The sequence below is a fragment of the Xenorhabdus griffiniae genome, assembly GCF_037265215.1.
GTDB classification, from domain to species: Bacteria; Pseudomonadota; Gammaproteobacteria; order Enterobacterales; family Enterobacteriaceae; genus Xenorhabdus; species Xenorhabdus griffiniae.
Window position 1 is genome coordinate 3,930,565 of record NZ_CP147737.1, and the last position, 53,621, is coordinate 3,984,185.

The following is a 53,621-nucleotide window of genomic DNA, read 5'->3' on the forward strand; positions in this document are numbered from 1 at the left end:
AGAGATGTTTGATAGCGTAGATGGTTTGTGGTGGAACAGTTATCAACGCATTCCTGAGAAGTTTTTAGTTCTGCACCGGAATTATGATATCCAGGACAACCGCTCCCCATTAATGCCTTTCGGTAAAGAGCACTTTGCCCTGCGCTTGTCTCTGCCTGAGCATTATCAGCATTTTTCGTTGGATAATCTGGCTGAATTTCAGCTCTGGCCAACCAATGAGATGAAAAACCTACCTGTTCCAAAGCAATATTGGACAATAAAAGATTTTAAAATGCTGGCGGAAAATGCCCGACGGGAAGATGAAAAACAGTTGCTAATTAAATAAGATCCATCCATCAATATAGATGAGGAATATACGCATTAAACTTCAAGTTGCAACTTACAACACGCTATGAAACCCGATTTCTCCCCGCTTCACGGGGAGAAATCACATGCATCTTGAAGATAGATGGGTAGTTCCATCCGGATGACTTACTAAATCCTCCCTTGTGTATGCCGTTTGATCAGCTCCTGCAAAACCGCTTTTAATAGCTGACTTTTTCCATCTCCCAATGGCTCCAGCACACTTTTCTCATGGGATTCAGCTTCAGTCAGTAATCCTTCTACCACTTTTTGCCCTGCTTCAGTCAAACATACCAAGGTAACACGGCGATCACGGCCACCATTGGAAAAACGCGCTACATACCCCTGTAGCTCCAAACGCTGCAAAACACGGGTAATAGTCGGTTGTTTACTGACCGTTTTCTGTGCCAGAAGACCAGTGCTAATGGAGCCACTTCCTGTCAACGCCGATAACACCCGCCACTCCAGCACTGACAGCCCCCGCGCTTCAACGACATCATGAAATTGAGACGAAACTAACATCCATGCCCGCCCAAGCAAGGCAGGCAAGTAATTATCAACAAACACTTTTGAATCTGGCATAAGTTGAACAACCTTTTGTATCTCGATCAATATTTTCCTGATAACAGTGAGCCAAATCGCGGAACGTATGTATTCAGCCCAAGCTGTTTCAATATCATGTAGGTTGTTGCCACAGATGAAGAAATCACAGGTATCCCCACCCGATCTTCGATCAGTGCTACTGACGGCAAAGAAGGCATTTGTACACAAGCAGAAGCCACTATCACATCGACATTGCTATTTAGCCGTTTGGTAATCTCCACCGGTGCGAGAGGATCTTGTCGTCCAACAGCAAGGTTATCGGGGATTTCCAGCGAAATGCTGTCGATAACTTCAATCCCTTCATTTTCAATATAATCAATGACTAACTGAGTCAATGGCTTCATGTAGGGCGTCAGTATAGAGATCCGTTTCGCCCCCAAAGCATGTAGCCCATCCACTAACGCCCCCGCGCTGGTCACAACAGGTGCCGGATGTCCATTTTCAGCTGTCCGCAGATGGAGACGCTTTTCAGAGATCCGGTGATATCCCTGTCCCATGCTCATAATCGCCACTAAACAGGCATATCCCAGCACATCAACCGCGGCATCCGACAACTCAAGCGCACAGCGATCACTGTCTGCATCCATGGCCGCCAGTTCCGCTTTTGTGACTGTTTTCATTCTCATGCGACTGGAATGAAAGGTAAAACGTTCAGGGTTTATGACTTCACGGGCGTGCAGGATAGCGGGAATTTCTGTTTCCATTGTCGTATTCGATGAGGGAACAATCAGCCCCACGCGAAAATGCGGTGTGTTATTCATGGACGATCCTCCTGATCGGCTGGCAGATCAGTAAATCGGATCGCACGCATTGGCTGACGGTTCACTTTGAGATCGAAGATATCAAATCGGTTGTAATGCCCCGTGATATCGTGCATTTGACGAGGCTGAATACAGCGGTTCAGGTCAATATGCGCATAGACGATCCCTTCCTTATCAATCAGGGGATCACCAATCACGCGCCCATCTGGTCCAATAATGCCGGTGAATGCACTGTTAGAACGTGCCAGCAACGCTTCGGCTTCAGGATGGCTGGCCGACATCGCTGTGACAATTTCCGGCGAAATCGTGGAGCAGGAGACAATGGTAAACACCTTGCCTTCAAAACAATGGGCTGCCGCCCGCAAACGGATCGCCTCAGCCATATCATAATCCGCTGGTGCAACCGGCAGGGAAATGTAACTGGCAACATGGACCAATTCCCCTTGAGATAATAAGGAAAAACGCGCTAACGGATTGGTATTTTCGCCACAAGCCAGCACGCCCAATGGCCCAATACGGGTATCATGCACTTTTAACGAAGCCGCATCACCATTCGCCCATGTCAGTTTTTCCGCCCATGTCGGCACCAGCTTGCGGTGACGCCCCAGAATGTTTCCTTCATCAGAAATAGTCACCAGCGTGTTATAGAGTGTTGCTATGCCGTCAGGACTGCGCTCATTAACCCCAACCACAACGTTGATGTGATGACGAGCCGCAGCCAAGGCAATTTTGTTGATCTCCGGCCCCGGCACTTCAATAGCCGATTTGCACAGTTTCTCAAACCACGGACTACCTTGTATTGGGTTCATCACCCAGTTCCAATAGGGGTAACCAGAAACAAACACTTCAGGAAAAGCCACCAAACTGGCCCCCTTGTCTGCCGCTTCCTGAATCAGCCGACAAACGAGATCAACCGTCGCCTCTGTATCCAGAAAGACAGGAGCAGCCTGTACCGCAGCCGCTTTGAACTTAGGAAGTTTCAGCATATCAGGCTCCTGTTTTATTTACACCGCAATAACGGGGTGACGCAAATGGCCAATCTTTTCAAGGTATGCTTCAATCACATCCCCTGGCCATAGCCATTCTTGTGGATCACGCCCCGCTCCAACACCTTCTGGTGTTCCTGTGGCAATGATATCGCCTGGTTCCAGCGTGATGCCTTTGCTAATATCCGCAATTAAAGTATTGACCTTGAACAACATATGGCGCGTATTGGAGTCCTGTTTAGTCACGCCATTGACTTTTAGACTCAATGCCAAATCTTGTGGATTGGGAATTTCATCAGCCGTGACGATGCAAGGGCCAAAAGGTGCGTAGGTATCCTGTCCCTTAGAGTAGATCCACTGCCCGGCCCGACGGCAATCACGGGCACTCATGTCGATCATCAGGCTATAGCCAAAAACATATTTCAAAGCCTTATCTTCCGATACACCTTTAGCGCGGGTTCCAATAATCACCGCCAGTTCCACTTCCCAATCCAATTGCGCTGTGATCGCACTGTTATGCTCAATGGCGTCACCAGGGCCAATCACTGTTGTTGGCGGCTTAGAGAAAATGACCGGTTCTTTTGGCAGATCTTTTGCCGTATCCAAAGCACGGCTGGATTCAGCCACATGTTCAACATAGTTCAGACCAATACCAAAGATGTTTTTCCGTGGGCGGGGAATAGGAGCAAGAATTTTCACATTCTGCAATGGCAGTGAAACTCCCACCGGCCAAAATCCCTTAAATGAGTCTAGCAGCGCGGTTGTGCTGCTCACCGCCAATGGTCCCAAATCAATAAACTCCAGCATATTATCCGGCAATCTATTCCCCGTATGGGAAGCCAGCTTTGCCAGGTCTATGACGTGATCATTGACAATGGCGCCTAATCGCGCAGCAGCCGTGACTTCTGAACGGTAAGTGATTAAACGCATCTTTTATCCTCTCACTCGTTGGTGCCCATCGTTATCAGTCAGGGCTTCTTCGTAATACAATTGCAATGCCTGCATAACGGGCAAGTCGTTGAAACAGAACAGGCAAGCATCATCCGTTTGTGAAACATTCACATGCTCATGAAATGCCCATGAAGGAACGCAGAAAATATCCCGTTCTTGCCAGTCAAATCGTTGACCATCAATCACGGAATAACCTTTTCCTTTCGCCACTTGATAGATAAAACTACCGGTATGACGATGTGCCTTACCTACAAAACTAGGGCGCAATAACTGCATACTGGCACCGAGAGTTGGCATCACATGACCGCCTGTTAGCGGATTGGCGTAATGCATCAAAATGTCATCAAAAGGCGATCCATCCGAAACACAGGCATAACGCTGCAAAGATTCATAAGTTGGCTCCCATTGGTATCTGAACAACGGGGAATAAGGTTTATCCCAGCTAACATTCTGTGGACGCAAAGCGGGGGCACCCCAAAGTGCAATAGAAGCATTCACAGGTTCAGTCACTGCCTGACGCAAGTCAGGATGTACCTTATAAAAACCCGCTTCCAATATGTTAACCAGCGGTATATCCAGGCCATCCTGCCAGATACATTGTGAACCATCAGGCTCAACACCATGCTCATGCCAGGTTCCATTCGGGGTTAAGACAAAATCATTCGCTCCCAATAACAGTTTCTGGCCATCAACAATGGTGTAAGCACCACGCCCTTCCATGATGAAACGCAGGGCAGAAGAGGAGTGGGCATGTGCCGATGCCGCTTCACCCGGCCGCATAGTCTGGAGACCGGAATAGAGCAAACCAACAGCGGTAGAGGCGCCTGGCTCTCCCGAATTGTTCAGATAGACCACACGGCGACCCGCTTTTTCCGGTGTCACTAAATCGGCAGATTTTAGAACGTGCTCACGCAGATCACGGTAACGCCAAAGTACCGGCACTGAGGCTGATTTAGGTTGCCAGGGTTCTATTTTATTGGCGATTGTCCAAAGTGCCCCTGTCTTGTACTTGACCAACTCCCTGTAATACGCCAGTAATTCAGGGCTATCGGCCACATTAGCACGGCCAACAATATCTTCCCTGTATTGATCATGAGACTGGATATTTTCTTGTTGAGACATGGATATCTCCTAGAGTGGTTTTCTAATGAATTGCGCTTTGCCGTAAAGATAAGGTTTCGGCCAATCGATACCCGTCCAGCCATATCTGGCGCATTCATGCAGTAGCCAGGCCGCATTAGATAAGAATGGGCGGGATAAGGCACAGAGATCAGCGCGCCCCGAAGCGATAATGCTGTTGATTTGATCAGCATCGGTAATCGCACCGACCGCAATCACCGGCACATTACCTTCATTGCGAATGCGATCAGCCATCGGAGTCTGGTACATGCGTCCGTAAATCGGTTTCTGATCAGCAGAAACTTCCCCCGTGGAACAATCCACCATATCCACTCCGGCTTCACGGAAACGGCGGGCAATCTCTACGGCTTCATCAACCGTCGTTCCCCCTTCCACCCAATCCGTGGCAGAAATACGCACCGATATCGGTAAATCAGCCGGCCAAACCTCACGTACCGCCTTGAAAACGGCCAATGGGAAACGAAGCCGGTTTTCCAGCGAACCGCCATATTCGTCATCGCGCTGATTAGTCAGCGGGGAGATAAAACTGGAGAGCAGATAACCGTGAGCGGCCTGGATCTCCAGCCAGTCAAAACCGGCTTTGATGGCACGCTGGGTTGCTGCAACAAACTGCTCAGTAATTTCTTGTAGTTGTGTCTTGGTCAACGCTGCCGGCACTTGTGAGATTCCGGCTAAGTAAGGCAAGGCCGATGCCGAAACCAAAGGCCAATTCCCCTCTGGCAAAGGATGATCAGACTGTTCCCATCCCAATTGGGTTGATCCTCGTCTTCCCGCATGTCCCAGTTGAATGCCTATCCGCGAGCCAGAATGCTGATGGACAAAATCGGTGATTGTCTTCCACGCCTGCACCTGCTGATCGTTCCACAATCCTGTACACGCAGGAGTGACACGTGCTTGCGGAGAAATGGCCGTCATTTCAGTAATCACCAAACCCGCGCCTCCCAATGCTCTGCTACCCAGATGAACCAGATGGAATGAACCCGGAACCCCGTCCACGGCGCTATACAATAGCGTCGGAGAGACAACAACCCGATTTTTCAGGTTAACCCCCCGTACCTGATAAGGTGTCAGCAACGGCGGGATTAATGGTGAAGATAGGTGAAACTTTTGGGCAAACCAGCTTTCGTAATTTTCCAACCATGCCCGGTCCCTCAAGCGCAAATTTTCATGGGAAATGCGCTGTGAGCGTGTCAGCAATGAGTAAGCGAATTGTTCAGGCGCAAAACGTTCATAGCGTGCGACATTTTCGAACCACTCCGTTGAATTACGGGCGGCATTCTGAATTTTCAGCACCTCCACACTGCGCGATTGTTGGTAATCAGACAATCCCGCCTGCCAATTCCCCTGATGGGCTTTCAGGCTGTTTGCCAGTTCAATCGCATCTTCTAATGCCAATTTTGTGCCAGAGCCAATGGAAAAATGGGCGGTATGAGCGGCATCTCCCATTAACACAATCGGGATATTTTTGCCGTTATCTTCCTCTGGCTTGATCCAGTGCACCCAGTTCGCACAAATTACACGGGGAAAACGTATCCAAATAGCAGCCCCCCGCAAATGGGTAGCATTGGAGATTAAGGGATGTCCATCCAGCCACGGTGCGAATATTTTTTCGCAATACGCAATGCCCTCTTCCTGTGACATTTTGTCTATCCCCGCAGCCAGCCAGGTTTCTTCCGTTGTCTCGACAATAAAAGTCGATAAGCCTTCCTGAAATTGGTAGGCATGAACCTGAAACCAGCCATATTCGGTTTCCACAAACAGAAACGTAAACGCATCAAAAATTTTGCGCGTCCCCAGCCAGACAAAACGACAATGGCGTTGATCAATATCAGGCTGGAAAAATTCAGCGTAACGGGTACGGATCTGGCTATTAATCCCATCAGATGCAATCAGCAAATCAGCATGATATTGGCGGGCAATCTCCTGCTCATCCTCAACCTGCGTTTCAAACAGCAACTCAACCCCGACTTCGTGACAACGATCTTGCAGGATATTCAGTAACTTTTTACGGCCAATGCCAATAAACCCATGACCGCCACTACGATTTACTGTTCCCTTAAAGTGGATATCAATATCATCCCAACGGCTAAATTCCTCCCTGATAATTTCAGCCGACACTGGATCAGCCAGATGCAGGTTTTCCAATGTTGCATCCGAAAACACCACGCCCCAGCCAAAAGTGTCATACGGACGATTGCGCTCGATGACCACGACACGATTATCAGGATTTTGCAACTTCATCAGCAAACCGAAGTACAATCCCGCCGGCCCACCGCCAATACATACGATATTCTTACCCGTTACGGTCACTGCATTTTGACTGACTACTGCATTCTTACCTCTTACATTCATAATTTCTTCTCCTGCCGCACGATATCTACCCCATGCGTAATACGCCAGTTCTGCTAAGGCATCTGTTCAGTTAACGCATAATAAATTTCATCAGGTATGGGGATAGCTTGATGGGTATCCAGTGAAGTGGTGACATAAGTCTGCGTTACATTCATCCTCAGCTCACCTTCTTTGCTGACGCAGCGTTGGATCAACGTCAATGATTTTTTGCCAATTTTCTCAACGTTTAATTCCAGCCAAACCTGATCCCCCATTCTGCTAATGGCCTTAAATTCCGCCTCCAGGTGAACTGTCGGCAACCCAAAACGGTGTTTGGCGATGTAGTTGGCATATCCCATTGGCGTTAATTCATCGAACCAATCTTCTAGCAAGTTGTTGAACATCACAAAATACTGGGGATAAAAGACGATCCCCGCCGGATCACATTCAGAAAAACGGATCTTATGGGGCTGTATAAATCTAAGCAGGCTCATTACAGGCTCCTTAGGATAAGTTCTTTAATATAAAGAGAGACGCTGCTGGCACTCGCGTAATCGGTCACCCTGCTCATCTGCCAATGCCGCTTCACGCAGTTGCCGCAGGCTGGCAGGAGATAAGTCATGCAGATGGTGATCAACAATCTCCATCAAGGTTTGAAAATGACGTGATCCACGAAAATAAGTATCACCATATCCCTTGATTAAGCGCTGACATTGGGCAATTTCCGTAGCCAGTTCGGGATTGCGCTTTGCTGTTACGCCAATTCGCCACAACCACTCTTCAATGCGTAGCGTTTCATGTTGAAAACGCAGCGTATAGCGGCGCATTCGACGCCAACTTGCCAGCATACCAAGCAACAGATATCCCCGAAGGGAACTGGTGGTAATCACACGCCCACGGCTGAGTAATTTCGCCAACATACGATTGACAAAATGAGGACGAGACAACCAGCGACCAATATTGGCCGGCAAGCTGTCACAAACTTCTTCCATTCTGGGATGCAGAAAGTCATTGATCTCGAATAGTTGACCGTCTTTCACCCTCATTTCTTTCCTGACACGTTCGAATCGACTGGCACGAGTTTTGAGATCTGCCACCCGCATGGTGTCTTCGTAAGCCATCCACAGTGCCAAATGGCGGGCAGTTTCACATAATAATTGCTCGTTCAATAATCGCTCATCCGGTTTAACGGCTTGCTCGATCAGATTTTGCAATCGGTCAAGGTACAAACCGGCGTAAGCCAGATCTTGATAATCAATCAGGCGCCTGACACCTTCAATGGCGATGTCATGGACACAGGCAGGCAGCTTTTGCCGGATACGTAACAACAGGGCATTGACTTTCTTGTTCTGGGAAAAATAGTTCTGGGAAAAATAGTTATGGGAACGCAGGGCTTTTTGTGGAATATGGGATTCTGGCGCCGTTTTTGATTCTGCCTCCAGTTGTGTCCGGCTCAATCCCAAACCAAAGGCTTGCAAACTGGGTTCTATCCCCACGTTTTTCTTGATGATCGCTGCTTCAAATTGATTACGACTAAACGGCAAGATCTCCGTCCCACAAAGTGCACCAAACAAGACTGCACTGATCACACTGCCACTCTTCTCTGCCATCTTCGCCATATCAAAATGGATAAAACGCAAAGCGGCTTGTCGGGATTGCTGGATCAATACTTCGCTATCCACACGCCCATCGCCCATTGCCGAACGCTCTTCCATCGAAAATATCCGATGGCTTGATGCGATTAGCGTCGTGCGATCCGCTGTTACCAAACCGCGTTGGACAGCGCGTCCGGCTTCCATTAATTCCGAAGCCAGTACAATATCCACATCACCGGCAGTTGGCATTAATGCCAATACAGGTGTCGGTACTTCAGGATCATCAGCACCAGGAAATAATTCGACATAATAAATGGTTGCCCCAGTCCGCTGGGCGACACCCGGAACTGAAGTCGTTTGGGCGAAATAGCCATGCTCTTCCCCCAGGGTTACGATCCAATCGGCTAGTACACCGCCGCCTTCACCTCCCATCGCCAGAATAGCAATCTTAATCGGCTTTTTAGGCGAATTCGTGAACGGGGAATGGATGGATGGTGGCATAAGTATGACTCCTTCTTAAAAATCATATTGCTTACGACGTTTAACATCGCGACGTTGCAAATAACCGATGAGTCCTTTGCGAATACGATGGAGCAGCCGCTCCCAACGATTGGGATTGCTAATGATCCGTGCCTTAAAGAAAGAGGGGCACAACACTGCCGCATGAGATAATTCCCCGCACAACCCACAGCCCACACAGCTATTCAATACTGTTGTCACCGGATCGGTGCGCAATGGATCAGGATTCGGTTTAATCGATAGAGAAGGACAACCGGACAAACGGATACAAGAGTGATCGCCCGTGCAGGTATCAGGATCAACCCCAAACTGTTCGCGGACGATCCGCTTCCCTGCCGCAATAGCGCCTTTGATTTTTACCTTCTCGCGCCGTTGTTTATTCAACATGCACTCACTCTGTGCGACCAATACTTTTGGCCCATGCTTACCTGTTGTCAGCGCCTCGCGTAAGGTATTCATCATGGCTTTGAGATCGTAGGTACGTTTGATCGTGCGTACCCATTTCACCCCCACACCTTTAACTGCTTTTTCGATATCATGTCCGGTACTGCGATGGGGATTTAACGCTGTTGAAGAGGGAATATCTTGCCCTCCGGTTGCAGAGGTGTAACTGTTGTCCACAATAATGGTCAGATTGTCGCTGCGGTTAAAAACACTATTGGCTATACCAGTGGTTAAGCCGTTGTGCCAAAATCCACCATCCCCCATAACTGAGATTGCCCGCTTATTCGTAATCGGTGTATTCAGTGCTGCCGCACTCGCTGCCCCCAATCCGTATCCCATCGTGGTATTACCCAAATTAAATGGCGGTAAAATGGCAAACAAATGACAACCAATATCAGCACTGATGTGATGTTGCCCCAACTCCCGTTCAAGCAATTTCATCGCCGTAAAGATTGGGCGCTCTGGGCAACCGGTGCAAAATCCAGGTGGACGGGTATGAACCGCCTCTTTTAGTGGATCTTTTGTCGGTAAAGTGACGGCTGGGATGCGTACCTGGCAGGCAGACACCCCACTTTCCGCTGCAATTTTGCCGTAACGTTCAAGGAAAGCACGGAGTCCTGACAACACGGTAGCCGTGTTGTATTCCCCCGCCATCGGCAGTAAGTCCTTGCCATGTAACCGGGTCGCTATCTCACGTTGGCGCAAGATATTAGCGACATTCTGCTCGACAAAATTGGGCTGCCCTTCTTCCAGCACTAAAATCGCCCGCTTACCATGACAAAAACGTTCAAATTCTTCATCGATCAACGGGTAGGCGACATTCATGACATATAGCGGAATTTGGCTATTGCCAAAGACATCTGCCAACCCAAGTAAATTCAGGGCGCGGATCACGGTGTTATAGCATCCCCCTTGCAGGGCAAGGCCAACATCCTCCGCCTGTTCAGCGAAAAACTCATTCAGTGCGTGCTGTTGGATAAAACGCACCGCCGCAGGCCAGCGATCTTGCACTTTCTCTTTCTCATGCAAAAAACTGGCGGGAGGCAAAACAATACGGTTAAGATCGCGCGTCGGATTTTCCAGTGCATCCTGAATCATAAACGTTGACGAACGATTTTTCTCACAGACAAACCGACCATGCACATGGCAAGCACGAATGCGCATCTGTAACATCACGGGGGTATGACTGGCTTCTGATAGCGCAAACCCCATCTTCACCGCCTGTACAATCGAAGGCAGATTGGGGCGAGGATCGAGCAACCAGATCTGAGACTTCATCGCGAAAGCATGGCTGCGCTCCTGCATAATGGAAGAGCCCTCACCATAGTCTTCACCGACAATAATCAGCGCACCACCCACCACGCCGCCCGATGCCAGATTTGCCAATGCATCTGAGGCAACATTCGTGCCCGCCGTCGATTTAAACGTGATGGCTCCGCGCAGTGGGTAATTCACGGAAGCGGCAAGCGTCGCAGCAGCGGTGGCTTCACTGGCACTGTTTTCAAAACGAATGCCATATTCAGATAAAATATCCTGTGCATCCAACAACACATCCATCAGATGGGAAATTGGCGCCCCCTGATAGCCGGCCACATATGCCACCCCCGATTCCAACAGTGCTTTTGTCACGGCAAGTATGCCTTCACCACTGAAAACTTCGCCCTGTCCCAGACGTAATTTTTTCACTTCTTCGACAAATGATCGTTCAGCCATGCTTACCTCACCGTGTCCGCTTTACACCTTTTCGTTATCTTTTATGTAATTCGGCTATGCGTTAACGGTCAATGCATGATTTGTCATGTAATTATGATTTATGCAGTGTTTGGATAAAGTGAGCAGCAGGCGGATATAAAGTACCCATCATCAATATATTTATCATCATATATATTTCATTTAAATAATATGTGGATACTGTTATCAGATAATTGAATAAGGTTAATTCTGTTATTTTTTCTATCCCGAATAAACAAAACAGGGAATATACGCATTAAACTTCAAGTTGTAATTTACAACACGATATGAAATCTCACGCATCTTGAAGTTAAATTGGTATAAACACGTTATTAGCGGGATATCTCATACATCATAACAACGATATGACTGGCTAGAGGTATCTGAAATTATGAGCAATTCGTGGTCTTACGATTATTTTGGATCTAAAAATACTGAATCAAAGCACACTGGTTCTCGAAGAGCAGAATCAAGATATTCCACTACAAACTGTTCAGATCCTAAATATGCGGTGACAAAAATTGGGGAGCATCTCAATTCGCCAGAACATTTACTTTTTTCATCCAACGATTTTGATGAAGTTAAATCTATGGTCGGACGGATTATGCAGCCTCATCAGCTAACTATACTAGGTAACAATCAAAAGCTGGACGCCAAAATGCACTATATTCCACTGGGGGATATTTCTATGAGCCGGTTGCGTTACGGTGCCAGCGTTGAAATCACGCCAGGAGAATTGGATGCGTTCTTTCTCATCCAGATGCCGCTGGCCGGCTGTGCGGATATTGAAAGCGGCAGCCAGTGTCTTGATTCCACCCCCAATCTGGCTTCCATTCTCAGCCCAAATCAGCATACTTCCATGCGCTGGAACGCCGATAATGACCAGTTTATGGTCAGGATCTCCCGCTCCTTGTTGGAGAGAACGCTTGTCGGCCAATTAGGGCACCCTCTGGATCAACCACTGGTATTTGAACTGGGGTTTGAATGGCAACGCTGTCAGGCATGGCGCTGTTTGATGCCTTATATTCTGGAATGTACCACCCAGGTACCTGATATCTTGCAACACAAACTGATTACCAACCAAATAGAGCAATTGATTTCCGTTACCCTGCTGTCCACCCATCAACATAATTACAGTGACACGCCTACTAACCGTCGGTGCTCCATTCGCCCACGGCATGTACGACGAGTTCAGGAATATTTGCAGGCTCATGCCCACGAACCCATAACCGTAGAGCAACTCGCCCAGGTAGCAGGAGTCAGCCTACGCAGTCTCTATTCCGGCTTTAAGGAATTTCTGAATATTAGCCCGATGCAGTATTTACGTAACCTGCGTATGGAACATGTGCGCACAGAACTCCTGGCTGGAGAAGCCACCAGCGTCACAGGCGTCGCCCTGCGTTGGGGATTCGCCCATATGGGGCGCTTTAGCGCGGAATATAAAGCCCGTTATGGTGAAACACCAAGTAAAAGCCTGAAACGCGGCTGACAACCCAAAAGGCTGAGTCCCCAATAGCACTCAGCCCATATCAAACAACGTCTTTTATTACTTTTGCAAAGCAGGCAAATCTGCCAACGGCCAACGTGCTTTCACCGTTACACCTAATTCACCAGCAGTGCCTCCTTGCAAACGGATCATACCAGCCAGCGCGATCATTGCTCCATTATCAGTACAGAATTCAGGTCGGGCATAGAAAACTTCGCCCCCCAACTTTTCCATCACGGCCTGCATCTTGGTACGCAAGGTTCGGTTTGCACTCACTCCACCTGCCATCACCAGCCGTTTGAATCCCGTCTGTTCCAATGCTCGTTTACACTTAATTGCCAGTGTATCCACGACGGCATCTTCAAAGGCGCGGGCGATATCTGCTTTAGTTTGCTCATCCTCAGCCATATTATGACCATGAATGTTATCGCGGATCGTATTCGCTGCGAACGTTTTCAGGCCAGAGAAACTGAAATCCAACCCCGGACGATCGGTCATCGGGCGGGGGAAAATAAAACGCCCTGCCTTCCCCTGTTGCGCCATACGGGAAAGCACTGGCCCGCCTGGGTAATCTAAACCAAGCAGTTTTGCTGTTTTATCAAAAGCCTCGCCAGCAGCATCATCGATGGATTCACCCAACAGTTTGTATTCACCGATACCCGTTACACTAATAAGCTGGGTATGACCACCTGAAACCAGCAAAGCAACAAAAGGAAACTCAGGGCTGTTTTCTTCCAGCATCGGAGCTAGCAAATGGCCTTCCATATGATGCACAGGAATAGCAGGTACATCCCAGGCAAATGCCAGTGAACGTCCAATGGTTGCTCCAACCAGCAACGCACCAACCAATCCCGGCCCCGCAGTGTAAGCCACTGCATCAATGTCTTTACTCGTCAACCCTGCTTCCTTCAAAGCCGCCTGAATCAAAGGAACCGTTTTACGAATGTGATCACGGGACGCCAGTTCAGGCACAACACCACCATAATCAGCATGTAGCTTGACCTGGCTGTATAATTGATTGGCTAGCAGACCGGTTTCTTCGTCATAAATTGCGATTCCGGTTTCATCGCAGGACGTTTCTATACCTAAAACTCGCATTGCACTATTTGTCTCGTCGTCTCGTGTCTCGTTATCTGGTCATATACATTCGCATTCCTTTCAACGCGCAACAGTGTAACACTATCTATTGTTGAATTCTCTGCCGACACACCTTCCATATCAATATTCTCACCACTGAATCCATTACATGCTGGCTATTTTTTCTGTTTAGTCTATAATCAATGCCCTACTTGAATATCCTGTGTGGTTAATGTTAATAACGTCGGTATCAGGCTGCCTTTTTTATAGACAAAAAAGCATCCCATAACCCGCGGCGTTATCGGTTTCAATTTTCCTCGGCACTTTACAAGGCCGTGTTCATTGAAGTAAAATTCCGCACCATTTTAAAGACGGCTGGCACTATCACGCCAGCGACAAACCCGATTTCTATTGAGGTGAGAGGCACATGCCAGTAATTAAAGTACGTGAAAACGAGCCATTTGACGTAGCACTGCGTCGCTTCAAGCGTTCTTGCGAGAAAGCAGGCGTATTAGCAGAAGTTCGTCGTCGTGAGTTCTATGAAAAACCAACGACTGAGCGCAAACGCGCTAAAGCTTCTGCTGTTAAGCGTCATGCTAAGAAGCTAGCTCGCGAAAACGCACGCCGCACTCGTTTGTACTAATCTTCGCGGTCAGTCCGCTTAGTGGTTGTATTAACAAACTACTGCAGTTAAAGGCCGTGCTTTCCCAAAGGAAGCGCGGCTTATTCTCGTTCATCAACAGGCGAAAAAGGGCTTATGGCTGGACGAATTCCACGCGCATTTATCAATGACTTGTTAGCAAGAACCGATATCATTGATTTGATCGATGTTAGGGTGCCTTTGAAAAAGAAAGGTAAAAACCATCAAGCGTGCTGTCCTTTTCATAACGAAAAAACCCCTTCATTCACTGTAAATGGTGATAAGCAGTTTTACCATTGCTTCGGTTGCGGAGCACATGGCAATGTCATTGATTTTTTAATGAATTATGACAGGCTGGACTTTATCGAATCCATCGAAGAGCTGGCCGCAATGCATGGGCTGGAAGTCCCCTACGAAGCAGGTTCCGGCAGTAGTCAAATCGAACGTCACCAAAGGCAAAATCTTTATCAACTGATGGAGAAGCTCAATAGCTTCTATCAGCATTCACTGAATACTCCCAACGCCCAATCAGCCCGGCAATATTTGGCTCAGCGTGGACTCAGTGAAGAGATCATTCAGCGTTTCGCCATTGGTTTTGCGCCTGCGGGATGGAATAACGCCTTAAAACGGTTTGCCCATAATGCGGAAGAGCGCAAACAGTTAGACGATGCAGGAATGCTGGTCACGAACGATAGTGGCCGCACTTATGATCGTTTCCGTGAGCGGGTGATGTTCCCCATTCGCGATCGTCGTGGTCGCGTAATTGCATTCGGCGGCCGAGTGCTGGGAGATGAACTTCCCAAGTACCTGAACTCGCCGGAAACAGAAATTTTCCATAAAGGCCGCCAGTTATATGGTCTTTATGAGGCACAGCAAAGCCACAATACCCTGACAAAGCTATTGGTGGTTGAAGGTTATATGGATGTTGTTGCGCTAGCCCAATTTGGCATTGACTATGCCGTGGCTTCGCTGGGAACGTCCACAACCGCTGAACACGTGCAGTTACTTTTCAGGACAACCGATAATGTCATCTGTTGTTACGATGGTGACCGTGCAGGTCGTGATGCCGCATGGCGTACATTAGAAACAGCGCTGCCTTATCTGAATGATGGTCGGCAATTACGTTTTATGTTCTTGCCTGATGGTGAAGATCCTGATTCATTGATTCGTAAAGAAGGACGGGAAGCATTCGAGCAGAGCATGGAAAAGGCATTGACGTTATCTGCATTTTTGTTTGAATCACTCTTGCCACAGGTTGATTTAAGTAACCCAGAAGGAACGACTAAACTCAGTTCGCTAGCCATGCCACTGATAAGTCTTATCCCAGGGGAAACACTGCGGCTTTACCTGCTTCAAGAGCTTGGAAACCTGTTAGGGACGCCTGATACAACACAATTGGAACGATTTTTGGCAAAACTTGTCAAAAAAGATACCAATACTTATCAGGCGCTAAAACTGAAACCAACAACAATGCGCATACTGATCGCATTACTGGTACAGAATCCGCATTTAGCGACATTGGTTCCCCCATTACAGGGAATGTTTTCTACTCAGATAGCAGGACTGCCATTATTCATAGAGCTTGTCGATACGTGCCTTGCGCAACCAGGTTTAACCACTGGGCAACTGTTAGAGCAATATCGCGATAATAAGTATGCTAAACAGCTTGAAAAACTCGCTGCATGGAACGATATACAAATAGAAGAGATTGCTGAAAAGACTTTCAGCGATGCACTGAACCATCTTTTTGCGTCAGCACTTGATGAACGTTTTAATTTTCTAATGGCTAAAGAGAGAACTGAAGGCCTAACACCAGAAGAGCGTGAAGAAGTCCGGTTAATTACGATATCTGGTGCGAGGAAATAAGAATCTGTCTCAGCAAGGCTATATTCCTTCAAGACGATATTAACTTGAAGGTTATACTATTTGGCTTACTTATATAGGTTTATTCCTTGATATGGTTTGCTGAAACTATCGTTTGATAAAAATATCACTCGATAAAATATAACTTGGTGAAACAGGTTCTCAACCAAAACCTAAAATCACAGACACAGAATTCACGGCTTAAATGCCGCATTAGGTAGGGCAGGTACCCCTACAATTGCCGCAATTGAGGGCAGCGGCAATACAATGAAAACGCCCCTAAATATTATTGTTGGCATATTTGTTTCGCCGACCGACACCAACCAATACTCTGAAGTGTGGATACCGTCTTATGGAGCAAAACCCGCAGTCACAGCTAAAGCTACTTGTCACCCGAGGTAAGGAGCAAGGCTATTTGACCTATGCTGAGGTCAATGACCATCTGCCGGAAGATATCGTCGATTCTGATCAGATAGAAGATATCATCCAAATGATCAATGACATGGGCATCCAGGTAATGGAAGAAGCACCTGATGCCGATGATCTCATGTTGGCAGAAAACACAAACGACACAGATGAAGACGCAGTGGAAGCAGCTGCGCAAGTGCTATCTAGTGTTGAGTCAGAAATCGGTCGTACCACTGATCCGGTTCGCATGTACATGCGCGAAATGGGTACGGTTGAACTCTTGACTCGCGAAGGTGAGATTGACATTGCAAAGCGCATTGAAGATGGCATCAACCAAGTGCAGTGCTCCGTTGCTGAATACCCTGAAGCGATTACTTACCTGTTAGAACAATACGACCGTGTTGAATCCGGCGAGAGTCGTCTGTCCGATTTGATCACAGGTTTCGTTGATCCTAACGCAGAAGAAGATCTTGCCCCAACCGCCACTCACGTTGGCTCAGAACTTCCGCAGGAAGAACTTGACGACGATGATGACGATGAGGATGAAGATCGTGATGATGATGCTGACAGCGAAGAGGATAACAGCATCGATCCTGAACTCGCTCGCCAGAAATTTTCGGAACTGCGTGAACAACATAATCTGACTCGTCAGGCGATTAAGACACACGGTCGTAGTCATCCTAATTCCGCAGCAGAAATATTAACTTTATCTGAAGTATTTAAACAGTTCCGTCTGGTGCCAAAGCAATTTGATCATCTGGTCAACAATATGCGTTCCATGATGGATCGCGTACGTCTTCAGGAACGTCAGATCATGAAGATGTGTGTTGAACAGTGCAAAATGCCAAAGAAAATCTTCATCACGCTGTTCTCTGGCAATGAAACTACTGATACATGGTTCACTGCTGCAAAAGCAATGAATAAGCCATGGTCTGACAAGTTGCTGGAAGTTGAAGAAGAAATTATGCGTAGCCTGCAAAAGTTACGCCAGATCGAAGAAGAAACCGGCCTGACCATTGAACAGGTCAAAGACATCAACCGTCGCATGTCAATCGGTGAAGCGAAAGCCCGCCGTGCGAAAAAAGAGATGGTTGAGGCTAACCTGCGTCTGGTTATTTCGATTGCGAAGAAATATACCAACCGTGGCCTACAATTCCTCGATTTGATTCAGGAAGGTAATATCGGTTTGATGAAAGCGGTTGATAAATTTGAATACCGTCGTGGTTACAAATTCTCAACTTACGCAACATGGTGGATCCGTCAGGCGATCACACGTTCTATCGCAGACCAGGCACGCACCATCCGTATCCCAGTACATATGATTGAGACCATCAACAAACTCAATCGTATTTCCCGCCAGATGTTGCAGGAAATGGGGCGTGAGCCTTCACCGGAAGAGCTGGCAGAACGTATGATGATGCCTGAAGACAAGATCCGCAAGGTACTGAAAATTGCCAAAGAACCCATCTCCATGGAAACCCCTGTGGGTGATGATGAAGATTCACATTTGGGCGATTTTATCGAGGATACCACTCTCGAACTGCCGCTGGATTCAGCAACTTCAGAAAGCCTGCGCGCAGCAACTCACGATGTGTTGGCAGGTCTGACTGCACGTGAAGCGAAAGTTCTGCGTATGCGCTTTGGTATCGATATGAACACTGACCATACTCTGGAAGAAGTGGGTAAACAATTTGATGTAACCCGCGAACGTATTCGTCAGATCGAAGCAAAAGCACTGCGTAAACTGCGCCATCCGAGCCGTTCCGAGGTACTGCGCAGCTTCCTTGATGACTAACCAACGGATTTAGTGATAAATCTAAAAAGCGTCTGTTTCGGCAGACGCTTTTTTATTAACGGTTGCAATTTTATTCACGGAAGAATGCATGATGTTCAAATAGTGGCTTAAATCCCATACGTGCATACAATGGACATTTTGCAGGAACACCATCCAGATACCATTCTTTTACACCCTGCCGCTTAGACTCTTTTAGAACATAATGCATTAAAGTGGTCGCATATCCTTTGCCTTGCATATCGACTAAAGTCCCAAGATCATCAAGGCGAGCATAATCCTGCACTCGCGATAACGTTATTGCACTCACTGGTTTTTCATCTACATATAATGCGTAGTGCTGGAGTTGTTTTCCAGCTAAAAGTGCTGCTTCATGGCTCATCTGATATTGTGAAGTAATATTTTGCCCTACATTAAACGCATTATCTATTGGCGTCGTCCAATCGGCTAAACAGTGATTGACACACCTGACATCATATTCACTGTATAACCTATCTTCTATCTGCCAATTTTCAAGATCGAGCCGCATCGATATTAATAAACTTTGCGGATCATAAACAAACCCAGCCTGATTGCAGGCCTTCTGAATATGTTCATACCCTCCAGCGGTCACAATACTAAAAGGCTGTTCACACCGTTCTTCCATTAATTGGATACCCGTTTTTAACGCCTCAACGACATTCGGATCGTTTTGGGTAACCAACAAGAAATTAAAGAGCGAACTATTTATCCCCGTCACATATGCCCACACATGTTCACTGACATGTTGATGGATCTGACTGATGGATGAGTAAAAATAATCTTCAAGTCGTAAATGGTTTAAAATGTATACTGAAGTATTATGATTATTCATATCAACTCACAAAATATATTATGGGAAGCAATGAAAATAGGGAACATAGCGAGTAATACCCCACCAGATTACAATAAAGTACACAAAACAATCACAAAACTTATCAAAAAATAGACAGACGTCACCAGAAACAACCTGAAATGACTTATCGAATTCTTAAATAATATGAAAATATACTGATCATTGTATATAAAACACGCATATGAATTTTGGGGACTAGACCTAGCACTAAACTGTACCGTATAATCTCCCCCAATTCGACGGCCCCTTAGCTCAGTGGTTAGAGCAGGCGACTCATAATCGCTTGGTCGCTGGTTCAAGTCCAGCAGGGGCCACCAATCTATTCAGTAACTTACACACCATTTACCCTAGCCATAACTGTCCCTTGGGACGTAGATGGGACTTGAGTGTCAAAAATCGCATCTATATGACGCGCGTGTTCAGTCAAATGATTTGGCGCTAAGTGTGCATATCTACGAACCATTTCGATTGACTCCCAGCCCCCCATTTCCTGTAGAATTGATAATGGAACGCCTGATTGCACCAACCAGCTAGCCCATGTATGTCTCAAGTCGTGGAATCTGAAATTCTCTATTCCTGATCGCTTCAATGCAGAATTCCATGCCTTGTTATCATCAACTCGCATTTTTCGGATGACTGGCGTTCTGGTCCCGTCATTTCGATTAGCGGATTTTTTATGCACGAACACCCATTTTTGGTGATTACCTATCTGGTTACGCAAAACCTGACATGCTGTATCATTCAGGGCTACCCCTATAGCCCTGCCTGACTTACTGTCTTCTGGGTAAATCCATGCAACTTTTCTCTGCATGTCGATCTGTTGCCATTCCAGATTAATAATATTTGAACGCCGTAATCCTGTAGATAGGGCAAATTTAACAACGGATTTTAACGGTTCCGGGCACTCATCAATCAGCCTTTTTGCTTCATGATGTTCTATCCATCGTATTCGTCCGTTTTTAGGTTGATTGGTCTTAATAATTGGCGCTCTATCTATCCACTTCCATTCACGTTCTGCCGCTCTGAGCAGTGACTTGATGAATGCCAAATGCAGAGCTTTTGTTGCTTTAGCTGCTGGCTTGGGTGTATAGACAGGAATATCCTTGCCCTTCTTTTTGTTGGCCTCGCATTTGGCTTGCCAATTTTCCAAATGCTTCCGGTTCTCCATTTTTGCTACTGAAACATATATCTTCTCTGCTGTGATGTTTTTTATGATCACGCCGGAGAAATGGATTAACCAAAAACCAATCATGCCCTTATCTTTGTCTATCGATTTCTTTTCTGACTTTTCTTCCAACCACCTGACACACGCTTCCTCAAATGTGATATCAGGATAATCACCCAGTTTATCAACTCGCCACAAATCAGCTCTTAATTTGTCGTGCAGTTCCTGAGCTTGCCGTTTGTCCTCTGTGCCAAGAGACTGTTTAATTCTCTTGCCGCCCGGGATCGTGATGTCGGCGTACCAAGTCTTGTTTCTGCGGAATATTGACATTTGTTACCTTCCTTAGCGTCAACCGCGCTCACGGTTACAGTGTGGATCGGATTGTTTAATGCGGCAATGCAATTTTGACGAGTGATAAGATAGGGGGATTGTTTTTTAGTTGGGTCTTTTCTGGCTGCCACTAATCGGCCTGTTCTAATCCAATTCCGTAATGTTGGTGGTGAGACCCCAACAAAATTACATGCTTCCGCAAATGTCAGGGGATATCTATCCATCCTTCATCTCCTTCTGAATCATCCGCACATAATACGCCAGCACTGATTTAGCGCTGAACTTCATGTGGTTGAGTGGTTTAAATTTGGGGGTGTATTTATCGAGAATTGCGGCGACTGCGACATCGTCGTATTTGGGTAGGTTGTTTAACTCATTCAGGCATTCCCTCGCCACCTGTCGTCGTCCGTTCTCGAATGATTGGTTATTCATGATGCTCGGTTGACAAATTCGATTTAATTTGCAAAACGGTTGACGCTAAATAGTCAACCGACACTCTTTCCGTTCTCGAATTTGTTAGTCATTGGTGGTGAATTTAACCTCACTAATAAATTCGATATTATTTTGGGGTGACTCATTACCCCATAAATCCCAGCCCTCGACTGTCTCACGGGCAAATAATTCAATGCGTGGTACATCACCGTATAATTGCTCTAATCGGTAGTGAGCTTCTCGCGGCTTTTGCGAGTGTTCACCCAGACACGAATAAATAACCTGTTTCACGCTGGCGCTTTGTCGTGGCAGTCCATTACCACGAACGGCGATCAATACATCCTCGGTGTTGCTGCGGGTGTAGTTGCCGCCGTTCATCCGTGTTTCGGTGTTGAGCAGTTCCATAAAGTCATGAGCATCGAACAGCCTTTCTTCCCGAATAGCCTTATTGATACGTTCCATCGCTAACTTATTCAGCTTTATCCACGTGAACAGCTTCATGGTCTTAACTGTAAATCCCCATGCCTCAGCCAGCTTAATAGCTTCCAATGCAAAGTTCCCCGTGTACCACATGCAGAGTACGGAATTTTCAGCGGCTATTTGTTCTATGGGTAATCGGGTGAGGGAATAAAAATCGGTAGTAGAGTAGTGGTTATTGGCGGCTCCGTTGCTGGCTGCGTTATTATATTGCCACGGGGGATCAGCTACGATGAGGCTGTATTTCATTCTCCATCCCTACTGTTACTTATATTAAATGGCAATCCATCTGCCTCCATAGGGTTAATATTTGCAAAATCACATGGAATAATGAGACCGCCAAACTCTTTAACCATCATTAATGCTTGTTGGGCTTGAATCGCGATAATATTTTTTGGTAACACTAATTGATAAGTTACTCCATCAATTAAGACCAAAGTCGTCATTGCTTGAACTTGTTTCATGGCTATATTCTCGTTATTTGTTTGGGTGGCGGTATAGATTTACTGCAAATATGCTTTTGTTATCACCTATATCATCAATGCTTTTATAAACCTTACCATCAGCTAAATTATATAGCCACAGGCGCCATATTTTCATATTCAGATACTTTCGATTGCAGCTTGACAATTCCATCAACTAATGCACATATAATAGCACCATTTATGTCAGCCAATTTATGCCAGTCCGCATCATCCTGATGGTACGCATTAATAATAATCTCATATTCAGCGAGCTTTTCTACTGCTTCGCAAAGTGTGATTAACTTCTTAGGTGCTCTCATTAAATCAAGATAATCAATCGCTGCTTGGAATTTAAATCTATCAGCATCGCTGTTTGATTTCATAAAACTATCGTATGCTAACAACGCTAATTCACTACGTTTTTTCATTTCCCGCGCCAACTCAAACGCTTCTTTGCATAAATCTGAATTAGTCATTATCATCACCTGTATATTTAATTTTACCCGTCAATATCCCATCAATTAGTGTGCGCATTTCCCAGCACCAATAGAAAGATTCGACATAAACAGATAGTTGTTCGTAGTTATGTTGCTTGCGCTGAATAAATTTTTCGGCAGCTTCACGGGTTAAATGCGTGTTTACGGTTCTGTAGTCATATTTCCAGTGGAAAACATAGGCATCCTCTAATACAAATATTATGCATTCAGCTTTGTCGTGATCATCTAATTCTGACCAATCAGATAAATATTCCTCTTGGGCGTGTTTAAATATTCTTTCTTTCTGTGTATCTTCAAAACTATCTAATGCCGCCTCAATGGAGTAATATTCCCAACAATCGCAATATATGCCTATCTCATCATCGTCGAGGCCAACAACTTTAACTCGTTCTCTCACTGTGAATGATGGGTTCGTTGTAAAATGCTGGTCAACGCCAGCCCCTTTATGTTGATATTTGAGGCGATTAACAAAATCATTCCATGTTTCACGGGATAATTCGCCGCCGTCTGCCAGTGATGTAAAATCAGTCATTATTTAAACTCCCTGCATATATTCGCTGCCCGTTCGCACATATCAGTATCAAACCAGCCGAAGTGGCATTTGCTAGGACTAATGTCTAGCTGTTTTGCTAACCAATGGTACGCCTCCGTGCGCGCCCAATTCCATTTTTCTCTGACGTAATCGAAATGCTGATGGGCTGATAGACGCGCTATCCGTGTCGGTTTATCCGCCAGTGACCCCATCGGGATATCCGTTCCCTGATGCATGCTGACACGCGCACCACATGTCCAGCAGTGGTATAACCACGGCCAGCGGTTGTCATGGATACGTTTAAATACATTCAGATGATGCTCAATCATCACGTGCCTGCCACAATATCGGCAGTGTGTCGGAATGGGGTAGAGGTCGTTAACTCTGAGAACTGCTTTTGGATTTGGGTTCCATGGGGTGTATTGCATGAGGGACTCTCCTTCATGAATGCCACCCAATGTGTATTTGCCCTTTTTCCTGACGGGTGGCCAAACAATGGTGATTGAGATACCAGCGCTAATATTTCACTGGTTTTGATTTGCGTTTCATTCCATTTAAAAATCAGTGTTCCTGCTGGGCGTAATACTCTAAATGCCTCCCTGAATCCCTGTGCTAAATCATCGCGCCAATTATTTTTATCCAATATGCCGTATTTCTTCCGCTGCCAACCGTTTTCACCTGCTCGTTCCAGATGAGGCGGATCGAATACAACTAACTGAAATGAATTACTGGTAAATGGCAGGGCGCGGAAATCACAGATAATATCCGGTTCAATATTCAACTCCCTGCCATCGCATAAAATATGACGCTCTCGCCGGATATCGCAAAAAATAACATTGGGATTATTGCGGTCGAACCAAAACATCCGGCTGCCGCAACACATATCCAATATGGTTGGTGACACAATAATCCTCCCGCCGCATAGCAGCGTAGTGATGAAATGGTTTTGATTATTTAGTTAATATTGGGATTGCCGAGCACAAATACCCGGTGTTGAAAATCGGTGGAATGGTATAATCTGGGTTTCAGCTTTTCCCCTGTTTTTGCCTTTCCGCATACTCTTTAGCCCATTTACGATTACAGATAACGCATTTTCCATTTGCTACAAACCTCTCCGTATGTCCATGCGGACAGGGTTTCCCCTGAAAATATTTACTGGACTCCTTGATCATTAGTTTGTGTCTCCATAATCATGGATTTTATTTTCCCAAACCCCTGTTTTAATACTTCGCTATTCATCCCCTCAATAGCTGTCCAGCTCCGTGTGGCAAAAATGTTTTCCATAACGTCCAATCGCTGTTCTTTAGCTTCTTTGCTGTTCCCATCCAGCCCCAATTTTACGAATAACCCCTTTATTTCCTCGCACATGATTTCTCTTTGGCGCCTTTCGTACTGAAAACCATCATCCGTGATTTCGTTAACAAACAGCATTGAGCTGTCATGCTGCTCCATTGAATCAAAGTGCTTTCCGCCGATGTTGAGAAAATCAAAATGTGGAGCGAATGTCTGGAAAGTAGGGAAGTCGAACTCTTGTCCATTGAGCCTGTCAGTGCGATCCTTCTCTACCAGCGCCCTGTTAATGATTCTGCCGTTTTCTCTGTGCTTAATCATTTCGATGAGTAGCGATGGTTCATATCCCATCTCTTTCTCGGTTGCCATTTTTGTACCGTTAGTGATGAGTTCCATCTTTCCTGTTTCATCATTTTTTTGGTACTCATAAATAGAACCTGCACGACCACAAACTATTGCGTGGATCTTTGAAGAGAGGAATAAGTCGGTAAATTCAGCCCACTTGGCTTTGATAGGCTTCCAGTGATGGAATTCAAGCTGATAAACAGGTTTTGCACGTGGATTATTCTTTTGGCGTTGAGTATTGAGTTGCTTTAGATAACTATCCTGACAATCTTTCCATACGTGAGTAATTGAGTCTGCAATGATAATGGAGCATTCCTGTTCCGCTTCCCGCCAAAATCCCATCAAATCTTTAATTGCTCGGCTCTCGTCATAAACTAAAAATTCAATACCAACAGCCTCAAAAAACGGAATTATGTATGTTGCCGCTGGTTCTGTATCGAACATAGCAACAGGTTTTTTGAGATTATATGTTTTCCATAACCCTACAGCTATTTCCGTTGCTGTTCTGGTTTTCCCTGACCCCGCATCACCGTAAATTCCAATTTTTGCAAACGCCTGCTTCCGCTCGGCTTTCTTCAAATAACTTTTCATGCTTGTCTCCTCTGCACCTGACACAAACATAATTTGCGTAGCAGGTCATTAACCATCTCATCGACCTCATCGCCCGCATCGAACAGTTCACTGAATATCTCATTCATCCGTGGTGAGAAAATAGAGCATGTCCCTTCTGGTAATGAGTTATATAATCTGTGAGCGTCGTTTTCTTGTTGTTCCTCTACAGCTTCCTGATAGGCTGCCTCTTCCATTCTGCGCTCATATTGCTCATCCTGAGCACCGTAGGGGTTGTAATCGAATCTCATGCCGCCTCCCGATGTAATTGCCTGTTCAATTCCATTGATATTTTGCGCCCCATCCCTGATTTGATAATCGCCTCAACCAAACTCACCTCATCACAGTTATTCACGAGATGAGTTATTATTTCGCTAGGGTCTGGATTGGAGCGTTTGGTGAACTCTGAGAATGTCATGTCAATTTGCAGGTCTGCGGGGTCTTTGAATATTACCTGTGTGCGTCCATGCAGCGTCTTGCTGGTCGTTTCCGCATAGGTATAACTGAGCGTGATTGGATACATGATTACCTCTGTTAAATCGGAATAAATACAGTTAATGAGATGAGAAAGAGAGTAATTCGGCGCTTCCATGCGCCGCCGGTTCCTAACTGCTTGCGGTTTTGTGGGTACGACCGCACACCCGTCGAACATGTTGTTACGCATGTAACAGTCCCTCGTTAGTGAAAACGATTTGTGATTTTCGAGTTTGGATTATTTAGAGGTCAGCGCAATCAGCGCTTTGGCGTGCAGTTCGGCGGATTCGAGGTCGAGGTGGATTAGTCCGCGTTGTAGCCAAGTGATATCATCTATGCCTCCATCCCAAAGCATAATTTCTTCAGAATCTGCGTAAATATCTGGAAGGTAATAATGTGTTAGTTCAGGCAACGGCTCCCTCACTGGCTCAGGAACATCATATACCCCAATTTTTATAGTGCGGGGTTTTAGTCGGTACATCAAATGGATATCAAAATTGATGGCGCGATCGCAATCTGTCCAGATGACATTATCAACACAGTTAAATGCACCATATTGAAAATGCTCCCACGGTTTATCCGTTTCCTGAGCTAATTTCGCGTATTCCATAATTAAATCGGCGTGAATGTGTTTAGGCATTGTTTATCTATCCTCCAATGGCATCGCACCGTCTTCTGGGTAATCAGTGCAATAGACACCCAGTTGTTCTATATAAAAACCACCGTCATCCTGAATTGCTAAATTAGTGCCAATAGTAAATTCTTCGCTTAATCTTATTTCTTCTACTTTCTCGTAGGGGATTCCTACGAAATCACAAATGCGCTGAAATTGTTTAATTGTTAGTGTGATTTTACTCATTATCATTTTCCTATATTCAGGTAATAAAAAGCCCCGCATTGGCGAGGCTGGTGATTATTATTTAAAATTTTATGCCATACATAATAATGTTATCGTAGGGACTAATAATGCTAACGCTATTAGCACGCATATAAATTTAACTATTTTGTTCTTAGATGTGCATCCTATATACATAGATAACACTCCAACTGGAAGCGTTAACCACCAACACATCAAAAACATAAATTTGAACCATTCAAGGCTATACATTTCTGCTACTAACACACATATTCCCTCATGAATTCATTGTCGAATCCATGAATATATCAGAGTCACTCACCACAGCCCACTCGGAAATGAGCTGGAGTTAGTTAATTTCCACCGACGGTTAAATCGAATTCTCTTTTAGTAATGGCTGGCTGCAACCCATTTGCAATGGGTATTTCATTTTCCGGTTCTGGTGACTTTATAAAACGCCAGCCTTTGAATAATCTCCCTGTGTAAATATTATCCATGTAACCTGGAAAGCAGCCTATTTTATCCCGCAAAAATTCCAGTGCTGCCATTCTTTCTGAGATATCCGATTTCATCCGATTAAATTCATAATCAGTCATTACACCCTCACTATTAGTTATTATTGCGCCTGAATATTTAACCACCTCAGGCGGCAGTGGTTCCTCGCTTTCCACAGTCAAGGAAAAATGATAAGTTGGCTATTCCACAGTCAAAAAGGAATAAGAAAAATGGCAAATTTCACTGTTCGCGTTGAGTTGCACAATGCAAACTCCAAGGATTATGATAGGCTGCATGAGAAAATGGAAAATGCAGGGTTTGAACGCGCGATCACCACTGAAAGCGGCAGGGTTTTTCAACTGCCAGATGCGGAGTACTCAATTTCTAGCACAAAATCCACACAGGAAGTTTGTGATTTAGCGCGAGATACAGCAAAGAAAATAAAATCTAATCCATCTATTCTTGTCACTAAATCAAACGGAACCAGAAGATGGTCTGGTTTGGATGAAGACTAATCTTCAGCTTCAGGTTCATCATCACCATCTCCTCGTTTTGGGTTTTCTGTTTCAAGAGCGATAAAACTATCTCTAATATTCCGGGCGATGTATTTCGCCCTATCATTATCGATATAGCAGCGAGACTCCATTTCTATATTAATTACATTTACCAGAGCTTCCCGCGCTGCTTGTTGTGATTCAAGTGTCAATTCTTCAAATTTCATGTCTATCTCCTGTTGTTTAACATTTCGCTGTTACTGTTGTTGATTTGATGTGCCTGCTTTTAACCACATCAGGCGAGGTGGTTCTGCTACTCCCCAGCAACAAAATCGTTTATAATTCAATCTCCCCAGCAAACAAAAAGGACAAATAATGACCACGCCATCAGAGAGGCAAGATATGATTATCCGCGCAATGAATGACAGAGAGTATTTAATGAGTCCGATAAGCACTGAAAAATTTCAGTATCTTACTGATGAGCTTGGTGAGGAAAAATTAGCGAAAGATCTGAGTTACCTTCAATCTATTGGATTAGTTCAATTAGGTGCGGTTGAGATTGGCACTACCGATGATGAGCCTTATTCATTTAATCTTAACAAGATGGCATTAACTGCTGCGGGTGTTGACTATGCCAATATGGACACCATCGGAAATAAAATCAACACGGTAACTATCAAGATTCACCAAAATACCCTTGAGCAGATTGAAACCATTATTATGTCTGCTAATTTGCCTGAGTCAGAAAAGAAAACCCTTTTGCAATTGGTGAAAGAAAAGGGTGCTGAATCTGTTGTTGGCAAGTGTGTTGATACACTATTTGCTAATGCTAGCGCTGCAACACAAGTTCTTTCTGAGTTGGCGAAGAGTGTATTCTAAACCCTCGCACTAACCCCGCCGCTTTCTAGTCTACGGCGGGGATATTTTTAAATATGCCTGCATATTTAACCACCTCAGACGGCAGTGGTTCTTCGTATTCCCCAACACAAAGAAATCGGCTATTATTCAATCTCCCTAACACTAAGAAGGATTGAATTAATGGATATAGGTTTATTTATTTCTTCTGTCAAAAATGCCCTTGGTACTCTTTCGACTATTCAAACGAACGAGGTACTCAGAGAGAGAATCACTTTCATCTACGAGCAAATTGAAGTAATTCAAAAAGCCAATGAAGCGACCGAGAAAGAACTTGCCGAGCTTAAAATAAAGAACTGCGAACTTGAGAAGGAAGTAGCGAGTTATCGGGAAAAGGATCAATTTATCCAGCACATGGGAGCGACCTTTAGAAAAGATTCCTCTGGCGGCTACATTAGGGCTGTGTATTGTCCCAATTGTCTTAAAGCGGTCGGTAGTGGATTCCCTAATTTTCCTTACCATTGTGGCTCCTGTGGTTGGTCATCTGAATTTGAGGGTGGAGATCTTGAATCAATAATGAAAACCCTCCCATAACTTACTCCTCATAGCCCACTCATCGAATGGGATATAATTAGCATTTGAGTCAGCCGCATAAGTGTTAAACCCTCGCAGTCACCCCGCCGCTTTCCAATCGACGGCGGGACTTGGTTTTGGTTGAAACTGGTTTTTTAGATGGAGCGCCGTTAACTGTTTTAATGAAGCTGGTTAATACGTTAACAGTGTCGCGTTCCTGTTGGGTCATACGTTGTTTGGGCTGGCGGTTGTTCCAGAAATTTTCACGCTGTTTTCTCTCCAACTCACCGAAAAAATTATCGAAAATTGATTCAAGATTGTCTTTCATGAAACGTCTCCGTTAATTGGCTTTGACGCTATGGCGATTATCACCACACCTCAAAGCCAACTGCACTTTGAACTAATACACGACTGAGCTTCTTAACGAGTACGCCTTTACGGGCTGGTTGTTTCGCCCGATTGCCTGAATGATTACCCAATACTCTGAGTAATTACCCGGCGCTATTTCAGTTTGCTAGGGCTCGTCAATTGCCTGTCGTTGAGTTCGGATTGTTAAAGAGCATGTTACTTTTGTCTTTGGCTGTGTGCCGTTGATGGATATATATTGAACCAAAAGTACGAATTAAACAAGTACTAAAAGTACAATAAATTTCAAATAACTTGTACTTTTGGTATAACTTATTGTTATAAAAGAGAATAAATTTTTGTTCGAATTGAACATTGTGATTGCGATCATGAATTGACCAATATCAAACCCAATTCGTTTGGTCGGTGCTTTTTTGTATAAAAAACATGCGAGGTTATTGATATGAATGATAAAGAGGTTGTTTATAGTGATGTTTGCTGCGCTATAGGACGAGCGGTAGTGCTATTAAAAGACCAAGTCGTCACGGAACGTAGCATCTGGTTAATGTTGAAATCATTATCTGACCAATTGGATAGTGACGATCAGTATGTGAAACAGATATACAGCACGGCTATAAAATGGATGGAAGAGAGGATGTGAAAAAAGCCCTCGCGAGAGGGCTGATTATTGTTTGATATTGAGTATTTCATAGATCTTATAAATTGCAAAAAACAAACTAGGCAGACCTAAAATCCATAGAATTATGCTTAAGCGCATGTCTTTTAGCTTTCCATCAAACTCTGTTTTTTGGTTCTCGATGGATGCTTTTAGTTCAGCCCCTTGTAAGGAAATCATAGATTCAAGTTTACTCGACTGCAAGGCCATTCCCGCTTCAAGTTTACTCGACTGCAAAGCTATAGCTGACTCTAACTTAGAGGTCTGTAAGTCAATCTTACTATCCAACTTAAGCATCGTTTCATTTAAACGAGATAAGGTAGACTCCATAGAGTCAACTCGTTTTTCTAACTTTTCTATACGAGCATCCATACCTACCTCTTTGCTATTAAAGTTGTCGCCGTTTTTGATAATATCACTTTTACCCTGATCAGCAAGTTCGAAGCTAGAAGGGTGGTTAAATACCATTGGCTTTGAATCCACAATGTTATACACATTGGATGATTGACTGATACTCACTATAATGATGCCCTAATTGTTATCTTTATGATCTTTATCTTTCATCCAAGAACTTATGAATGTTGTCCAAAATAATTGAATATTCCCGCAGAATAGACAAACCCTTCCGACACATTGGTGAGCTAATATTTTAGACATGTCTTTGGATGTTACATTTAATATTAATGATTGCCCTTTATCAAGGTCGATAGTCCCAGACATACTCGGTTTGCCACATGCAGGACAGATGTTGCTTACCTCCTTTTCTTTCAAATAATCAAAAAAATCTTTAACTGATATGGAATTATCCACATCCACGCAAGGAGTAAACTCGCCAATTTCACTCTTTTTGTGGTCTTTTTTATTGCTCATTGCTATCCCTCATTAGGCCGCGAAGTGCGGCCTATATTAAAAAATATGATCAGCATAACATTTCACAACGTTATGATTTACAGACGAAAATTCTTCTGTTAACTTGCTTTACTGCCATGTTTTGCCAACATTTCGGCGAAAATTGCATCAAAATGAGCAACTTTTATCTTCATTTCTTTTAAAAAGCGTTTTGCTTCTTCTGATGGCAGCCTATCAAATAGCTCCAATAATTCTTCTTGTTCCTGTGTTAATTGCCTAACTGGTGGCTTAATTTCTTGTATTTTTTCTGGACGAGCGTCATCACTGGTATTATCTATACCATGCTGCAACCAGACGATATCTACATTAAGGTAATCAGCAAGAGCGTTCATCTTCTCTTGTCTAGGTAATGATTCGGAATTAAACCATTTGCTCACCGCCTTAGATGACACCCCTAAAGCTCTGACTATCGCCGCCCCTCGACCATGTTCATTTAGACCAGCCCGTTCACAGGCTTGCGCCAGCCGTTGGGAAAATTGTTCGCGCGTTTTTTCTGTCTGTACCATAAGTACAATAATAATCCACTTGAAAAAACTTTCAGTTCAATCATAATGTGTACTGAAAGTACGAAATAAGGAGTAGCTATGCGATCTTTGGAAGAATCAATTAAAAATATTGGCATCACCGAAGTAGCTCGTGCTTGTGGGGTTAGTGAAAGAGCCGTTTATAAATGGCTCAAAAACGGATTTCTCCCCAAGACCGAGTTTTTCGGTAAGACCAACTATGCCGAGACAATCCAACAAATTTCTGACGGTAAATATCAGGCGAACGATTTGTTAGATATCAGCCGAAAAAAATTGCTCTCAGCATAACTGTAGCACTGCTCTTTAAAAATCTGCCCTCACGACAGGCTGCTGGTGTAACCCTAGCAAACTGAAATAGCGCCGAGTGAAACTCAGGCAATCGGGGAGTTATACCCCGTAAAGGCCGATCATCATGATGCCAGTTCGTGTTTATTAATCATCTATCTCAGGATAGTTGATACACCTGTATATTTATTAAACGAAATTTCACTTTAGGAATTTTACGGATGGGAAAAGCAATGAACAAAGTATCAATCAACTATGACGGGGAAACAATCGACATTTCCCCGATAAAGATGTCAACGGCTGCGGAGATAATCAGCCGCTTTAGCGCTGGCAAAATATCTGCGACCTTCGGAATTGACCCCCTTTTCATGACGACGACAGAAATCGACGAAACTGTTGGTGCTCTCTGCATATGCCCGAACGACGATTACGCCACTGCTTTCCGTTTTTTGAATGAGTTTCTCATTGAGTTGTTCCCATTCCTCGAAAGTCGCGGGAAATCCTTGTGCATCAGTAAAGATATTTAGGAATTCATGATATTGCGATTCGTCTTTGTAGCAAAAAACACCAGTAGCTTCTACCTGCATAGACATGTCGAACCTCCTTCGGTTCTTAGTTGTGGAAAACCAAGAATAAATCGAATGATGGTTCGGCGCCAGTGGGATGGGGCAAAAAGAAAAACCTCGGCTGTTCGAGCAACCGAGGCTTCTGAAATGCAACTTGAACTGGGAATTTAGCGGTTCCCGAACAACAGTCCACAGAGGTAATTATACATGAAAAATAAATTTAATCACAGTGCTGTGCATAAAAACAACATGCGCGATAGGTTGGCTCGTTCCGTTACCGAGGATGGGGCGAAAAAACTGCGCGAGGCTCTGGAGGATGCGAGGTTGCGTCTGGAACATCGCGAGGATCTGACCGGAGGGAAGCGGCATGGGTAATGTAATAGCGCTAAAAAGAGCAGAAGCAGAAGCGCCGAGGAAATCGGGCAAGGGGTTTGCCTTGATGTACAGACAAATAATGGACTGCGACTTCTACAAAAAGGATTCCCAAGCTGTTCATTTGTGGCTACATCTGATCCTGAAAGCCAACAGCAAGCCGGGCGTTGTTGAATCTGATATCGGTGAAGTAATGCTGTGCCGAGGTCAACTCATGACAAGTAGGCCAAAGCTGTGTGCTGAAACAGGAATTGAAGATAACAAAATGAAAGCATTGCTGCGCAGTTTTAAATCTAAGAGCATGATTTCAGTTGAGTCAAAAAACAACAAGTTCAGTATTATTTCCGTACTGAAATACGACGAATTTCAAGGTGAAAATTGTCCAAGAGTTGTCCAAGAGTTGTCCAACGCAAATCCAGATGTAGCAAGGGATGAAGGGGAAGAGTGTCCAACGGTTGTCCAAGACATGTCCATAAACAACAATATATATAATATAACTACATCTAAAGATGTAGTTGGTGAGTTTTCTGACGAAAACAACCTGCCACAGTCAGTCAAAGAATCTCAGTCCAAAAAATCAAAACCCGTTCCCTACCAAGCCATGATCGATGCCTATCACGAAATCCTGCCTGAAATGGCTAGGGTCACTGTCCTGCGTGACGATAGAAAATCCAAGATGCGAACATTCTGGCAGCGGGCGAGCAAGGAAGTTCAGTCCGAGCACGGTAAGCCATTCACACTGGATAACTGGAGAAGCTACTTGCGTTACATTGCCGAGCACTGTCGCTGGATGATGGAAAAACGCCCTAACGGCAAAGGTGGTTACTGGAGAGCCAAAAACTTGGATTATCTCATTACCGACAAATGCTACGTATCCGTCAAAGAGGACAGAGCCAATGACCATGACAGAAATTAACCAAGTACCCCATAGCTTCGAAGCCGAACAAAGTGTTATCGGTGCATTACTGCTAGACCCCCAAAGCGATAACGCACAATACGTATTCTCGATGCTAACCCCCGATGATTTTTATAGCCGTCATCACGGTTTGATTTACACTGAGATGCGCACGATGAACACCCAGCGCCAACCTATTGACATCCTCACTGTGGATGATCGTTTGCGGAGTACTGGAAAGTCTGACAATACGGGTGGGTTCGCATATCTGGCTGAGGTAGCCAAGAACACACCAAGTACGGCTAACATTGTTGCCTACGCTAAGAAACTTAAGGGAACTGCTGCCGAGCGTTACGCCATCGAGAAAACCAATGAAATTCAGCGGTTGCTGATGGCACCCAGCACGCTCACATTTGCTGAGAAAATGGACATGGCTCAGAGGTTGTTAGGCGAAGCTGCTGAGAACGGCACCACAGGACACAAGACCGGACTCAAGCCACTGAGTGAAATTGCCGATAGGTGGTTCACTGAACTTGAAGAACGATTCAATAATCCAGAGTTACACGTGGGACTTAAGACAGGTTTACGCGATTTAGACGAAATGCTCGCGCCTAAGTACATCGCTAATGGATCGCTATTTGTTATCGGTGCGCGTCCTAAAATGGGTAAGACTACAGTGTTAACTGAGATAGCGAAAAACGTCGCGGGTGATGGGCTTCCTGTGTTGATGTTCAGCATGGAGATGACGGATAAACAACTCTTTGAGCGCATGGTCAGCCAGAAATCAGGAATAAATTCAGATGCGTTCTACGGTGGTATTGAGGACGACTACGAATGGGCGTTACTCAGTCAGGCTATTGGAGAATTGAAAAATACGCCTAATGTCTGGATTGATGACACACCGGGAATGACATTCGCACACATTCAGTCCCAGTGCCGCAAGATCAAGCGTCAGGTCGGCAAGATTGGTTTTATCGGCGTTGACTATTTAACCCTGATGAAGACCGAAAAGGCAGATCGTAATGACATTGCTTACGGGAATATTACTAAGGGTCTCAAGATACTGGCGAAAGAACTGGATACAACGGTAGTTCTGCTGACCCAGTTGAACCGTAACCTCGAAGAGCGAGCCAATAAGCGGCCTATGCCGAGTGACAGCCGTGATACGGGGCAGATTGAGCAGGATTGTGATTACTGGATGGGGGTTTATCGTGATTCGGTTTATCACGAGAAATCAGACCAAACACTAACAGAATTGATCCTCCGCCTCAACCGTCATGGCAAGGCGGGAACCACCTACATTGAACAAAAAGGGCTGAGCTTATTCTCTATCGATCAGGTCGAAGGAGAACGCAGAGCCAAACGAAACGAAGATAGACCTAATAAACCCCGCCATAAGGACTTTTGAGATGAAAATCAAGCAGCTACAACAACAGATTCACCAACAAAATATCGACGCGGGTTGGTGGGATAATCCCCGTGAACGCGGAACATTGCTCTGTTTAATCCATTCCGAAATCAGCGAGGCGATGGAGGGGGAACGCAAAAATCTAATGGATAACCATTTACCTCATCGACCAATGGCAGAGGTGGAACTGGCTGATGCTGTCATTCGTATTTTGGATTACGCAGAGGCATTTGGTTATGACATTGAGGGCGCGATTGCTGAAAAATTAGCATACAACAGGCATCGGGCAGACCATAAACGAGAAAATCGCGCCAAATCTGGCGGTAAGGCATTTTAATGAAAATCAAAACATCGGCACTAACGGGACGGGCGTTGGATTGGGCTGTAAGTATGGCTGTCAGAGAGGATGTTAATTTCTTAATTGAAATGTCAGATGTAATACCTGCATATTCAATTAGTTGGAATTTGTGTGGGCAGTTGATTGATGGATACATCGACGATTTAACTCACATGGCATTTAGAGGTGATCATTGGGTGGCAAATTGTAGAGCAGCACGAATTGGTGATTTTTCTATTTTTAAAACGCAAACAGGCGACACCCTGCAAATCGCCATTTGCCGCGCTGTCGTCGCTGCTCAGTTAGGCGATGAGGTTGAGATACCGGATGAGCTGGTGGAGGGGATATGACAATGGCAAGAACAGCAATTGAACGAGCTAATAATGCTGCGAAACACAATTACTCATGGTCAGCAATGTGTCAGGTTCACATCTGTAAAAAATGCGGCACAGCAGAGCACCGCAGCGGTTGGTATTGGTGGTCGGGTTACAAATCGAGAATTGAGCCGCCATGCGATCGGCGATGCTCTAAGGATGAACTACTGAAATGGCTAATCCGAAATTATGCAATAATTGTGGAACGAATGAACTTGTATTTATAGAGTCAAAATATTTTAAAAGAGAAAAAGCCTTTAAAAGTTTTGTCTTATGTAAATCGTGCAATAAAAGAACTACTCCTGTGCAGTGGTTAAGATGTGAAAGCGACGTTAGAGATCAAGTATTAAATAACTGGAATAATGAAAATTAAGGACATTTTATGGAATGTGATTTTCTATTTCATGAATCAACCAAACAAGCTGCATGGCAACAACTCAAAGACGTCCTAGCTACCAACCAACCTCACCGCCTCATCATCAAACCGTGGAAAAACAAACGCTCATTATCTCAGAACGCGACCGCGCATTTGTGGTTCGGTGAGATTAGTTGTTTTCTGAAATCTAACGGAGCGAAATTTTCACCGGATGAAGTTAAAGAGATGATGAAACACACATTCTTGGGCTACGAGGTTGTGGAGCGCATTGATGCCAGAACTCAGGAGCCTGAGCGTGTTAGGACACTCCGCCAGACATCCAAATTGGACACTGGAGAGATGTTTCGATTCATGGAGCAGGTTGAGCAGTGGGCTGTGGGTATTGGTTGTTTTGTGACAGTGCCAGATGACAGCGAATACATGAAACTCAAACAGGAGCAAGAGCGGTGAACGAAATCAGAAAACCGGTGGATAAATTACCACGTAATTACGGATGGAACAGATTAAAGCTGGCTCAACATAGTTACGCCGATTTAGAGCGACTCCGAATTGACGTTGAGGAAAACCATGCGTGTCAGGATGGTATCCATCTCATTGATACGAAAGGCCGGAAAAAGTTGGATGCAATAGATTGGGCGATATACAACAAACAAAAGGCGGAAAGGGATGAAAAAGCTAAGACGGCGGAAATGTAAAGAGTGTGGCGAGCAGTATGAACCAGAACGGCAATTACAAAATACCTGCTCAATCCAGTGTGCAATAGCCAGAGGTAGGAAACAAGAACAGAAAAAACGAGAGGAACTGGAACGACGACGAAAGAAAGATAATAAAATTCAGCAGAAGCTAGCCCGCGACAAACTCAAAGCCCGCAAACTCTCAGTAAAGCCCCGCAGTTATTGGATTCAACAAGCTCAACGAGCAGTTAACTCATATATCAGAGAGCGAGACCGCGATTTACCGTGCATTTCCTGTGGTACGTATACATCTGCTCAATGGGATGCGGGTCATTACCGGACAACGTCAGCAGCGCCTCAATTGAGATTTGATGAACGGAATATCCATCGCCAGTGTGTTGTCTGTAACCAGCATAAATCGGGGAATCTGGTTCCGTATCGGGTGGAGTTAATCCGGCGTATTGGCCTGGAACCGGTTGAGGCTATCGAATCGAATCATGACCGCCACCGATGGACGATTGAGGAATGTAAGGCGATTAAAACTGAGTTTCAGGAGAAATTAAAAATACTGAGACAGGAGGCGGCATGACATTTGAAATGACATCAATCCCCAATCTACTCATAAAACACCGAGGCAATCAAACTCAGTTAGCTCGTGAATTGGGTATTAATAGAATGACGGTTGGCAAATTCGCACGTGATTTTAAATGCCAGTATCACGTCATATGCAATGGGGTACTGATGACAAAATCAAAGCTGAAAGGGAACCAGAGAGGAATAAGATGAGTAAAGAATCATTCCCGTTGCTGGCCTATGTAGCCAACAAGAAAGATTTACGTCGGGTGTGGGGCAAAGGCTGGAAAACTATTACACCAAGTCAGCGCGTCTGGGTCAGGTATTTAATGATGATTTGGGGTAAGCAATATGGAGGGAATGAATATCCCGGAGGAGAATGTAGCGTCATAGGCCGATTAATGACTCGTGAAGATTGGACAGACGCCGAAGGTGAACGGATCGTTAAAGTGGTTAAAGATCTACATAAACTAGGCTACGAAGGCGATGAGTTATTTCAGAAGGCTCATGAAGTTCTAAATCCCAAGCAAACATTAAGCGGCATCATCGCTCTCGCCAAAGAATCAGATGATGCCGCCTTTGTTGAAATGGTTCTGAATAAGACGTTTAAGCGGGGTAATCCTATTCGTGATATCGCTATTAAACGATATTGTGAGCGCAAATACCCGCAAAAGATTGCCCGTGAGTTATCAGGGATGACTGGCTGTGACGTCCAATGGGCTAGGAAACGCGCTGCATGGTCAGAAGAGCTATTGGAAGAGGAAATGTATTATGCGATCAAGAGAGAAATTAGAAAAGAAAACTGCGAAATATATCACTAAATATAAATATTTTCTAAATTAGCTTGATTTTGAGAAATTTAAGTGTATATTTTGTGTTATGCTCGGGAGGTAAAACCGAAAGCAGGGTAACAAGAGAAACCGAGGCGGCGCTTGTTACTGAACCGTCTAGTTCGTCAAGCGAAAGATTTTCGCCCACTCGAACCACTCCGGCTGAGAGGTCGGAATAAATTCCAAGCCTCGCCAATGCGGGGCTTTTTTGCATCTACCAGTTGTCAACTCAGAGTTTACACCCCGATCGGGGTTAGAGATCACCCCATGCAAGATGAATTCGATGGATTTATCCAACTACCTGAGAATCTTCGGTAGTTCAAATTACCCGATATCGGATTTCCGACATCGGAACAAATTCAATCGGTTATAAATTCAAGGCTGCGCGTGTGAAGTGACCCCTTATGTTGGTTGTCCAACTATTTCATGATAACGACAAGGTAAGCAGCACTTGTGGCAATTCAGCAGTCTTAATATAACTGGATGAAATTAATTGAATCTTTCTGTGTGTGGAGTCAAATTTACAATTAAGAAAAATAGCTTAAGTGAGCTAATTACCGTAGAATTCCGACCATCTTATATAATGGGTGGAGTCTTATAGCAATGGGGAATAAATCTCAATCAGTTAGTATCATTTACAAAGGGAAAGCTCTTGATAATCACAAGATGGATATTTTGGCATTTGCTAATAGCCTTCAAGGATTAGGGGATGCTATTTATGACGCTAATAAAATTATTAATGGCGGAAATGATATCCAAGTAAATGTGGATGCAAAACTGATAGCAGGGTCATTTGGCTTTGATATTGAGGTTATTCAGAGTGCCGCAAGTGCTAAAGACATCATTCAAATTTTAGGGTTATCCTCGATTCCTCTAGCTATGGGTGGGGCAACTGTGCTGGAAGTTTTAAAAAAACTAAGCGGAAAAAAGGTTGACATTGTCGAATCAGAGACAAATAACAATCTAGTGAAATTAAGAGTTGATAATGAAGAGATCATTTGCACGAAGGATGTTGAAAAAATTGTTAACTCACCTGAAATTCGCAAATCTATTGATTCTTTCGTCAGAAAGCCACTTTTAATTGATGGTGTTGATAATTTTGTTGTAAAGGAGTTCCGTAGTTCTGAAAAGAACATTCTCGACATAGATCATAATGAAGCTGAAAAATACAAAGCACCAAAAGTATTATTTGAAACCAAAGAAGAAGTAGATGAGATTGATACAACAGTTACTTTTATCTCAGCACATATGGACAAGAAGAGTGGTTGGCGGGTAGAGTTAGATGGTGAAAAACGGAATGTCAGAATGGAAGATGACCAATTTATCACATTAGTAACCGGCGCTGATGCCCCCAAAATCTTTGGTGAGTTATTTGCTGTAAAAATGAAAAAAATTATAAAAAATACTAACGGTGTAGTGGACGAGAAACTATCCATTACAAAAGTTGGTAGACATTTCGCTGATCAGGCGAGAAAAATCATAACTAATGCGAATAAAACATGATGCCAGACATAAGTTTATTGAGTTCGCTGGGATTGCTGGCGGCCTTTCCCGCTATATTTATTACTACGAGGGTAGCTATTAGATGGCTGCTCAATAAACTATTGCCTGAAACAAAAGTTCACATCAAATATACTGATGTAAATAAAAACACTTATAAAACTACTATTTATATCAATAATGATGATGAGTTAATGAAGCTCATTGATGACATAGCAGAAAAGAATAAAAATGAGAGGGGGAGAGCAACCCCTCATGTCTGAACAGAAAAAAGCGAGCAGTAAATTATTAAGTGTTGCCGGAGGTGGAGGCATAGGGATGTTTCTTATGAAGTTGCCACTTTTCTCTAGTAATCCTGTATTAAGGGATGCTTATATGGCTGCTGTCCCCCTGATCTCTATTGCGCTAAGTGAGCTATTTTCTTTTGCATGGACAATATTTGCGACAGACCCCCATGAAGTCAGGCTCAGAAGAAAACTAAGACACATAAAAGTTCAACTGAAAAGTAACTTAGATGATGAAAGCAACTCAATGTCACCAGATATGCGCTTGAAAGCACAAAAACGCTATGACACTATCTGTGGTATAGAAATGGGAATTTACCCATTATCTATAATCAGTGATCTAGATGGGGTAGCATCAACAGGCACTCGTTCACAAGAAAGTAGTTGATTATTGCGTTAGATGGCTACTTTACAAATAGAAATATTTTCTTAAAAGATCGCTCAGGCGGTCTTTTCTAATTCTGCCACCGCAATCACTCCCAGAACCTCAGTCTCTCCTATTGCGGCTGGCAACCTTGACTTGTGAGCCTGACAATACAAGTGGTAATAGTTAAAACAGATTCTAAGTTTGTTTAAAATTGGGTTAAGTTTGCAACCATACATCCGAGGTGAATAAATGAAAGTATCCATCGAACTTAACGGCGAAATACTCTGGTATCGTGATGAAGAGAAAGGCGAGGGAATGGCTTCAACTGGATACGTAAAGGACGGCACACAGCAAAAAATCATTACCGCCCTTAAAGCTGCGTTATCTCAGGCTAAAGCTGAATCTTTATGCTGGGATAACCGAGATTGAATGTCGGATCTTTGCTGAACCTCCTCCTAAATCAATTGTGACATTCCAATACCCACTATAAGGAACGCCTAATCTTGCTGGGAGTTGTCGGAAAAAACCGCCCCCACCATGATGCTGAAATCCTCGGCGGTTCTTATAGTTATTAAAATTACTATCTGTCATTAACAAGATATTACATTGGTGTGAGCAATCAACCACAACGATATCGCCTTGATTGAGATGCATTCTTTTATGCAAGAACTGCATTATTTCCCCTTTTTAGAGGTAATCAGCCATCCCTCTAATTGCTGGTTAATCTTTGGCTGACCTAACAGCTTACCTTAACTATCAACCCATTACTTTTAACCTACTCACAGGGGTAACCATCGTTCACCCCACGGACGCCCATTGTTCTAATGGGGTGGAATATGAAGATGAAAGAAAATCCTGATTTATGGGCTGACTTACTCAACGGCCTAAAAAACTCGTGGCCGCAAATATCCGGTTCTGCTTTGGCAATAGCCATTTGTTACGGCCGACTAATTTACGACGGTGTGGAGCGGAAGAACCGCTGGGTAGAGGCGCTGCTTTGTGGGGCCTTATCATGGAGTGTATCCAGTGGTCTGGAGATGTTTGGCATTCCTATCAATTTTGCACCGGCTATCGGGGGCGCCGTTGGTTTTATTGGCGTTGAGAAAATCCGCGAGTTTGCTGTTCGTGCGATTAACAAACGGTTGGGAGATAAATAGTGAGCAGAGGCATTCGCAATCATAATCCGGGTAATATTGACTATAACCCGAAGAATGACTGGCAAGGTCAAGTTGGAATCGAGACAGGTGCAAAAAATCCTCGGTTCTGCCTGTTCAAATCGCCGGAGTATGGCATCAGGGCACTGATGAAGTTGTTAATCAACTACCACAAAGGCGGGCATAACAGTGTCTCTAAAATCATTAATCGTTATGCACCCAGCAATGAGAACAACACCACGGCTTACATTAACGGTGTTTCTGAGGCGGTGAACGTAGACCCAAATCAGGTTCTGGACATCAATAAACCGACGCTGATTGCACTGGCAAAAGCCATTATCCGGCATGAGAACGGCAATCAGCCGTATTCTGAGGCAACGTTTGAGAAAGCGTTTGAGATGCTATGACCGCCTACGAGAAGGTAGTACTCGTTATTATAGCCGGACTCATTGCTTGGTCTAGTTGGTTGATGGCATCGTTAAACGAAGTAAATGATTTAAATAAAAAACTAACGACTGACTTCAATGAACAAGTTGCTATCAACACTCGGCAGCAAGAACGGATCCAGCAACTCCACGAGCTGGACACCAAACACACTCAGGAACTCGCCCATGCCAAGACTGAAATCGATATTCTTCGGGCTGATGTTGCCGCTGGTCGTCGCAAGCTGCGTATCAAAGCCGCCTGCACCGTGTCTGAAACCGTTACCTCCAGCAGCGTGGGCGCTACAACCGCCGTCGAACTCACTGGAGAAACTGGACAAGCTGTTCTCGATATCCGAGAAGGCATCATCAACGACCGGGCAAAACTGAGCTATTTGCAGGAATATGTTAGGACTGAATGCGGAGTAACGAAATGAAAGATCCAATACTGGCATCAATAAAATTTGATACCAGCAAGTTAGATAAAAAAATAGATGAATTAAAATCAGCGTTTCCTAAAGGCATCCTTGAGCATATTGGCGACATAATCACCAGCTTGTTTAGTAATGTCATTTTTACTGATTGCTCTACCACAAGAAGCGCATTTGGTTCCTCTGAGGTCGTCTATTTTCTTGATATCGACGCTGGAGCGTACAACGAGATCCTTACGACAGTTAGGGCACTTAAAACTAAGCTTACTCATCAATAACATTCCTCATCTGACTGTGGAATGACCAAGATATCAATTTTCCTTGACTGTGGATAGCAGGAAACCACTACTGCCTGAGGTGGTTAAATATGCAGGCTTTTATTTCTCTACCCATTCCCTGAGTGGCTACAGGAATAACCCATGCTGCCACCCGTTCCTATCGCGTACCCAGCGCACACGGGCTGGTGGCATTTTTATTTTCACCGCGCACCGAAAGCGCCAATCTAAACATCGAACCCTTATTTAGGAGTGAGCCTTTGAGGAGTCAGCTTGCTGATGCTCTTCGATGGGCTGATTTCCTATTTCGGCAAAGGTTCATTCCCTAAGTAAGGATAAGCATCGTGAGTACAGCATTAACTTTCAAAGAACATGAAATCGTTCCATTTGACAATAAGGACGGGAAGATTTGGTTTACGGGTAAACAAATGGCCGAGCTTCTGGGTTATGCTCGTGAAGACTCAGTCTCAAGGATTTATGATCGCAACAAAGATGAGTTCTCACCCGATATGACCATGGTCGTCAATCTGACGGTCAGCGGGGAAATCAATGGGTTACAGCATAAGGCGGTCAGAATTTATTCGCTTCGTGGTGCTCACCTTGTGGGGATGCTGTCGAAAACCAAAGTCGCCAAAGATCTTCGTAAATGGTTACTTGATCTGGCAGAGAAAGAACACCAACCACAGAACTTGGCTATGATGGATATGGAAAGCCTCAAAGAGTTAACCATTGGTGAAATGCAGAATCGCCTGGTGGCTGCCAATAAATGGTCATTCGACAACTTCGGTCGCAAAGGCAGTGACTTAATGAACTTGCGCAAGCGCCATCTCAAGAAAATTCGTAAGGCTGAGAAGGCCATCCTTGAATTATCACAGCTTGCTTTGCCTGGACTGGACGAGTTCCCCGATGAGGAAGAACCCGCATGAACCACGAACAATTTATCCAGAAGAACGTACAGGCCGAGTTAACCAAGCTCGGCTTTTCTTCATCTATAGCGGGGATGGCGAGTGACCGTGCAAAAGAACATTACCGCCGTTCAGCATCAGCGAGCAGGAAAGGTAAGCTGTTTGATGACTGTCTGAGTATCGCTAAGGCATGGGCGAGCAAGTACGAAAGACGATGATTTTATAAAATGCTGTAAACGTCATTCTAGGAGTGGCGTTGATAGAATTTTGTATAGGTTTTGGTCACTCGCGGTCTCGAAAATTGTCGGGGTTATATCAACCCGAGTAGTTATTTATTCTGATTTATGGGAAAAAGATGGCTACATTAAATGATCTAACCAACCGCCTGACCACAATCAGAAAACAAATCCCGTTCGCCGTGGCTCAGGCACTCACTCAGGTCGCGCGTGAGATAGAAAAAGCCCAGAAAGTGGCATTTGAACGCAAACTGGAAAGCCCAACACCATTTACGGTTAAGGCGGTAAGAAGTAAAGGGGCGCGTAAGGATGATCTGACTGCGAAAGTGTATGTATTGCCAACGGCTGCCGGTTATCTGGAACCGTTTGAACAAGGTGGCGTGCATAAGCTGAATGGCTCTGCCTTGCTCAACCCTAAGAACGTCAAACTCAACAAGTATGGCAACTTACCGCGTAACAAACTGAATCAGCTAAAAGGCAAAGAGGATACCTTTATTGGTGAAGTCTCTACACGGTACGGAGAAGACGTTAATGGCGTATGGCAGCGTAAGAAAGCTAAGAAAGTGAAAAAGAACAAGAGGCGGTTAAAACGCTCACCGAATGGCACCCGCCGACCGAGGCAGAAACAGCGACCGCCAAAACTGCTTATTCGGTTTGGCGATGCCCTGCCAGTTGAACCGGTACTCGGTTATCAGGAACGTGCGCAACAAATGGCTCAGGCACTAATGCCGCGAGCGATAAGCAGGGCATTGAGTGAGGCAATCCGAACAGCGAAATGAATTGAGACCGCGGTCCCAACTAGATGAGGTTGAACTATGGGAATGATAATCTCGGTAGTCATAACATTGATAGTCGTCATATTCATTTTAATTACGTCGAATGGTTCATATCCCGCCAATGTGTCCTGTCCACCACCACGACCAAAAAGACGAGTTGATGAGGCTGAGACCGCGGTCCCAACTATTACCCATAAAAACAGGGAATAAATATCATGATACACAGTTACATACGGCAACTAACCTTGCTGAAAACACAAATAGAGTCATCATTGCGATATATTGAGTCTATTCAAAGCAAAGAAGCCGAAGCAGAATCTGCAGCAGAAAATGATTTGAAATTATTACTGCCCTATCACCTACAGGAATTAGATATTGCACCATCATTCGATAAGCAAAGGATGGAGGAGAAAGCAATACTGAGTAGAGCATGCGGCTCAAAGAAACACCCAGTGACGTGGATTATTCAGCTGGGTGCGGAAAATGTACTATTCAGTCGTGTGATAAACGGGCGCATAGATGAGAGCTACGTATCCGTTAATAGACAAAAAGCTAACGTTTATGCAGCAGCTATTTTGAATGATCTTGAACCACCAAGACATCTTCAGAAGTCCGATAAACCGACTGGTCAAACTCAATCTGAATGTAGCTAATTGCGAGAGGAAACATCGACATGAGCAGCAAGTTCTGGAAGGTAACAGTGATAGTAGCGACGCTTAATTTTTTTGGGTCCTTCCTAACTGATTGATATATCACGGGCATTGCGCGCCGCGTTTTTTCACTAGCTATCAACTTTTGAAATTTGGGTAACAGGTAACACAGAGGTAACAGATGAACCAGTCCGAATTTGCCAAATTGCATGGGGTCAGCCGTAAGACCGTCACCACGTGGAAAGCTCGTGGCTGGCTGGTTATGACGGATGACGACATCGATGTTGAAGCGTCAAACGCCAACATTGAACGTTACCGGAAAACTGTTACCCGCAACGAAAAAAAGCCCAAAGGTAACACGCAGGGTAACAACAAGGGTAACGGGTCAGGTAACAAACAAGGTAACACGCCTGAAGTGGACACACCGGCAAAAATTGTGGAGCGTATCCTCACGGAACGGGGCGCAGACATGACACTGGATGAAGCCCGCACCATGAAGGAAAACTATCTGGCGTTGCTGACCCAGCATGATTATGACCTGAAATCCGGTCAGGTGTTACCGTGGCAAGATATGATCGAGGCTGTCGGACAAGAATACTCACGTATGCGTACCCGCTTGATTGCTATCGCGCCCGAACATGGTCCCCGATTGCGGGCATTGGCGACCACCTCAACGGATACGGAGTTTGTGGCAGCCTTGCAGGAAATCATTCATGAGGCGATGGAGGAATTAAGCCTTGATAACAGTACACACAGGGCAGAGGGGGGATAATGCATGGCAACACTTCACCCGTGCACTGGTTCAGAAACGTGCTGATATCAGACCTCCAGAGCCGTTATCTTTAAGTGAGTGGGCTAATAAATACGCGGTATTGTCTAAAGAAAACAGCGCCCAGACGGGTAAATTCCGGTCGTTTAAATATCAGGATGGCATGATGGATGCCATCACCGATCCCTCAGTCACCCAAGTCTCTGTCATGAAATCAGCCCGTGTCGGGTACACCAAGATACTGGATCACGTGGTAGGTTATTATCTGTCACATGACCCATCACCCATATTGGTGGTACAGCCCCGCGTAGAGGATGCGGAAGATTACAGCAAGACTGAAATTGCCCCGATGCTACGGGACACGCCGGTATTGAAAGATATCGCCGGCGAAGCGAAAGCTAAAGATTCTAACCAGACCATCCTGAAAAAGACCTTTTCCAACGGGGCTAACCTGACATTGGTCGGGGCGAATTCACCGGGCGGATTTCGGCGTATCACCTGCCGCATCATTCTGTTTGATGAAGTAGACGGCTATCCCTCCGGTGGCGCCGGAGCGGAAGGTGACCAGATTGCGCTGGGTATCAAACGAAGTGAAACATTCTGGAACCGGAAGATTGTGCTGGGTTCAACGCCGACAGTAAAAGAAACCAGTCGGATAGAAAAAGCGTTCTGTGACAGCGATCAACGTTATTACTATGTGCCGTGCCCGCATTGTGGTGAATATCAAGTGCTGGAATGGGGCGGCCCTGATACCCCGTATGGCATAAAATGGGAAAAAGATGAAAGCGGCAACGGGTTACCAGAGACTGCCTATTACGTCTGTCGCCATCACGGTTGTGTCATTCAGGACAGCGACAAGCCCGGCATGATTAAACAGGGTGAATGGCGCGCGAGTAAACCGTTTAAAGGCCATGCGGGCTTTCATATCTGGGCGGGTTACAGCCTGTTCCCCAATGCGGCATGGAAACATCTGGTCGCAGAGTGGTTACGGGTCAAAAATGATCCCCTGATGCGACAAACATTCATCAACCTTGTGCTGGGTGAACCCTACGAAGACCGGGGCGAAAAAGCCCTGAGTGAACGTAAGATGCTGGAGCGTTGCGAGGTCTGGGCGGCAGAGGTTCCTGACGGTGTGGCTGTGTTAACCGCAGGTATTGATACTCAAGATGGCCGATTTGAAATTGAGGTTGTAGGTTGGGGACGAAATGAGGAAAGTTGGTCAATTTCGTTTGATGTCATTGAGGGGGATCTGGAAACTGACGAACCGTGGCGGAGGCTGGATGCCTATTTAAAACAGGTCTGGCGACGTGCCGATGGTTATGGTTTTACCATTATGGCGGCCTGCATGGACTCCGGTGGTCACCATACCCAGCGGGTCTATGATTTTGCCCGCGAACGGTTGGGTAGGCGGATTTGGGCGATTAAAGGGGAATCGGCACGAGGCGGCGCACGCTCACCCATCTGGCCGACCAAACGCCCAACCCCTCGCAGTAAATCCAGTTTCAAACCGATTATCATTGGCGTCAATGCGGCTAAAGATGCTATCCGTGCCCGGCTGCATATTGAGCCACCCGAAGCGGGTGAGCCGGCTCCGGCCTATATGCATTTCCCTGTTGACCGGGACTTAAATTATTTCAGTCAGTTACTGGCGGAGCGATCGGTAATTAAAATTTCTGGTGGTCAGCGTTACCGTATTTGGGAACAAATCCCCGGACGCGCGAATGAGGCGCTCGATTGTCGGGTCTACAGCTATGCTGCGTTATGTGGCCTGCTGTATCTGGGATTAAAACTCAATGTCCTGGCAACCACAATTGAGGCCAATCCCGGCAGGCTGAAACCACCTCCAGCTGAACCGGAAACCAAAATCAACCTGCAATATCCCGGCGTGGTTATTCAGGAGCCGGATACACCCCAGAAACGTAAACCCATTTCACAGATGTTGCCATAGGAAAATTATGTTTAAACGCAATACTGGTTTACTGGCAGGCATGAGCCGTGCCCAGCTTTTGGCTGCGCTGGAAACCGCGCAGGCCGCATACATTGATTTAGCGACAGGTAATAAAGGTGTTTCGTTTTCCTATTCTCAGGGCGACGGGACGCGTTCAGTGTCCTATCAACCCACAGATTTAGGTCATCTGCTGGCGCTGATCCAGATGATACAGATGCAGTTAGGTATCAGCACACGACATCCTGCGAGGTTTAGATTCTGATGACCATTCAAATATTGGGACCGGACGGCAAACCGTTAGCACCGTCCCGTCCCCGTTATTCCATGCTGACGGGCGGTAGCCGCGTTCCCTACGATGCCGCCGATTCGTTCAGTGATCAACTGGCAAATTGGCAGCCTGCACTGTGGTCGCCGGATAACGAAATCAATATCTATCGTGACCGCATTGTGTCGCGCGTTCGGGATTTGGCGCGTAATGACGGCTGGGCGGCAGGTTCCATTACCCGTGTACTGGATAATGCTATCGGCGCGAATTTTCGCCCTATTCTGAAACCCGATTACCGAATGCTGGCATTGTTAACCGGTAATAAATCATTTGATGTCACATGGGCAGCAGAATACCGCAAAGTCGTTGAGGCGCACTGGCGTTCGTGGGCTGATGACCCCGGACGCTACTGTGATGTGGAGCGTAAACAAACCGTCTCCCAGATGATGAGATTGGCATTTCGTCACAAACTGCTCGACGGTGACGCACTGGCGGTTCTGCAATACCGGACTGATCGGTTAGGTCAGGGGCGAGGGCGTTATGCAACCACTATTCAGATTGTCGATCCCGATCGTCTCAGTAATCCGCAGGAAATGATGGATATGGAGTACGTGCGCGGCGGCGTGGAAATCGACAGTGACGGCGCACCCATTGCCTATCATATCCGCGAGGCACATATGGGGGATTGGTGGAGTGGTAAAAAAACCATGACGTGGGAGCGTATTCCGCGTGAAACCTCGTGGGGGCGACCGCACGTGGTCCATGATTACGACCATGAACGTGGGGCACAACACCGCGGAAATGGGATGTTAACCCCGGTTGTTCAGCGTCTGAAAATGCTCATCAAATACGACCAGAGCGAACTGGAATCGGCAATACTCAATTCCATCTTTGCCGCCTATATCGAATCGCCCTATGACCCCGCAGCAGTCGAGGCGGCATTGGGTGATACGGGGATGAGTGACGACCCTAATCTGGGGGCATATCAGAGCGGTCGGGTAGAGTTTCATAACGAACGTCGGTTATCCCTGCAAAACGGGGCACGAATGCCAATTCTGTATCCGGGAGAAAAAATCACGACCGTCAATGCCGCCAGACCGCACAGCAATTTTGAGATATTTGAGAGTGCGGTACTGCGCAACATTGCCTCGGCAACCGGATTATCAACCCAACAGGTTACACAGGATTGGTCGGATGTGAACTACAGTTCTGCCCGTGCAGCGATGCTGGAGGCATGGAAAACCCTGACCCGTCGTCGTGACGATTTTTCTATCGGTTTTTCCCAGCCGATATTGAGTGCATTCGTCGAGGAACTGCACGACACCGTGGAATTACCATTACCCAATGGTGCACCGGATTTTCTGGACGCACGGGCGGCGTATTGTCGGTCACGTTGGATTGGTCCCGGTCGGGGCTGGGTTGACCCGGTAGCGGAAAAAGAGGGCGCTATTATGGGGCTGGAAGCCGGTTTATCGACACTTGAAATTGAGATTGCGGAAAACGCCGGTGGTGACTGGGAGGAGTTTATGGATCAACGGGCGCATGAAATACAAGTGTGTCAGGAACGCGGATTGCCGCTACCCAGCTGGGCGCAATCCCGCCTGACAACCGACAGCAAAACAGAGGAATTCAACCCATGAATTTACCCCATTTAGCCCAGCGGTTATTTAATGTGCCGCTGGCAATTCATCCGCGCAAAGCTGAGGTGGTTATGGCCGCGCTGACAGACCGCTTTGGTATCACCCAGATTCAGGCTGGAATGGACTGGGATGATGAGGGCGATTCATTTTCCCGTCGTAGGCGTGATACGGGTTATGACGTTTTAGAGGGAATTGCCGTTATTCCAGTACAAGGAACGTTGGTGCAAAAACTCGGTACGCTGCGGCCATATAGTGGTATGACGGGCTATGACGGGATTCGTCAATCATTTTTGACAGCGCTCAATGACCCTGATGTGAATGGAATTTGTCTGGATATCGATTCGCCCGGCGGCGAGGTTGCTGGTTGTTTTGATTTGGTCGACCTGATTTATCAGTCACGGGGTGAAAAACCGATTCATGCCATTTTGACGGAAAATGCCTACTCCGCTGCCTATGCCATCGCCAGTGCCGCGGATAAAATTACCGTGCCGCGCACCGGTGGTATGGGTTCAGTGGGAGTGATTGTGATCCATTGTGACTGGTCACAGAAAATTAAACAGGACGGATTAACCGTCACGATAATTACCTATGGTGATCGTAAAGCCGAGAGCAACCCGTATGTAAAATTAAGTACGGAGGCGCAGCAGGCTATTCAATCGGATGTTGACACAATGGGAAAATTGTTTGTCAGCACCGTCGCTCGTAACCGCGGGATGACAGAAAAAACAATACGTGACACACAGGCCGCCTGCTATCTGGCGGCTGAGGGTGTTCAGCTGGGGTTGGCTGATGTTGTGGCTACACCTGATATCGCATTTCAAACACTAATGAAAGAATCTGGAGTTTAACGATGTTTAAATTTGCACATTTGTTAGGAACCAAAGCTCGTGCCACTGATGAGCGCGAGGAAGACGAAAAAGCACGCAAGGCAAAATCTCGCGCGGAAGAGGAAGAAGACGAGAAAGACGCCGAAGAAGATGATCCGGATGCAGAAGACGAAGATGATGAAAAGGAAGGCAAAAAGGCGAAAAAAGCGAAAAAGGCTGAGTCAGAAGACGATGACCCAGACGCGGAAGACGATGATGATGCCGATGCTGGCGAAAACGAGAACGTCAAAAAAGGCCGTCGCGCTGAGCGCAAACGCTGCGCCAGTATCTTTGGCAGCAAATATGCAGCAGGTCGCCCTGATATAGCAGCACATTTGGCGTTCAATACCAAAATGTCAGCGAGTGAGGCTATCAGCACATTAAAAGCGGTGGGGGCAGTTCAGCCTGCACCTGCCAGAGTGTCACTGGACAGCAGAATGCGCACCGAACAACAGGTGCGATTGGGTCCCGATGCTCAGCAGCCCGCGAAAGGCTCTGCGGCTGCACTGGCGCAGCAGATGACGGGTTTATACAACACCAATAGAGGAACAAAATAATGGATCAATTTTCCAATAACCCATTTCAACCGGGTGTCCGTCAGTCGGTTTATGTGCCTGACCAGCTCATTGCAGGGCAACTGCAATTAGTTACTGATACCGCGACCATTGCGAAATCCGGCATTCTGAAGCGCGGTACGGTGCTGGGTCAAATCACCGCGACACGTGAGTATGTGTTCAGTAAAAAATCCGCAACAGATGGTAGTCAAATCCCATGTGCCATTCTGGTAGATGATGTAGACACGACAGACGGTAGCGCTAGCGGTGGTGTTTATTTGATGGGTGAATTCAATCAGAACCGCATTATTTATGATGAGAGCTGGAAATTGCCCGAATTAACCACCGAACTCCGCAAACTCTCTATTTTCCTGCGCGACAGCGTAACCGCCTAATTTAATTCCAACAGACGTCCTGATGCGGTCACCGTAGGCACTGTGACGTCTATTTAACGAGAGAATGTATGAATATTTACGATACCAACGTTTTAATTCAGGTTGTCCCTAACCTGATAACCAGTCAGAACTGGTTGCTGGATAAATTTTTCCCGAACGTAGTAGAGTCCGACACCGAAGAAGTGGCGATTGATGTGGATGTCGGCCTGCGCCGTATGGCCCCGTTTGTTTCCCCGCTGGTGCAGGGTAAATTGGTTGAATCCCGTAAATTCCAGACCAACACGTTCAGGCCTGCCTATATCAAAGACAAGAGGGCGCCAGATTTGCGTAAACCGATTCGTCGACAAATTGGTGAGCGTATTGGCGGTCAATATACCGCCGCTGAGCGTGAGATGTTAAATATCCAATTTGAGTTAGCCGACCAGATCGACATGATTAACCGCCGTCTGGAGTGGATGGCAGCCAGCGCACTGACAACCGGCACTATCACCGTTTCAGGCGAAGGGTATGAAACGAAGATTGTCAATTTCGGTCGCTCCGCCGAATTGACTGTCACTCTGAGCGGGAGTGATAAATGGCCAACACGGGTAGATGCAGGCAAAACCAACAGCCAGCCAACGCAGGATATTGAGGAGTGGTCGCAGCGCATTCTGGAAAATTCTGGTGCCGTTCCTACTGATTTGGTATTTACCACTAAATCGTGGAATGCATTTCGTCTGGACACCACAGTCGAAGATAACGCCATCACGTTCCCAGCTCTCAACCCCTACGGTAACCAGATTAACCCGGGTACGCAGGTGCAGAAAGGCGCCGTCTATAAGGGGCGTTGGGGGCAGCTTGATTTGTGGGTGTATAACGACTGGTTTATTGACCCTGTGGATGGCAAAAAGAAGCCCATGCTACCGGATGGCACGGTCATTATGTCTAGCGCGGATTTGATGGGGACGCGGGTATTTGGTGCGATACTCGATCCTGCATTTAATTACGGCCCAATGGCGTATGCGCCTAAATCGTGGTTACAGGAAGATCCTGCGCAGCGTTTTCTGATGGTGCAGTCTGCGCCGCTGGTTATTCCTAGCCGTGTTAATGCGGCATTATGCGCAACGGTGGTGTGAGATGGCGAAAAAAACTCAGTCGGGCGCTCAGACAGACGATTTGGGCGGATTACCGCCTGAATTGCAGACAGACCCGATTCAACATTCCGCCCAGCCAGCGGTTCAACCTGAGACAGAATCTATCAAATTAGATGATGACGACGAGCCAGCCTCTGAATTTGTCGTTGTTAACGGTCGAACTGTCCGGCATAACGGGATCGATTACCCTGAGAACACGTTGATTGAAGTCTACGGTGAGGATGCTAACCGATTGATTCAGTTGGGCGTTATCGTGAAATTGGATGACCTGAAATCACAGTTATTATCCAACAATCAACAGGGGGCGTAATGCCAATCGACTGGGATAAACATTTGCTCGCACCGCTGCATAAACAATTTGCCGAGCGTGTGAACTGGCGACCTCAATCTGGCGAACCTTACGACATTATGGGCGTGTTTGATCGCGCCTATACTCAGCAGGTGGAATCGCTGGACGGGGACAGCAGTATCAATAC

At 45.6% G+C, this 53,621-nt stretch carries 74 protein-coding genes, 1 tRNA gene and 2 pseudogenes (2 of these 77 only partly in view); 44 read left to right on the forward strand and 33 right to left on the reverse strand.

The features are described from left to right. A protein-coding gene (locus tag WDV75_RS17590; RefSeq protein WP_273558691.1) for a DUF4056 domain-containing protein crosses the window boundary here: on the forward strand, positions 1-325 show its 3' portion. Its footprint begins 770 nt before the window's first position; 325 of the gene's 1,095 nt are visible here — the last part of the coding sequence; its start codon lies beyond the left edge, outside the window; it ends in the stop codon at positions 323-325. Between the two features lie 149 nt (positions 326-474). On the opposite strand, the gene WDV75_RS17595 is transcribed toward WDV75_RS17590, so the two are convergent. From WDV75_RS17595 to WDV75_RS17635, 9 genes are read right to left on the reverse strand one after another with little or no spacing between them, the layout of a single operon-like run. Further along, on the reverse strand, positions 475-924 hold the full coding sequence (locus WDV75_RS17595) for a MarR family winged helix-turn-helix transcriptional regulator (protein ID WP_273558652.1): 450 nt from the start codon (positions 922-924) through the stop codon (positions 475-477). Between the two features lie 26 nt (positions 925-950). Next, complete coding sequence (locus WDV75_RS17600; RefSeq protein WP_273558654.1) at positions 951-1,706, reverse strand: maleate cis-trans isomerase family protein; 756 nt, start codon at positions 1,704-1,706, stop codon at positions 951-953. After that, on the reverse strand, positions 1,703-2,692 hold the full coding sequence (locus WDV75_RS17605; RefSeq protein WP_273558656.1) for a carbon-nitrogen hydrolase family protein: 990 nt from the start codon (positions 2,690-2,692) through the stop codon (positions 1,703-1,705). Before WDV75_RS17605 ends, WDV75_RS17600 begins: the two co-directional genes overlap by 4 nt. Positions 2,693-2,710: 18 nt before the next feature. Beyond that, positions 2,711-3,622, reverse strand: coding sequence for a fumarylacetoacetate hydrolase family protein (locus tag WDV75_RS17610; RefSeq protein ID WP_273558658.1), 912 nt, complete (start codon positions 3,620-3,622; stop codon positions 2,711-2,713). Between the two features lie 3 nt (positions 3,623-3,625). Beyond that, the gene (locus tag WDV75_RS17615) at positions 3,626-4,765 is read right to left on the reverse strand and encodes a cupin domain-containing protein (protein WP_273558660.1); all 1,140 of its coding nucleotides are present in this window, start codon (positions 4,763-4,765) and stop codon (positions 3,626-3,628) included. A 9-nt stretch (positions 4,766-4,774) separates the two neighbouring features. Beyond that, on the reverse strand, positions 4,775-7,135 hold the full coding sequence (locus WDV75_RS17620) for a bifunctional salicylyl-CoA 5-hydroxylase/oxidoreductase (RefSeq protein ID WP_273558662.1): 2,361 nt from the start codon (positions 7,133-7,135) through the stop codon (positions 4,775-4,777). A gap of 53 nt (positions 7,136-7,188) precedes the next feature. Then, positions 7,189-7,608, reverse strand: a complete 420-nt coding sequence (locus WDV75_RS17625) for an acyl-CoA thioesterase (protein WP_273558664.1) — start codon at positions 7,606-7,608, stop codon at positions 7,189-7,191. A gap of 24 nt (positions 7,609-7,632) precedes the next feature. Then, entirely contained in the window at positions 7,633-9,210 is a 1,578-nt protein-coding gene (locus WDV75_RS17630) for an indolepyruvate oxidoreductase subunit beta family protein (protein ID WP_273558666.1), read from the reverse strand. Between the two features lie 15 nt (positions 9,211-9,225). After that, a complete protein-coding gene (locus tag WDV75_RS17635) occupies positions 9,226-11,385 on the reverse strand; it encodes an indolepyruvate ferredoxin oxidoreductase subunit alpha (protein ID WP_273558668.1) in 2,160 nt (719 codons plus the stop codon). Positions 11,386-11,992: 607 nt separating this feature from the next. Between WDV75_RS17635 and WDV75_RS17640 the strand changes: the two genes are divergently transcribed. Continuing rightward, positions 11,993-12,892, forward strand: coding sequence for an AraC family transcriptional regulator (locus WDV75_RS17640; RefSeq protein WP_273558670.1), 900 nt, complete (start codon positions 11,993-11,995; stop codon positions 12,890-12,892). Positions 12,893-12,949: 57 nt separating this feature from the next. Here the strand turns inward: WDV75_RS17640 and tsaD are convergent, their stop codons facing one another. Then, on the reverse strand, positions 12,950-13,987 hold the full coding sequence (tsaD, locus tag WDV75_RS17645) for a tRNA (adenosine(37)-N6)-threonylcarbamoyltransferase complex transferase subunit TsaD (RefSeq protein ID WP_273558672.1): 1,038 nt from the start codon (positions 13,985-13,987) through the stop codon (positions 12,950-12,952). Positions 13,988-14,393: 406 nt separating this feature from the next. Between tsaD and rpsU the strand changes: the two genes are divergently transcribed. The 3 genes from rpsU (at position 14,394) to rpoD (ending at position 18,672) form a co-directional block, all read left to right on the forward strand. Then, positions 14,394-14,609: a 30S ribosomal protein S21 gene (rpsU, locus tag WDV75_RS17650; RefSeq protein ID WP_001144069.1), complete on the forward strand. Its 216-nt coding sequence runs from the start codon at positions 14,394-14,396 to the stop codon at positions 14,607-14,609. Between the two features lie 114 nt (positions 14,610-14,723). Beyond that, positions 14,724-16,472: a DNA primase gene (dnaG, locus tag WDV75_RS17655; RefSeq protein ID WP_273558674.1), complete on the forward strand. Its 1,749-nt coding sequence runs from the start codon at positions 14,724-14,726 to the stop codon at positions 16,470-16,472. A gap of 349 nt (positions 16,473-16,821) precedes the next feature. Next, positions 16,822-18,672, forward strand: a complete 1,851-nt coding sequence (rpoD, locus tag WDV75_RS17660; protein WP_273558676.1) for an RNA polymerase sigma factor RpoD — start codon at positions 16,822-16,824, stop codon at positions 18,670-18,672. 70 nt (positions 18,673-18,742) lie between these two features. Here the strand turns inward: rpoD and WDV75_RS17665 are convergent, their stop codons facing one another. Beyond that, the gene (locus WDV75_RS17665; protein ID WP_273558678.1) at positions 18,743-19,522 is read right to left on the reverse strand and encodes a GNAT family N-acetyltransferase; all 780 of its coding nucleotides are present in this window, start codon (positions 19,520-19,522) and stop codon (positions 18,743-18,745) included. A 262-nt stretch (positions 19,523-19,784) separates the two neighbouring features. Between WDV75_RS17665 and WDV75_RS17670 the strand changes: the two genes are divergently transcribed. After that, positions 19,785-19,860 (forward strand) — tRNA-Ile (locus WDV75_RS17670). 14 nt (positions 19,861-19,874) lie between these two features. Here WDV75_RS17670 and WDV75_RS17675 read toward each other — a convergent pair. From WDV75_RS17675 to WDV75_RS17740, 14 genes and pseudogenes are all read right to left on the reverse strand, one after another. Continuing rightward, positions 19,875-21,032 carry a site-specific integrase gene (locus WDV75_RS17675; RefSeq protein ID WP_273558693.1) on the reverse strand — a complete coding sequence of 386 codons (1,158 nt, stop codon included), beginning with the start codon at positions 21,030-21,032 and terminating at the stop codon, positions 19,875-19,877. Then, entirely contained in the window at positions 20,915-21,262 is a 348-nt protein-coding gene (locus tag WDV75_RS17680) for a helix-turn-helix domain-containing protein (protein WP_273558679.1), read from the reverse strand. Before WDV75_RS17680 ends, WDV75_RS17675 begins: the two co-directional genes overlap by 118 nt. A gap of 292 nt (positions 21,263-21,554) precedes the next feature. Beyond that, entirely contained in the window at positions 21,555-22,196 is a 642-nt protein-coding gene (locus WDV75_RS17685) for an MT-A70 family methyltransferase (RefSeq protein ID WP_338860026.1), read from the reverse strand. After that, positions 22,193-22,411 (reverse strand): hypothetical protein, encoded by a 219-nt coding sequence (locus WDV75_RS17690; RefSeq protein WP_273572400.1) that lies wholly within the window; start codon positions 22,409-22,411, stop codon positions 22,193-22,195. Before WDV75_RS17690 ends, WDV75_RS17685 begins: the two co-directional genes overlap by 4 nt. A 107-nt stretch (positions 22,412-22,518) precedes the next feature. Continuing rightward, on the reverse strand, positions 22,519-22,887 hold the full coding sequence (locus tag WDV75_RS17695) for a hypothetical protein (protein ID WP_273572399.1): 369 nt from the start codon (positions 22,885-22,887) through the stop codon (positions 22,519-22,521). Continuing rightward, a complete protein-coding gene (locus WDV75_RS17700; RefSeq protein WP_338860235.1) occupies positions 22,880-23,440 on the reverse strand; it encodes a hypothetical protein in 561 nt (186 codons plus the stop codon). Before WDV75_RS17700 ends, WDV75_RS17695 begins: the two co-directional genes overlap by 8 nt. Beyond that, a complete protein-coding gene (locus tag WDV75_RS17705; RefSeq protein WP_338860054.1) occupies positions 23,440-23,769 on the reverse strand; it encodes a zinc-finger-containing protein in 330 nt (109 codons plus the stop codon). The genes WDV75_RS17700 and WDV75_RS17705 overlap by 1 nt, the downstream gene beginning before the upstream one ends. Before the next feature lie 98 nt (positions 23,770-23,867). Continuing rightward, positions 23,868-24,323: pseudogene (locus WDV75_RS17710) on the reverse strand (SAM-dependent methyltransferase); the annotation flags it as partial. Between the two features lie 269 nt (positions 24,324-24,592). Next, complete coding sequence (locus WDV75_RS17715) at positions 24,593-25,666, reverse strand: AAA family ATPase (RefSeq protein WP_338860056.1); 1,074 nt, start codon at positions 25,664-25,666, stop codon at positions 24,593-24,595. Then, positions 25,663-25,935, reverse strand: a complete 273-nt coding sequence (locus WDV75_RS17720) for a hypothetical protein (protein ID WP_273572356.1) — start codon at positions 25,933-25,935, stop codon at positions 25,663-25,665. Before WDV75_RS17720 ends, WDV75_RS17715 begins: the two co-directional genes overlap by 4 nt. Then, a complete protein-coding gene (locus WDV75_RS17725; protein ID WP_273572355.1) occupies positions 25,932-26,348 on the reverse strand; it encodes a hypothetical protein in 417 nt (138 codons plus the stop codon). Before WDV75_RS17725 ends, WDV75_RS17720 begins: the two co-directional genes overlap by 4 nt. Before the next feature lie 48 nt (positions 26,349-26,396). After that, positions 26,397-26,798, reverse strand: coding sequence for a hypothetical protein (locus WDV75_RS17730; protein WP_273572354.1), 402 nt, complete (start codon positions 26,796-26,798; stop codon positions 26,397-26,399). Positions 26,799-26,801: 3 nt separating this feature from the next. Further along, positions 26,802-27,017 (reverse strand): hypothetical protein, encoded by a 216-nt coding sequence (locus WDV75_RS17735; RefSeq protein WP_273572353.1) that lies wholly within the window; start codon positions 27,015-27,017, stop codon positions 26,802-26,804. A gap of 350 nt (positions 27,018-27,367) precedes the next feature. Then, positions 27,368-27,610 (reverse strand): hypothetical protein, encoded by a 243-nt coding sequence (locus tag WDV75_RS17740; protein ID WP_338860022.1) that lies wholly within the window; start codon positions 27,608-27,610, stop codon positions 27,368-27,370. Between the two features lie 129 nt (positions 27,611-27,739). On the opposite strand from WDV75_RS17740, the gene ghoS reads away from it, so the two are divergent. Further along, complete coding sequence (gene ghoS / locus WDV75_RS17745) at positions 27,740-28,024, forward strand: type V toxin-antitoxin system endoribonuclease antitoxin GhoS (protein ID WP_337927194.1); 285 nt, start codon at positions 27,740-27,742, stop codon at positions 28,022-28,024. Here ghoS and WDV75_RS17750 read toward each other — a convergent pair. Then, on the reverse strand, positions 28,021-28,230 hold the full coding sequence (locus tag WDV75_RS17750) for a hypothetical protein (RefSeq protein ID WP_273572387.1): 210 nt from the start codon (positions 28,228-28,230) through the stop codon (positions 28,021-28,023). The genes ghoS and WDV75_RS17750 overlap by 4 nt on opposite strands. A gap of 148 nt (positions 28,231-28,378) precedes the next feature. On the opposite strand from WDV75_RS17750, the gene WDV75_RS17755 reads away from it, so the two are divergent. Together WDV75_RS17755 and WDV75_RS17760 are read left to right on the forward strand one after the other, a co-directional pair. Next, positions 28,379-28,882, forward strand: coding sequence for a hypothetical protein (locus tag WDV75_RS17755; RefSeq protein WP_273572386.1), 504 nt, complete (start codon positions 28,379-28,381; stop codon positions 28,880-28,882). Positions 28,883-29,041: 159 nt separating this feature from the next. Continuing rightward, positions 29,042-29,452: a hypothetical protein gene (locus WDV75_RS17760; RefSeq protein WP_338860021.1), complete on the forward strand. Its 411-nt coding sequence runs from the start codon at positions 29,042-29,044 to the stop codon at positions 29,450-29,452. Between the two features lie 64 nt (positions 29,453-29,516). Here WDV75_RS17760 and WDV75_RS17765 read toward each other — a convergent pair whose 3' ends face one another. Beyond that, positions 29,517-29,759, reverse strand: coding sequence for a hypothetical protein (locus WDV75_RS17765; protein WP_338860237.1), 243 nt, complete (start codon positions 29,757-29,759; stop codon positions 29,517-29,519). Between the two features lie 537 nt (positions 29,760-30,296). On the opposite strand from WDV75_RS17765, the gene WDV75_RS17770 reads away from it, so the two are divergent. Beyond that, positions 30,297-30,437, forward strand: coding sequence for a hypothetical protein (locus tag WDV75_RS17770; RefSeq protein WP_338860239.1), 141 nt, complete (start codon positions 30,297-30,299; stop codon positions 30,435-30,437). A gap of 24 nt (positions 30,438-30,461) precedes the next feature. On the opposite strand, the gene WDV75_RS17775 is transcribed toward WDV75_RS17770, so the two are convergent. The 3 genes and pseudogenes from WDV75_RS17775 to WDV75_RS17785 all read right to left on the reverse strand — a co-directional run. After that, positions 30,462-30,971: a hypothetical protein gene (locus WDV75_RS17775; RefSeq protein WP_273572182.1), complete on the reverse strand. Its 510-nt coding sequence runs from the start codon at positions 30,969-30,971 to the stop codon at positions 30,462-30,464. A 12-nt stretch (positions 30,972-30,983) separates the two neighbouring features. Next, a complete protein-coding gene (locus tag WDV75_RS17780) occupies positions 30,984-31,322 on the reverse strand; it encodes a hypothetical protein (RefSeq protein ID WP_273572184.1) in 339 nt (112 codons plus the stop codon). 317 nt (positions 31,323-31,639) lie between these two features. Next, a pseudogene (locus WDV75_RS17785) lies at positions 31,640-31,867 on the reverse strand (helix-turn-helix domain-containing protein); the annotation flags it as partial. A 78-nt stretch (positions 31,868-31,945) separates the two neighbouring features. On the opposite strand from WDV75_RS17785, the gene WDV75_RS17790 reads away from it, so the two are divergent. Next, positions 31,946-32,173: a helix-turn-helix transcriptional regulator gene (locus tag WDV75_RS17790; RefSeq protein ID WP_273572185.1), complete on the forward strand. Its 228-nt coding sequence runs from the start codon at positions 31,946-31,948 to the stop codon at positions 32,171-32,173. 290 nt (positions 32,174-32,463) lie between these two features. Here the strand turns inward: WDV75_RS17790 and WDV75_RS17795 are convergent, their stop codons facing one another. Continuing rightward, on the reverse strand, positions 32,464-32,763 hold the full coding sequence (locus WDV75_RS17795) for a hypothetical protein (protein WP_273572186.1): 300 nt from the start codon (positions 32,761-32,763) through the stop codon (positions 32,464-32,466). Between the two features lie 180 nt (positions 32,764-32,943). Between WDV75_RS17795 and WDV75_RS17800 the strand changes: the two genes are divergently transcribed. The 16 genes from WDV75_RS17800 to WDV75_RS17875 all read left to right on the forward strand — a co-directional run bounded on the left by WDV75_RS17800 (position 32,944) and on the right by WDV75_RS17875 (position 41,155). Next, complete coding sequence (locus WDV75_RS17800) at positions 32,944-33,111, forward strand: hypothetical protein (RefSeq protein WP_273572188.1); 168 nt, start codon at positions 32,944-32,946, stop codon at positions 33,109-33,111. Next, complete coding sequence (locus tag WDV75_RS17805; protein WP_338860242.1) at positions 33,104-34,024, forward strand: DNA replication protein; 921 nt, start codon at positions 33,104-33,106, stop codon at positions 34,022-34,024. Before WDV75_RS17800 ends, WDV75_RS17805 begins: the two co-directional genes overlap by 8 nt. Next, positions 34,011-35,411, forward strand: coding sequence for a replicative DNA helicase (locus WDV75_RS17810; RefSeq protein ID WP_420497572.1), 1,401 nt, complete (start codon positions 34,011-34,013; stop codon positions 35,409-35,411). The genes WDV75_RS17805 and WDV75_RS17810 overlap by 14 nt, the downstream gene beginning before the upstream one ends. 1 nt (position 35,412) lies before the next feature. Further along, entirely contained in the window at positions 35,413-35,748 is a 336-nt protein-coding gene (locus tag WDV75_RS17815) for a hypothetical protein (protein ID WP_273572194.1), read from the forward strand. Next, positions 35,748-36,098, forward strand: a complete 351-nt coding sequence (locus tag WDV75_RS17820) for a DUF2591 domain-containing protein (protein ID WP_338860244.1) — start codon at positions 35,748-35,750, stop codon at positions 36,096-36,098. The genes WDV75_RS17815 and WDV75_RS17820 overlap by 1 nt, the downstream gene beginning before the upstream one ends. Before the next feature lie 33 nt (positions 36,099-36,131). Beyond that, positions 36,132-36,293, forward strand: coding sequence for a hypothetical protein (locus WDV75_RS17825; protein ID WP_273572116.1), 162 nt, complete (start codon positions 36,132-36,134; stop codon positions 36,291-36,293). A gap of 1 nt (position 36,294) precedes the next feature. Continuing rightward, positions 36,295-36,495: a hypothetical protein gene (locus tag WDV75_RS17830; RefSeq protein WP_338860019.1), complete on the forward strand. Its 201-nt coding sequence runs from the start codon at positions 36,295-36,297 to the stop codon at positions 36,493-36,495. Positions 36,496-36,504: 9 nt separating this feature from the next. Next, entirely contained in the window at positions 36,505-36,948 is a 444-nt protein-coding gene (locus WDV75_RS17835) for a YbcN family protein (protein ID WP_338860245.1), read from the forward strand. Then, the gene (locus WDV75_RS17840; RefSeq protein WP_338860066.1) at positions 36,945-37,193 is read left to right on the forward strand and encodes a hypothetical protein; all 249 of its coding nucleotides are present in this window, start codon (positions 36,945-36,947) and stop codon (positions 37,191-37,193) included. The genes WDV75_RS17835 and WDV75_RS17840 overlap by 4 nt, the downstream gene beginning before the upstream one ends. After that, entirely contained in the window at positions 37,165-37,761 is a 597-nt protein-coding gene (locus WDV75_RS17845; RefSeq protein ID WP_338860247.1) for a recombination protein NinG, read from the forward strand. The genes WDV75_RS17840 and WDV75_RS17845 overlap by 29 nt, the downstream gene beginning before the upstream one ends. A gap of 8 nt (positions 37,762-37,769) precedes the next feature. Next, a complete protein-coding gene (locus WDV75_RS17850) occupies positions 37,770-37,958 on the forward strand; it encodes a helix-turn-helix domain-containing protein (RefSeq protein WP_338861210.1) in 189 nt (62 codons plus the stop codon). Next, entirely contained in the window at positions 37,880-38,566 is a 687-nt protein-coding gene (locus tag WDV75_RS17855; RefSeq protein WP_273572395.1) for a hypothetical protein, read from the forward strand. Before WDV75_RS17850 ends, WDV75_RS17855 begins: the two co-directional genes overlap by 79 nt. A gap of 612 nt (positions 38,567-39,178) precedes the next feature. Further along, on the forward strand, positions 39,179-40,078 hold the full coding sequence (locus WDV75_RS17860) for a hypothetical protein (RefSeq protein WP_338860070.1): 900 nt from the start codon (positions 39,179-39,181) through the stop codon (positions 40,076-40,078). Further along, on the forward strand, positions 40,075-40,338 hold the full coding sequence (locus WDV75_RS17865; RefSeq protein WP_273572361.1) for a hypothetical protein: 264 nt from the start codon (positions 40,075-40,077) through the stop codon (positions 40,336-40,338). Before WDV75_RS17860 ends, WDV75_RS17865 begins: the two co-directional genes overlap by 4 nt. Further along, positions 40,331-40,747, forward strand: a complete 417-nt coding sequence (locus WDV75_RS17870; RefSeq protein WP_273572362.1) for a hypothetical protein — start codon at positions 40,331-40,333, stop codon at positions 40,745-40,747. Before WDV75_RS17865 ends, WDV75_RS17870 begins: the two co-directional genes overlap by 8 nt. A 228-nt stretch (positions 40,748-40,975) precedes the next feature. After that, the gene (locus WDV75_RS17875) at positions 40,976-41,155 is read left to right on the forward strand and encodes an Rrf2 family transcriptional regulator (RefSeq protein WP_273572363.1); all 180 of its coding nucleotides are present in this window, start codon (positions 40,976-40,978) and stop codon (positions 41,153-41,155) included. Here the strand turns inward: WDV75_RS17875 and WDV75_RS17880 are convergent. Next, the gene (locus tag WDV75_RS17880) at positions 41,132-41,401 is read right to left on the reverse strand and encodes a DUF1883 domain-containing protein (protein WP_337927192.1); all 270 of its coding nucleotides are present in this window, start codon (positions 41,399-41,401) and stop codon (positions 41,132-41,134) included. The genes WDV75_RS17875 and WDV75_RS17880 overlap by 24 nt on opposite strands. A gap of 161 nt (positions 41,402-41,562) precedes the next feature. Here WDV75_RS17880 and WDV75_RS17885 point away from each other — a divergent pair, with 161 nt between their 5' ends. From WDV75_RS17885 to WDV75_RS17895, 3 genes are read left to right on the forward strand one after another with little or no spacing between them, the layout of a single operon-like run. Next, positions 41,563-41,883 (forward strand): phage holin, lambda family, encoded by a 321-nt coding sequence (locus WDV75_RS17885; RefSeq protein ID WP_422399054.1) that lies wholly within the window; start codon positions 41,563-41,565, stop codon positions 41,881-41,883. Continuing rightward, positions 41,883-42,287 (forward strand): structural protein, encoded by a 405-nt coding sequence (locus WDV75_RS17890; RefSeq protein ID WP_273572336.1) that lies wholly within the window; start codon positions 41,883-41,885, stop codon positions 42,285-42,287. Before WDV75_RS17885 ends, WDV75_RS17890 begins: the two co-directional genes overlap by 1 nt. After that, positions 42,284-42,739, forward strand: coding sequence for a lysis protein (locus tag WDV75_RS17895; protein WP_273572337.1), 456 nt, complete (start codon positions 42,284-42,286; stop codon positions 42,737-42,739). The genes WDV75_RS17890 and WDV75_RS17895 overlap by 4 nt, the downstream gene beginning before the upstream one ends. Positions 42,740-42,807: 68 nt before the next feature. Here WDV75_RS17895 and WDV75_RS22190 read toward each other — a convergent pair whose 3' ends face one another. Then, positions 42,808-43,014 carry an ECs_2282 family putative zinc-binding protein gene (locus tag WDV75_RS22190; RefSeq protein WP_420497575.1) on the reverse strand — a complete coding sequence of 69 codons (207 nt, stop codon included), beginning with the start codon at positions 43,012-43,014 and terminating at the stop codon, positions 42,808-42,810. 338 nt (positions 43,015-43,352) lie between these two features. On the opposite strand from WDV75_RS22190, the gene WDV75_RS17905 reads away from it, so the two are divergent. From WDV75_RS17905 to WDV75_RS17970, 14 genes are all read left to right on the forward strand, one after another. Then, positions 43,353-43,934, forward strand: coding sequence for a BRO family protein (locus tag WDV75_RS17905; protein ID WP_273572416.1), 582 nt, complete (start codon positions 43,353-43,355; stop codon positions 43,932-43,934). Next, complete coding sequence (locus WDV75_RS17910; RefSeq protein WP_338860017.1) at positions 43,931-44,131, forward strand: hypothetical protein; 201 nt, start codon at positions 43,931-43,933, stop codon at positions 44,129-44,131. The genes WDV75_RS17905 and WDV75_RS17910 overlap by 4 nt, the downstream gene beginning before the upstream one ends. A 137-nt stretch (positions 44,132-44,268) precedes the next feature. Further along, a complete protein-coding gene (locus WDV75_RS17915) occupies positions 44,269-44,928 on the forward strand; it encodes a hypothetical protein (protein WP_273572404.1) in 660 nt (219 codons plus the stop codon). Positions 44,929-45,140: 212 nt separating this feature from the next. Then, positions 45,141-45,578 carry a hypothetical protein gene (locus WDV75_RS17920; RefSeq protein ID WP_338860250.1) on the forward strand — a complete coding sequence of 146 codons (438 nt, stop codon included), beginning with the start codon at positions 45,141-45,143 and terminating at the stop codon, positions 45,576-45,578. Positions 45,579-45,756: 178 nt separating this feature from the next. After that, positions 45,757-46,347 carry an RNA polymerase subunit sigma-70 gene (locus WDV75_RS17925; RefSeq protein ID WP_338803588.1) on the forward strand — a complete coding sequence of 197 codons (591 nt, stop codon included), beginning with the start codon at positions 45,757-45,759 and terminating at the stop codon, positions 46,345-46,347. Further along, on the forward strand, positions 46,313-48,292 hold the full coding sequence (locus WDV75_RS17930; RefSeq protein ID WP_337927184.1) for a phage terminase large subunit family protein: 1,980 nt from the start codon (positions 46,313-46,315) through the stop codon (positions 48,290-48,292). Before WDV75_RS17925 ends, WDV75_RS17930 begins: the two co-directional genes overlap by 35 nt. A 7-nt stretch (positions 48,293-48,299) precedes the next feature. Then, complete coding sequence (gene gpW, locus WDV75_RS17935; protein ID WP_273571858.1) at positions 48,300-48,554, forward strand: gpW family head-tail joining protein; 255 nt, start codon at positions 48,300-48,302, stop codon at positions 48,552-48,554. Beyond that, positions 48,554-50,197, forward strand: coding sequence for a phage portal protein (locus WDV75_RS17940; RefSeq protein ID WP_420497559.1), 1,644 nt, complete (start codon positions 48,554-48,556; stop codon positions 50,195-50,197). The genes gpW and WDV75_RS17940 overlap by 1 nt, the downstream gene beginning before the upstream one ends. Next, on the forward strand, positions 50,194-51,045 hold the full coding sequence (locus tag WDV75_RS17945; protein WP_273571859.1) for a S49 family peptidase: 852 nt from the start codon (positions 50,194-50,196) through the stop codon (positions 51,043-51,045). Before WDV75_RS17940 ends, WDV75_RS17945 begins: the two co-directional genes overlap by 4 nt. Positions 51,046-51,047: 2 nt before the next feature. After that, on the forward strand, positions 51,048-51,620 hold the full coding sequence (locus WDV75_RS17950) for a hypothetical protein (protein ID WP_273571860.1): 573 nt from the start codon (positions 51,048-51,050) through the stop codon (positions 51,618-51,620). Beyond that, positions 51,620-52,012: a head decoration protein gene (locus WDV75_RS17955; protein ID WP_273571861.1), complete on the forward strand. Its 393-nt coding sequence runs from the start codon at positions 51,620-51,622 to the stop codon at positions 52,010-52,012. The genes WDV75_RS17950 and WDV75_RS17955 overlap by 1 nt, the downstream gene beginning before the upstream one ends. A gap of 68 nt (positions 52,013-52,080) precedes the next feature. Continuing rightward, positions 52,081-53,127, forward strand: a complete 1,047-nt coding sequence (locus WDV75_RS17960) for a major capsid protein (protein WP_273571862.1) — start codon at positions 52,081-52,083, stop codon at positions 53,125-53,127. Position 53,128: 1 nt separating this feature from the next. After that, a complete protein-coding gene (locus tag WDV75_RS17965) occupies positions 53,129-53,455 on the forward strand; it encodes a hypothetical protein (RefSeq protein WP_273571863.1) in 327 nt (108 codons plus the stop codon). After that, positions 53,455-53,621, forward strand: partial view of a head-tail joining protein gene (locus tag WDV75_RS17970; protein WP_273571864.1) — the 5' end (the start) only. 169 nt of this gene lie beyond the right edge of the window; only the first 167 of its 336 coding nucleotides appear in the window; the start codon lies at positions 53,455-53,457; the stop codon falls past the right edge of the window. Before WDV75_RS17965 ends, WDV75_RS17970 begins: the two co-directional genes overlap by 1 nt.

Coding starts and splice junctions, on each gene's coding strand:
- WDV75_RS17810 (WP_420497572.1), top strand. CDS start 34,011: ATGACAGAAATTAACCAAGTACCCCATAGCTTCGAAGCCGAACAAAGT.
- WDV75_RS17730 (WP_273572354.1), bottom strand. CDS start 26,798: ATGCCTAAACACATTCACGCCGATTTAATTATGGAATACGCGAAATTA.
- WDV75_RS17600 (WP_273558654.1), bottom strand. CDS start 1,706: ATGAATAACACACCGCATTTTCGCGTGGGGCTGATTGTTCCCTCATCG.
- WDV75_RS17615 (WP_273558660.1), bottom strand. CDS start 4,765: ATGTCTCAACAAGAAAATATCCAGTCTCATGATCAATACAGGGAAGAT.
- WDV75_RS17685 (WP_338860026.1), bottom strand. CDS start 22,196: ATGAAATACAGCCTCATCGTAGCTGATCCCCCGTGGCAATATAATAAC.
- WDV75_RS17915 (WP_273572404.1), top strand. CDS start 44,269: ATGGCTACATTAAATGATCTAACCAACCGCCTGACCACAATCAGAAAA.
- WDV75_RS17910 (WP_338860017.1), top strand. CDS start 43,931: ATGAACCACGAACAATTTATCCAGAAGAACGTACAGGCCGAGTTAACC.
- WDV75_RS17740 (WP_338860022.1), bottom strand. CDS start 27,610: ATGACTGATTATGAATTTAATCGGATGAAATCGGATATCTCAGAAAGA.
- WDV75_RS17720 (WP_273572356.1), bottom strand. CDS start 25,935: ATGAGATTCGATTACAACCCCTACGGTGCTCAGGATGAGCAATATGAG.
- WDV75_RS17755 (WP_273572386.1), top strand. CDS start 28,379: ATGACCACGCCATCAGAGAGGCAAGATATGATTATCCGCGCAATGAAT.
- WDV75_RS17835 (WP_338860245.1), top strand. CDS start 36,505: ATGGAATGTGATTTTCTATTTCATGAATCAACCAAACAAGCTGCATGG.
- WDV75_RS17965 (WP_273571863.1), top strand. CDS start 53,129: ATGGCGAAAAAAACTCAGTCGGGCGCTCAGACAGACGATTTGGGCGGA.
- WDV75_RS17920 (WP_338860250.1), top strand. CDS start 45,141: ATGATACACAGTTACATACGGCAACTAACCTTGCTGAAAACACAAATA.
- WDV75_RS17950 (WP_273571860.1), top strand. CDS start 51,048: ATGTTTAAATTTGCACATTTGTTAGGAACCAAAGCTCGTGCCACTGAT.
- WDV75_RS22190 (WP_420497575.1), bottom strand. CDS start 43,014: ATGTTATTGATGAGTAAGCTTAGTTTTAAGTGCCCTAACTGTCGTAAG.
- dnaG (WP_273558674.1), top strand. CDS start 14,724: ATGGCTGGACGAATTCCACGCGCATTTATCAATGACTTGTTAGCAAGA.
- rpsU (WP_001144069.1), top strand. CDS start 14,394: ATGCCAGTAATTAAAGTACGTGAAAACGAGCCATTTGACGTAGCACTG.
- WDV75_RS17940 (WP_420497559.1), top strand. CDS start 48,554: ATGACCATTCAAATATTGGGACCGGACGGCAAACCGTTAGCACCGTCC.
- WDV75_RS17640 (WP_273558670.1), top strand. CDS start 11,993: ATGGTCGGACGGATTATGCAGCCTCATCAGCTAACTATACTAGGTAAC.
- WDV75_RS17765 (WP_338860237.1), bottom strand. CDS start 29,759: ATGAAAGACAATCTTGAATCAATTTTCGATAATTTTTTCGGTGAGTTG.
- gpW (WP_273571858.1), top strand. CDS start 48,300: ATGTTTAAACGCAATACTGGTTTACTGGCAGGCATGAGCCGTGCCCAG.
- WDV75_RS17945 (WP_273571859.1), top strand. CDS start 50,194: ATGAATTTACCCCATTTAGCCCAGCGGTTATTTAATGTGCCGCTGGCA.
- WDV75_RS17875 (WP_273572363.1), top strand. CDS start 40,976: ATGAAAGTATCCATCGAACTTAACGGCGAAATACTCTGGTATCGTGAT.
- WDV75_RS17805 (WP_338860242.1), top strand. CDS start 33,104: ATGGGTAATGTAATAGCGCTAAAAAGAGCAGAAGCAGAAGCGCCGAGG.
- WDV75_RS17895 (WP_273572337.1), top strand. CDS start 42,284: ATGACCGCCTACGAGAAGGTAGTACTCGTTATTATAGCCGGACTCATT.
- WDV75_RS17715 (WP_338860056.1), bottom strand. CDS start 25,666: ATGAAAAGTTATTTGAAGAAAGCCGAGCGGAAGCAGGCGTTTGCAAAA.
- WDV75_RS17820 (WP_338860244.1), top strand. CDS start 35,748: ATGAAAATCAAAACATCGGCACTAACGGGACGGGCGTTGGATTGGGCT.
- WDV75_RS17925 (WP_338803588.1), top strand. CDS start 45,757: ATGAACCAGTCCGAATTTGCCAAATTGCATGGGGTCAGCCGTAAGACC.
- WDV75_RS17870 (WP_273572362.1), top strand. CDS start 40,331: ATGTCTGAACAGAAAAAAGCGAGCAGTAAATTATTAAGTGTTGCCGGA.
- WDV75_RS17845 (WP_338860247.1), top strand. CDS start 37,165: ATGAAAAAGCTAAGACGGCGGAAATGTAAAGAGTGTGGCGAGCAGTAT.
- WDV75_RS17620 (WP_273558662.1), bottom strand. CDS start 7,135: ATGAATGTAAGAGGTAAGAATGCAGTAGTCAGTCAAAATGCAGTGACC.
- WDV75_RS17705 (WP_338860054.1), bottom strand. CDS start 23,769: ATGATTGAGCATCATCTGAATGTATTTAAACGTATCCATGACAACCGC.
- WDV75_RS17735 (WP_273572353.1), bottom strand. CDS start 27,017: ATGAGTAAAATCACACTAACAATTAAACAATTTCAGCGCATTTGTGAT.
- WDV75_RS17860 (WP_338860070.1), top strand. CDS start 39,179: ATGGGGAATAAATCTCAATCAGTTAGTATCATTTACAAAGGGAAAGCT.
- WDV75_RS17880 (WP_337927192.1), bottom strand. CDS start 41,401: ATGCAGTTCTTGCATAAAAGAATGCATCTCAATCAAGGCGATATCGTT.
- WDV75_RS17800 (WP_273572188.1), top strand. CDS start 32,944: ATGAAAAATAAATTTAATCACAGTGCTGTGCATAAAAACAACATGCGC.
- WDV75_RS17625 (WP_273558664.1), bottom strand. CDS start 7,608: ATGAGCCTGCTTAGATTTATACAGCCCCATAAGATCCGTTTTTCTGAA.
- WDV75_RS17695 (WP_273572399.1), bottom strand. CDS start 22,887: ATGACTAATTCAGATTTATGCAAAGAAGCGTTTGAGTTGGCGCGGGAA.
- WDV75_RS17865 (WP_273572361.1), top strand. CDS start 40,075: ATGATGCCAGACATAAGTTTATTGAGTTCGCTGGGATTGCTGGCGGCC.
- WDV75_RS17725 (WP_273572355.1), bottom strand. CDS start 26,348: ATGCGTAACAACATGTTCGACGGGTGTGCGGTCGTACCCACAAAACCG.
- WDV75_RS17815 (WP_273572194.1), top strand. CDS start 35,413: ATGAAAATCAAGCAGCTACAACAACAGATTCACCAACAAAATATCGAC.
- ghoS (WP_337927194.1), top strand. CDS start 27,740: ATGGCAAATTTCACTGTTCGCGTTGAGTTGCACAATGCAAACTCCAAG.
- WDV75_RS17855 (WP_273572395.1), top strand. CDS start 37,880: ATGCCAGTATCACGTCATATGCAATGGGGTACTGATGACAAAATCAAA.
- WDV75_RS17850 (WP_338861210.1), top strand. CDS start 37,770: ATGACATCAATCCCCAATCTACTCATAAAACACCGAGGCAATCAAACT.
- WDV75_RS17795 (WP_273572186.1), bottom strand. CDS start 32,763: ATGTCTATGCAGGTAGAAGCTACTGGTGTTTTTTGCTACAAAGACGAA.
- WDV75_RS17885 (WP_422399054.1), top strand. CDS start 41,563: ATGAAGATGAAAGAAAATCCTGATTTATGGGCTGACTTACTCAACGGC.
- WDV75_RS17605 (WP_273558656.1), bottom strand. CDS start 2,692: ATGCTGAAACTTCCTAAGTTCAAAGCGGCTGCGGTACAGGCTGCTCCT.
- WDV75_RS17690 (WP_273572400.1), bottom strand. CDS start 22,411: ATGAAACAAGTTCAAGCAATGACGACTTTGGTCTTAATTGATGGAGTA.
- WDV75_RS17790 (WP_273572185.1), top strand. CDS start 31,946: ATGCGATCTTTGGAAGAATCAATTAAAAATATTGGCATCACCGAAGTA.
- WDV75_RS17830 (WP_338860019.1), top strand. CDS start 36,295: ATGGCTAATCCGAAATTATGCAATAATTGTGGAACGAATGAACTTGTA.
- WDV75_RS17825 (WP_273572116.1), top strand. CDS start 36,132: ATGCTGCGAAACACAATTACTCATGGTCAGCAATGTGTCAGGTTCACA.
- WDV75_RS17955 (WP_273571861.1), top strand. CDS start 51,620: ATGGATCAATTTTCCAATAACCCATTTCAACCGGGTGTCCGTCAGTCG.
- WDV75_RS17630 (WP_273558666.1), bottom strand. CDS start 9,210: ATGCCACCATCCATCCATTCCCCGTTCACGAATTCGCCTAAAAAGCCG.
- WDV75_RS17760 (WP_338860021.1), top strand. CDS start 29,042: ATGGATATAGGTTTATTTATTTCTTCTGTCAAAAATGCCCTTGGTACT.
- WDV75_RS17960 (WP_273571862.1), top strand. CDS start 52,081: ATGAATATTTACGATACCAACGTTTTAATTCAGGTTGTCCCTAACCTG.
- rpoD (WP_273558676.1), top strand. CDS start 16,822: ATGGAGCAAAACCCGCAGTCACAGCTAAAGCTACTTGTCACCCGAGGT.
- tsaD (WP_273558672.1), bottom strand. CDS start 13,987: ATGCGAGTTTTAGGTATAGAAACGTCCTGCGATGAAACCGGAATCGCA.
- WDV75_RS17635 (WP_273558668.1), bottom strand. CDS start 11,385: ATGGCTGAACGATCATTTGTCGAAGAAGTGAAAAAATTACGTCTGGGA.
- WDV75_RS17700 (WP_338860235.1), bottom strand. CDS start 23,440: ATGACTGATTTTACATCACTGGCAGACGGCGGCGAATTATCCCGTGAA.
- WDV75_RS17680 (WP_273558679.1), bottom strand. CDS start 21,262: ATGGATAGATATCCCCTGACATTTGCGGAAGCATGTAATTTTGTTGGG.
- WDV75_RS17780 (WP_273572184.1), bottom strand. CDS start 31,322: ATGAGCAATAAAAAAGACCACAAAAAGAGTGAAATTGGCGAGTTTACT.
- WDV75_RS17610 (WP_273558658.1), bottom strand. CDS start 3,622: ATGCGTTTAATCACTTACCGTTCAGAAGTCACGGCTGCTGCGCGATTA.
- WDV75_RS17665 (WP_273558678.1), bottom strand. CDS start 19,522: ATGAATAATCATAATACTTCAGTATACATTTTAAACCATTTACGACTT.
- WDV75_RS17750 (WP_273572387.1), bottom strand. CDS start 28,230: ATGAAATTTGAAGAATTGACACTTGAATCACAACAAGCAGCGCGGGAA.
- WDV75_RS17595 (WP_273558652.1), bottom strand. CDS start 924: ATGCCAGATTCAAAAGTGTTTGTTGATAATTACTTGCCTGCCTTGCTT.